This is a genomic window from Fibrobacterota bacterium, assembly GCA_019509785.1.
GTDB lineage: Bacteria > Fibrobacterota > Fibrobacteria > UBA11236 > UBA11236 > Chersky-265.
In genome coordinates, this window is sequence record JAEKLQ010000055.1 from 1 (window position 1) to 57381 (window position 57381).

Here is a 57381-nt window from a genome sequence, read left to right on the forward strand (position 1 = left end):
CAAGGTCAGGTCCTTCCAAAAGCAATTCACCTATGCCGGGGGCGATTTGCCCATGAGCGGGCAAAACGCTTCGGCGACGATCGAGATCGGCTTGGACGTTACCGATCTGCTCGATTCCCTGGCCGGGGCCCAGGAAGCCTCCTTTTTCCTGGTCGTGCAATCCAAGGGGGCGAATTCCGGAACGGTCAATTCCATGTCCCTCATGGACTACAGCGCCGGAGCGGCCAACGAGATCAAATCGACGCAAACCAACGTGAAGATCAATTCCAACGCGAAAACCTACGTGAAGGTGGCGACTACGGTTTCGACCGGCATCCTGAAACGGGCGACACCGCTTACGGCCGGGCGCGTGGAAGCCCGCCGCGGCGGGGGCGGATACCAGATCCGGGGACTTTGGAAAGGGACGGAGGCGATCGAGGTCATCGGGGTGGATGGGAAGCTCAAGGCTTCCTTCACGCCCGCCGCGGGCGGAACCTGGCAGATGCTACCTCGGTCGATCGGCCCGGGCACCTATTCGATCCGGAGCATCGGGAGGAACGGCGCTTCCGAATCGAGCCCTGTCACGTTGCGATAGGCTTGCGATAGACCCCGGGCGGGAACGGGATTACGGGCCCGGGGATGCGGACAAGAATAAGAACGAGGGCAAGGGAGCATTATGATCAAACGCGCATGGAAATTGGTTTTGGCGCCGGCCGGCTTGGCGGCGCTGTTGTTCTGGGCCTGCGACAAGAGCGCAACCGGGCCCGGAAACGGGACCGCCTTCGGCAACCTCTCCGCGCCGGACTCGGTCTATGCCGCTTATACGCGCCTATACGATCCGCCTTGCACGCTAACGGTTTCCTTTAACTACGATCCCGCCAAGCAAGGAGGCGTCGAGGTCGCCGCGACCCTGGATTCCGGGATCTCCTGGATCCCGGTCGCCACCATCGCTCCCGGCGGCCCTAACCCGGCTAAGGTCGTTTGGCCGTTGGACCGGGATGCCGATACCGGCCACTTCGATTTCTTCGGGTATAAGGAAGCCTATCTGAAGCTCACCGAGAAAGCGTCGGGCCAATCGATCCAATCGGGAAAGTTCAATGTCATCGGCAACATTCCCTTCGTCCTCAACTCGCCCAAAGGCGGGGAAACTTTCGCCGTCAAGGACAGCATCCCCTTGCAGTACGCGGTCAATACGCATCTGACCGCCCAGATCAAACCCTGCATCCGGCCTGACGATACCACCATCCAATGGAAAGCCCTGGAGAAGTTCACGAGCTCGACGACCTTGACCTTCCAGCGCGGCCCGATCCGATCCTTCGTCCAGAAGTTCACCTTGGCCTATTTCGATACCACCCTGGCATGGACGGGCAAATGGGCGGATCATCCGTTGCAAGTCATGCTCAAGGATTACGGGTCCGGGGGGAAAATCAAATTCTCGGGACTGATCGCGATCACGCAAGATTGAGCATGCGGAGTCCCAGCCCGGCATTCGCGGCGACCTGCGGCCGCGCTGTCATCCTAGCGGGCGTCCTGCTCGCGGGATGCGATTTTCCCTATCGTCCGCTGCCCCAGCCGCAGCCATACTTCGAACAGAAATCCAACGGTTCCGTCTTCTCGGTCAATACCAACCAACAGGTTTGCAATCCTACCATAAGCGAGAGCGACGCCTATCCGGCTTCCATGCTGTGGCTGGGATTCGATCAACTTTCCGTTCGGGTTCCGGACAGCCTAAAGGGCTACCCCCTCGACCGCATCGAAGAACATGATCGGATCACGGTTACGGATACCTCCAATACCGTGCGTTGGTACCTGATGGCGCGCGACGCAGCGCCGACGGGAGAGATGCAATGCCCCCGGTGGTCGGCGCATCCCGATTACCTCTCTTTCACGGTGGGGATTCCCGCGCAGGCCTACAGCGGTTACGTGGCAAGGATAACTGATAAGAAGATGCTGAAGATCTGCGATGCCCATCTGGAGGAATTCAGCACGCCGCATACCTGGTTACCCGATAGCGTCGTTTCCACCGCCGATGCCGGTAGCCCGATTTACGCTGCGAACGGTTTCGCGAGCCGGGACGATATCCAACGGTTCTTCGGAACGACCCGGTTCAAATTCGCCTTCGCTATGCCCGAAACCCAGGGAGGCGCCTTGTTCTTCGTCGACTATTCGGCGGCCGGCGATCCCTCCGCCGTACGCTTGCCGAAACCCTCCGGCCGGGAATCGTGGCATTGCGAAAGCCCCCAGATTTCCCGGGACGGGAATTGGATCGCCTACCATTGCTTCCAGAACGCGGTCCCTGGCTTCGGCTACGCGACCTATATCCAGAAGCTGCAGGCGGACGCGCTTCCGGTGCTGATTGCCGAGCGCGCCTCCGATCCGCATTGGTGGATCGAGCCGGGGAGCGGCGCATACCACCTGGTGTACACGGTAACCAAAGGGGATTACTTCACCACCGCCGAATTCACGGATACGACCCTGCAGAACGACGGGAGCGTGGGAGCGACACTCAGGCAACGGCTCGCGGGAAGCCCGGCTAACGGCCTCTCCGTGGACGCGCAGGCCAAGCCCGATACCCTCGTGCGTTTACCCTTCAAAGGCGGGCTTTCCCGCGACGGCAACTTCCTCTGCACGGCGTACAAGTACGCTTACCTCATGCGGCTTAAATGAAGAGACGGCGAATCCTCCGGGGCGGCCTGATTTTAGCAACCATTTTTCTTGGTCTTATTCCCGCCTTCCGCAAGGCCATTCCCGCATTGCGATCGGAAGCCCGCGGGCTCGACGCCGGCGCGCTGGCGTTGAAGCCTTGGCAGAGCATCGGCGGGTGCGGCGCGGGAGGCTCCGGCGGGGGGTCGAGCGGAATCCGGTGGGTCGGCAGGGGCGTGAGCGGGGCCCTGCTCGACGTCGAATTCATGCCCAAGATCAATTTCGGGCAAACCTTCATGTTTGCGATCGCGGAGCCCCGCCTGGCCTATCATCCCCGTTGGTCGACGGAACTGGGACTTTCCATGCCCATCGGCATGAAAGAGATGGAAGTCCAATACCAGACGAACCTGGAGCCGGAATTGATCCGCAACGGGAGCCGGGGCGATCTCACGGCGGATGCGCGGCAATTGTTCGGGGACCACAGCCAGTACGCGGCCCAGCTCTCGTTCACCTTCCCTACCGGGCAATACGATGCGCAACGCGGTACCGATCGCTCGAAGAACGTGCTGCCGCAGGGCCTCCAGATGGGCCGAGGCGTCTACTCCGGTACCTTGGGCTTATCGTACACGCGGGATTACGACCAGGGAATGATGCTCTACGACGGCTATTTCAGCTATCCGTTCATGTTCCGCTTCGATGGAAAAAACGAGTACCTCGGAACCGATTACCGCGCTTACGCGAATACCACCGGGGAAACCCGCTCCCGGTTCCGTTACGGCTCCTGGCTGAAACCTTATGGCGAGAGCGACCGCGGCGATTATTACCCGCCTTCGGCGAGCTTCGACGCGATCTACGCCCGCCGGGGAGAGCGGACCGTCCAGTCGCTCCAGCTCTTCTTCTCGGCGCCCATGGGCGTACGCTGGATCCATTCCCCGGATCCGGCGCTCTATGAGCCCAAGCCCGATCCGGACAACCGCGCCTGGGATATCGCGCTAGGATATGGAGTGGAATCGTCGGGCGATTTGATGCCCTTATACTTCGGCGTGGGAATGCCGGTGCATGCGAAACGGAGCCTTACCGGTGAATGGACCGCTCCGGATTGGGGAAACCTGGGGCAGGAATGGATCGTCGCATTGGGGTTCAAGGCGATCCTGTTCTGAACGGGGGGCCGGCGATGCAGCGGTTGACATAGTCCGCATTCGCAACCATCCCCATCCGCGATAGGAATTGGGCGAAGTAACCCGCCGCCTCGTCCCCGAGGCCGCGGTTTTTTCCCCACTTCGAACGGATGTCCTGTAGCAGGGAATCGACGACGTGCTCATCGGACAGATCGAGACCGGCGCTCCTTCCGGAGGGGACGCTTCCGGCATCGCCGGATTTATAGAACAACGCTTCCGTCCCGTCGGTATAAGCCAGTCGCCATTCCGGATCGTTCAGTAACGAGGCCGCCAATGGCAGGTAGGTGGTCACGAAGGCGGTGGGTAAAATCGCATACGTGATCCCGTAGCGTTCGCAAGCGGACCGGAACCGTTCGGGGTCTTCCAAAAGCGCGCCATACTCCGCGAGGAAGGCATCGGGCCTGATCGCGTAGCGGGTATCGATGAATACCTGCCGCGGCGGATACCTCTTCCAAAGGAGATAGCCGCCGTAGCGGTCGGCGTTGAAGCCGTTCCCCGCGATCTGGTGCGCCGCCAGATAGGCGACGCTTCCATCGGGGAAAGAAAACGGCGAAACCGGTCCGCTCCCCCGGACCTGCCACAAGACGGAGGCATGGACGGCAACGGCGAGGCCGGCCAGCGAAACCGCCGCGATGGCGGCCGGAAGGCGTAGGCGCCGGAAGAGGCCGGGCCATCGATCCGCGAGGGAGGCCATGGCCGCGGGAAGCTGGGCGCAGATGAGCGGTAGCCCGGTAAAAAAGGCGAGGATGATATTCCTTTCGGCCCGGAAGGCCAGATAGCCCATGCCAGCGGCGACGAAGGCCAAAGGGAGCCGGACGGCTCGGGGCCGGAGGGCCATCAGGGCGAAAGCGAACGCGGCCAAGGTCAGCACCGCCCAGGCGTAATGCGAATCCGGCGTTCCGAAAAGCGCGGGGAGCGGCCGGTTTTCCCCGATGACCCGGGAAAACAGGTTGTCGTACGAGGGCCTGGTCCGACGGAAAAGCAAGAAGGCGAGCCCGAAGGCTTTGGGGCCGTAAGGATTCGCCAGGGAGGCTAGGCATGTCAACAGCAGCGCGCCGGTCAGGGGAATGACTCGTCGTTTTGCCGCTTGCCGTTCCGAACAGCCAGGGAGTCGCGACTGGGCGATTTCAGCTACGAGCCAAGCGAGCACGGTGGCCGGACCCAGCAGGAACAACGGCTGGGAATTGGTCCACAGGATTTGCAGAGGCAAAAGGCAGGCGAGATAGCGAAGCCGATTCCGCCTCCCGTACGCTTCCAGGCAAGCGATGAAGGCGGTCAATAGGAACAGCGATACCATGATGGGCCGGTGCGGGGCGAGATACCTGATTTCGAACAACGCCGCGATCCAAAGGGATGCCCCGAAAAGAACCGCTTGCGCGGGAACGTAGAGGAAAAACAAGAGCCCGGCGGCCAGCCCCAGGAAAAGGCTGTTGGCGATGAGGATCCCATGCAGGCCGAGCAGGCCCCAAATGCCGAACATCCCGATCTGGAACAGCCAATGGAGATCGATCCATGGGAGTTCCCGGGAGGTAAAGGCGAAAGGATCCGTTTGCGGAACGGAATGCGTATTGACGATATGCCGGCCGGCCGCCAAGTGCCAAAAGATGTCGCCGTCGCTGATGGGATACCAGAAAAAGAATGCGGCAGAGAAGCCGACAAGGAGGGCCGCGATGAGTTTTGGCTTTTCCATGACCTCAATAAGCTTCAGGGCCGCCGGGCGATTGGGGAACCTCAATATAAGGCGAAAGAATCGTCTCAAGTCGCCGATTTGAAGGGGGGAGTAGGCGGTATTATTGGGACGGGAGGAGGTCCCTTCCCGCAGGCATTAGTAGATTCGGAAATCCCCCTGGAGGAAACCAGCATGCCTTTCGCCTTCGCCCCCCGGATGATCGCCGTACCCTCGGCCCTTGCGCTCTGCCTGGCCGCCGCCGTCTTGGCCGGCCCGCCCAAGGGCGCCCCCGTGAAACCCGATGCCGCCGAGCTGGCGAACAGCCAGGCCTTGACCAAGGGGCTTAAAGGCAAGATCGTCTGGTCCACCTCCCGCGACGGCAACCACGACATCTACATCATGAACATCGACGGCTCGGACATGAAGCCCCTGACCAAGGGGCCCAAGACCGATTGGTATTCGCATTTCTCCACTGACGGGAAGCAAGTGCTGTTTTGCCGTTCGAAAATCGATTGGATCATCGAGACGGACGCGAACTATCCGGAACGTTGGGATACCTGGGTCATCAATACCGACGGGACCGGCGAGAAGGTGCTCATCCCCAATTCGTCCTGGGCGGATTGGACGCGCGACGGCAAGTCCATCGTGTACGCGAAGGGGGCCAAGGTCTTCAAGTGCAATACCGACGGTACCGGCGAAAGCCTGATCCTGGACGTGGAAGGGATCAAGAAGGGAGTGCTGGTCGAGCATCCCCACCTTTCCGACGACGGGAAGCTGCTGGCCCTCACCCTGCGCGGGACCGGCCGCGAGACCGGCATCTATAACCTGGAGACGAAGAGCTACTTCACCTCGGGAGGCGGCTGCGAGCTCAGCTTCTTCCCCGGGCTGCGTAAGGGCATCCGCGTGAACGAGACCGGCATCGGCGGCACGTCCATCTTCGCCTTCGACATCAAACCGGACGGCACCCACGGGAAGATCGAAGCGGGCAAGATCGAAGGCAAGAGCATCGTGTTCATGGACATGCCGGGCCGCCGCTCCCATGAATACTTCCCCCGCCTGTCGCCCAAGGGCGATTACATGATCTGGGGCATCACCCAGTACGGGCACGATCATGATCTGGCCGACTACGAGATCTACCTGTGGAAGGTGGGCGACCCGCCCGAAAAGGCCGCCCGCCTTACCTGGCATTCCGGCAATGATCGCTGGCCGGACATCTGGTTCGAATAGGCGCTAGCCCGAAGTTCCCATGGTCTTCACCGAAGACGTATTCCTCTACTACTTCCTGCCGCTGGTCCTGGGCATCTATTACCTGATCCCCGTGCCGCAGAACCCGAAGCCGGGCCGTTCGCGCTATTGGATGCGCAACCTCTGGCTCACCCTGATGGGCTACCTGTTCTACTCCTGGTTCGAACCCTGGTTCGTGCTGCCCATGATGTTCACCAACGTGGCCGATTACTGGTTCGGGGTGTACCTGGGCCGCGAGGGAGTGGCCCCCGCCCGGCGCAAGCTGGTCCTTACCGTATCGATGATCATGAACCTGGGGCTGCTGGGCGTATTCAAGTACGGGGTCTTCACCCAGGTGAACCTGAACCATCTCCTGGCCGCCGTGGGGCAGAATACCTTCAGCGTTCTGCAGATCGCCTTCCCCATCGGCATCTCGTTCTACACCTTCCATAGCATGAGCTATATCATCGACATCTACCGCGGCGAGCGACCGGTGCGCTCCTTCGCCGACTTCTCCTGTTTCGTGTCGCTGTTCCCCCAGCTCGTGGCCGGGCCCATCCTCCGCTACAACGTGCTTTCGCGCCAGTTGCATTCGCGCGAGCATAGCCTCAACCTCTTCGCGAGGGGCGTGATCCTTTTCTTCCTGGGCTTCGCCATGAAGATCCTCTTGGCCAATCCCGTGGGCCGCATCGCCGACGCGGCCTTCGCAGCGCAATCGCCCCATGCCATCGATGCCTGGTGGGGCACCTTGGCCTACGCCTTCCAGATCTATTTCGACTTCAACGGCTACTCCGTAATGGCCTTGGGGCTGGGCATGATGTTCGGCTTCGAACTCATCCGCAATTTCAACGCACCCTACCATGCCGATAGCATCACCGATTTCTGGCGCCGCTGGCACATCTCCCTGTCCACCTGGCTCCGGGAATACCTGTACATTTCCCTGGGCGGAAACCGCAAGGGCGAGGCCCGCACCTATATCAACCTGGCCCTGGTGATGCTGCTCGGCGGCTTCTGGCACGGCGCCCAATGGCAGTTCATCTTCTGGGGCGCCATCCACGGTACCATGCTGGGACTGGAACGCTGGAGCGGCAAAAAACCCTTCTACGCCAACTCCCCACGGCCCCTGCGCGTGGCCTTCACCTTCTTCGTCGTGCTCATCACCTGGGTATTCTTCCGCGCCGACGGCCTTCCCCATGCCTTCCATTATCTGGGCTGCATGTTCGGCCTGGCGCATCCGTCCCCCTTCGCGGACTTGCTCAAGCCCGCCATCTACCACGCCCATGATCTCATCAACATGGCGCTCTGCGCCGTCTTCGTCATCCAACCTTTCCAGAGTTACGAATTCGCGCTCAAGCTCTCCTGGCCCAAATACGCGGTGGCCTTCGGCCTGTTCCTGATCGGGGTGATCATGATGTACACCCAGGCCTTCAATCCTTTCCTCTACTTCCAATTCTGAGGCCCAGTTCCATGCGCACGGACCCAATTTCAGGCGGGGATGACGGCGGAAAAGGCGGTCCGCAAGGTAAGCCACCCGTTCCGCCGGCCGGTGGAACGGCGACGAAGGCCGCTCCCGTGAAGGGCCATGACGCGCCGCATGCGCGCGGGAACGCGGATCGCAAGCTGGAATGGGCCATCGTCGTCTCTTTGCTCGCGGTGGCGGCGGGATTCCCGTTGTTCCAAGCGATCCATGAGGCCGCGGAGCAAAAGGAATCGCCGCACGTCCTGGAATTGTTCCGGCGGGCGCCGACCAAGGAAAACCTGCACCGCTGGGACGACAACGCCAAGGATCGGAGCGTGTTCGCGAAGTGGCTGCGTCCCTGGGCCCTGCAGAAGCGCTACGACGTATTCAAGGAGGTGGCCCCCAAATCGGTGCCCGGCGCGGAAGGCTGGCTCTTCTACAACCAGGACGTGGACTACCTGCTGGATCCGCCCTATACCGATGAGCGATTCTATAAGGGCACCTTCGATACCTTGGTGGCGGGCAAACGCGTCAACCTGCGCAATCCCCTGGTGGCCATGGAGGATTTCCGCGCCCAACTCGCGGCGCGCGGGATCAAGCTGCTGCTCGTCCCCATCCCGGGGAAACCCTCCATCTATCCGGACAAGCTGTATGCGGGCTTCCGCGGCGAAGCCGTCTCCCCCACCCTGGGCCTGCTCGATGATCTGAAACGGCGCGGGTTCGAGACCGTCGATCTCTTTACGCCTCTCCGGCGCGCGAAGGCGGAGGGCCGTTTCCAATTGTACCTGAAGCGCGATACCCACTGGACGCCGCAGGGCCTGGAGATCGCCGCCGACGTCCTGGCGGCGCGCATCAAGGAACTGGCGCCCGGCTTGGACCCGGAGGCGGGCCTGGGAAGCGGCGACAGCGCGAATGCGCGCGGGCCGCGCTTCGCCTTGAAGGACACGACGATCCAGCGTTGGGGCGATATCGCCGAGATGACCAAGGTGCCGGAACGTAAATCCATCTGGGAAGAGGAGGCGGTGGAAGCGCATCCGGTCATGGATTTGGCGACGCAGAAGCCTTACCGCGACAATCCCGATTCGCCCATCCTGTGGTTGGGCGACAGCTTTTCCCGCATTTACCAGACGGATGCGCCGGGCTCGGCAGGCGTCATCGCCCAGGTGGCCTACCGCCTCAATTGCCCCTTGGCCTCCATCGTCAACGACGGCGGCGCTTCCACCGTGGTCCGCCAGCAATTGGCCCGGCGGCCTGAACTCTTGAAGGGCAAGAAGCTGGTGGTCTGGACCTTCGTGGAACGCGATCTGCGTTTCGGGTCGAAGGGCTGGGCATTGGTGGGACTGCCTTAATCGGGGTCCGGTTTTCCTAATTCGACCATAAAAAATTCCTGCCATTTCCCCGCTTTTCCGCAAATCCTTCCGGGGTGGAAGGATACTTGTGCTAATTTCCGATTGCGACCCGTAAAATACCATTCCCAGCCGCCGTGCTGAGCAAGGAGGAAAACCTTGGGAATCAGGTTCCGCCTTTTCTCGCAATCCATGCCGTTACTAGTGCTGTTCCTTCTCCCGGAGCCGGCTCCCGCTCTCGGCATCCTGAACTCCCTGCCTACCGGTTCGCACCCCGTGGCTATCGCCGTGAACCCCGTGACGAACCGGGCCTACGTAGCCAATTCGGGAAGCAATACCGTGTCCGTCATCGACAACGCGAGCAGCACGGTCATCGCCACCCTCAACGTCGGCACCGGTCCCTGCGCGATTGTCGTCGATCCGCTCGGGAACCTCGTGTACGTGGCCAACAAGGGGAGCAATTCGGTTTCCCTCATCGATGGCGCGACGCAGGCGGTGACCTCCATCGCGGTCGGCCAAGGCCCTTCCGCCATCGTCCTGAACGGGACCACGCGGGAAGCATTCGTGGCGAACACCGCCAGTAACAGCGTATCGCAAATTTCCGGCGGCATCGTCACCCGGACGATCAGCGTGGGAACCAAGCCGGTGGCGCTGGCGGTGAACGCCTCCATGAACCGGATTTACGCGGCGAATAACGGCAGCGGGAACGTATCCGTCATCAACGGCTCTTCGGGAACGACCACTTCGGTGGCCGCCGGGGCGGCTCCCGTCGCCATCGGCGTCAACACCGCCACGAATCGGATCTACGTCGCCAATTCGTCGGGCCGTAGCCTGACGGTGATCAACGGGACCGATGGAAGCGTAGCGCAGACGGTGCCCCTGGACTCCGCCCCGACGGCTCTCGCCGTAGACCAGGTCACCAACAAGATTTATGTGGTCGGCAACCCGTTCATCCTGAACGTGATCGATGGCGCGGACTATTCCAAGCTGACCAATTTCGCGCCTTCCCGTCCGAGCGGGATCGCAATCAATCCGGAGACGAACGTGATCTTCATTGTCAACGAGCAGGGCAACAAGCTCCTCGCGTATGATGGCGCCCGGATCAACACCGCCGTGAATGCGGTGACTGAAATCAGGAATCCCCGGGGGGCGGTATACAAGGCCATCGCGATCAATACGGTAACCAACCAGGTGTTCGCCGCCAATGACAGCGCAGGAGAGGTGGATATCGTGGATGGAAGCGGGTATTGGGAATATTCCGGAGTCCCCTTACCGCCAAGGTCCTTTCACCCGCGGCTGAATCCGATCACCGGCAAGCTGTATATCCCGTCGAACCAAGCCCCCGGCGGAATCACCGTCGTGGATGCGGGCACCGGCCGGATCGAGGAAACCCTGGCCACCCCCGATATCCCCTACGACGTGGGAATCAATCCCGTAACCAACAAGCTCTACGTAGGGTACGAAAGGACGAACAAAGTCCATATCATCGATTTGGCGACGAAAGCCATGAAGGAAATCGCCTTGCCGATGGCTGTGCCGGAAACGCCATGGTCCCCGGCGTTCACGGTGAATCCGGTAGCCAATAAGATCTACCTGAAGTTGGAAAATCTTTGGTTGATCGACGGAGTCACGGATTCGGTTACGCGGGTGGGCTACGATTCGCCGATCCTGAACCCGACGACGGACAAGATCTACTTGTCCAGCTCCGGCCCATATCCGGAAGTGGGAATCATGGACGGGATTTCCCATAAGCTGTTGAAGCAAAATGCCGCCCAGGGATTCGGCGTCACCCTCAATCCGGTTACGAACGAGGTTTACATCAACAACTCGACAACCGATCTCAACGGAAAGGGCTGGGTGGACCTTATGGATGGGTTTACCGATAAGGTGGATCCCATCCCCGGGCTGTCGAACCTCAGCCGGGGCTATCTGGTCTCGCTTACCCCGAACATCGCCACGAACAAGCTGTCCAAAGCTCGCTCGCCTGGTCCGGCTACCCGATCGTCAATCCCATCGACAACAGCCTGCACGGGACCGATGGGAGCAACCTCTATTCGACACGGGACTGGACGAAGTTGGAAACGGGCTTCCGGATCCATATCGATCCCATGGCGAATCATGCGACCTTCCTCGCCCGTCCCGTTCTCACGGGATCCGCCGCGGATCGACCCGCGGGAAGCCACGCCGGGATCGCAGGGGTCTTCCACCAGATGCATACCTCCCAAGGGAAGTGGACCGCGGCGAACCTTTCGGGAGGAACCGGAATGGACTCGGTCTCCTGGACGTTGAACTGGGGTCCGGATTCCCTCCGGTTCGGCTTGAACTACATCTGCCTTGCCGCCCTGGATTCCAACGGAGCGTCGGCCACCGCGATCTATCCCATCTACCGGATCAAGGAACTGCCCCCGCCGCCCGGCATTCCCTCGCTCACCGCGCCGACCGACAATGCCAAGGATATCCAAAGGTATTCCCTGCTTTCGTGGACAAAGGTGGACGGGGCAGCCTCTTATGAGCTGCGCATCGCTGCCGCTCCCGATTTCACGAAGGACCTCACCATCCGTTCCGGCCTCACCGCTCCCTTCGATACCCTGAATTTTTCCAATTACTCCACTTTCTATTACTGGAAGGTGCGCGCCCTGAATCAAGGGGGATTCGGGGAATGGTCGCAGGTGCGGCATTACACCACGGTCATCGCTCCCCCGGGTTACCCGGTGAAGATACAGCCCGCCGATCGCACGATTGACGTTCCCGCACCGACCCACGTGGTATGGTATGCGCTACCCACCGCGACCGGTTATGAAGTGGAGTTGGATACCAGCTCCGACTTTAAGTCCGCGCTGCGGGTGGATACCCTTGTCAGCGACAGTCTCTGCAACCTGCCCGGCCTGAAGGGCGGACAGAAATACTACTGGCATGTTCGAGGGCAGAATCCCACGGGCTGGGGCGTGTGGAGCGCGAGTTGGGAGTTCACCGTCGTTCCCGCGGAGCCGGAGATCCCCCAGTTGACCGAGCCTGCGGCCGGGGCCGCGGATCAGCCTGTCTGGGCCAAGTTGAAGTGGAGGAAAAGCGCCCGCGCCGTCAGCTATCGGGTCCAGGTCGCGACCGATGCCGCTTTCGCGAACCTGGCCATGGACGATTCCGCCGTCGCCGATTCCGCCAAGGAATCCGACTTGCAACGGTCCACAGTCTACCTCTGGCGCGTGCGCGCCAAGAATGGAGGCGGCATCAGCGGATGGTCCCAGGTCCGATCGTTCACGACGACCTCGGAGGAAGCGCCCTTGGCGCCGGAACTCCTAACGCCCTTGGACGGCGCCGTGGCATGGCCCTATCCCGCCGCGTTCTCCTGGAGCCCGGTGGCTACGGCGGTCACCTACCACGTCCAGGCCTCGACGGACAGCGGCTTCGCGAAGGTCGCCGATCAGGATTCCCTCACGTCCCTTACTAGCGCGCATCTGTTCGGGCTCGCGTATACCACCCAGCACTACTGGCGGGCGCGGGCGAAGGGGAAAGGCGGGGCCGGCGCCTGGAGCGGGATCCGGAAGTTTACGACAGGCATCGCGCCGCCGCCGTATCCGCAACTGCTATCCCCCGCGAATGGCGCCGCCGACCAGGCCAGCCCCCTGGCGCTCAAGTGGGCCAAGGGCAGAAACAGCGCCACCTACGACGTGGAAGTCGCCGTCGATTCCCTCTTCGATGTCCTGCTGCGTAGCGATTCGCTCCTTTTCGATACCACCCTCACGATGGATACCTTCAAGGCCCAAACGCCTTATTTCTGGAGAGCGCGCGGCGCGAATGCGGGAGGAACGGGAACCTGGTCGCCATATTGGAAATTCACGATCGGCGCCAGCGTATCGATACCCGAAACCTACTCGGTCAACCGCTCCGGTCCCTTCCGGTCCGGCGGCGAATTACGCTATGCCTTGCCCAAAGCGGGTTTCGTCTCCATCAACTACTACGACCTGCACGGCAAGCAAGTCGCCTCCTTCGTGAACAGGATCCAGGGCCCCGGATATTACGCGCTGTCCGTCGGCGAGGCGTTGCGCCGCCAGGGAGCGTTGATCCAGATTTTCAGGGCGGGGGATTTCCTGAGCCGCGACAAGGTAGTCCTGTTCCGATGAGAGGGTAGGCAAGCGAGGCTTCTTAGCGCGTTCGGCCTGCTGGCGGGAACGGCCACGCTGGGGATGCCATTCGGGATGCGGAGGGATCCTCAAACGGATGGCAGGGACGGCGTTCCCGATGATTCCGCAGGGAAATCCGCCGGGGTATGTTCGTTCAGGCGGTTCAGGTCCAAGGTGGTCGCCCCGCTATCCGAGCGCCCGAATATGAAGGCGAACTTCGCCCCGAAAACGATTTCATCGAAGCGGTAGGAATAACGAACGTACACGGTCTGGCCGAAAGCATCGTCGAAGGCTTTGATGTGGACGAAAAACTCGCCGTCCCCGGTCCGGAAATCCTCCGAGGTCATGCCCCAAAGCGGACTCGCCTCGTCGATGGGATGCACTATGGTCCAGCTTAACGGGAAGAACTGGATCCGCTTGCGTTCCAGGGGCAGCTCCAGGAATTTACGGTTCCCGCTGCGGGGATCGACCCAGGAGAGGGAAACCTCCGCTTCCGTCTCGATGAGTTGATTGTTGCGCGCGTTGGCGAAGCGGAACATGAAGGCGGTGCCGCCGCGATAGGGGGAGATCAAGGCGGACTGGCTGAATAGCAGCCGGCTGCGCGCCCGGGCGAAGCGCGAATACAGGAGGCCCGTGGCCAAGGCGAAGCCCATCAATCCCGCCAAAGACTCCAAGGCGGCGACCATGCTGGTCATCACCCCTGCGGGGCTGATGCGCCCGTAGCCCACCGTCGTCAAGGTTTGCGCGCTGAAGAAGAAAGCGTCGCTGAAACCGTCGGCGGCGCTCTCGCCCGTGTGGCCCACCAGATGCTCTACGCCAATAGCCATATACACCAGGGAGAAGGCGGTATTAACGGCCAAGTACCCGCACAATACGACCAGGATGAAGGCGGGCCAGCTAATGCTGGTGAGCAGATGGTAGAAGTTGAGCGCGACGTGGAGGGGCACGCCGCTGCGCTCGACGTTGAAGGATCCGTCATGGTTGAGAAGGCGGGCGTTCCGCGTGGGTATCTTGGCGCCGAACCCCAGATCGTTGAATTCCTGGCCGGTCGTAAGCCTATCCTGGGTTTCCTCTTTGGCTGCTGCCATTACATCCCCTTCCCTAACCGGCTAAACTTAGCAATGGCTGTGCGAACCCCCGAATAAGTTCTTCATTTGGATTCGAACGCGCAATGCCGGAGGAAGCTTTGATCCAGGAAATGAAAACCGACCCGGAAATCCTTTCCACTTTCGGGACCCTGCATGAGCTGTGGCCGCACTTGCGCGAGGTGGAGTTCCTCGCGACGGTGCGCCGCATGCAAGAGACCGATGGGCGCGAGCGTTTCGGTATCGTTTGCCACCACTTTATGAGGTCCATATGACGGAAATCCGTCCGGCAGGGCCTGGTGATCTGGAGGCCCTGGTTCCCCTCTTCGATGCCTATCGCGTTTTCTACGAAGGCCCGTCCGATCGGGACGCCGGCCGCCGCTTCCTGGGCGCCCGACTCTCCTCCGGCGATTCGCGCATCTTCCTTGGCCTCAAAGACGGGCGCGCCATCGGTTTCATCCAATTGTATCCGTCCTTCTCTTCGGTTTCGATGCGGCGCCTGTGGATCTTGAACGATCTCTACGTGCACCCGGAAGCGCGCCGGTCCGGAACGGCGAAAGCGCTGATGGCAGCCGCGGAAGGCTTCGCCCGGGCCGACGGGGCAAAGGGCTTGGCTCTCGCGACCCAGATCGGAAACCGTACGGCCCAGGAACTCTACGCCAAGATGGGATATCGCAAAGAAGAGGCGTTCTACCATTATTCCCTAACCTTCTGAACGATCATGCGAACGGGGCCCGGCTGCCAATTCGGCAAGCCTCCGCGCCTTTCCGGCCCGGTCGTTCCCGTACCGCCCCGGATTCCGGCCTGAGTCACCCGAATTCCCCGCATTCCCCGCGGCACGCTTGTTGCATTAAGGAATAGGGAGTCCGAACGGAGGTGGCCGTGCGTTTGATCCTGATCCTGACCTTGCTGTTGGCGCCGCTGGGCCTCTCTTGCGCCGAGCCTAGCTTAGGCCATTCGACCGATTCCCCCGCGACCTTCCCGACGGTCCGCGTCGAAAAGAATCAGCGCATGCTGGTGGTTGTCGCGAAAGGGGATCCTGACCGTAACGGCGACTCCGCGGTGCGGTCCTTGCTCCGGCATTTCTTCCGCGGCGCCGGCGAAGCGGAGAAGAACGCTTCCGTGCGTCCGCGCGTCCGCTGGGCGCTGCGGTCGCCCTCCATCCCCCGTTCGTCCTGGATAGCGACTTATGCGCTGCCCGTCTCGGAAAACTTTCCCGAGCCTCCCCGCGGCCCTGCTTCCGTGGTTACCTGGCAATACGGCCTGATCGTAGAAGCCGCTTACTCCGGGCCGTATGCCAACGCCCAGCCCTCCATCGATTCCCTGAAAGCCTATGCCGCGCGTTCAGGCTTCGCGCTCGTCGGCGGGTTGGAAGAGGAATTCGAACGCGGCCGCGGGACGCTTTACCAAGGCCATCCTGAAGCCTACCATACGATTCTCAGGTACCGCATCCACGAGGGGCGCGGAAGCAACGTTGACGAAGCCCCCTTGTCCTCGAATTAGGACAAGACGGCCAGCTGGACCCGCTACCATTATCGTGATCTCATCCGTCCATGCCATAAGATGGTTCCGCCGTAAATAGCCCTCGGCTTCCCGAATCGACGGATCGATGTAATCGAATGTCCTCTCCGCCCATATGCCGATGTCGTGATAACAGGCGGCGATCAAAATCTTGCGCTTGGCGATCTCATCGCATGGATGCAGGAGGAAGCAAAATCCGGCAACCCGGATCGCGCGGGGCCGCGAATCCGACGTGGCCACCGTCCTTATTCCGAAACGGGCGCTTCCGCGGCGGCTTCGGCGCCGGCGATGGCTTCCAGCTTCCGATAGATGGTACGGATGCTGATTCCGAGCTCATCCGCCGTCTTGGCCTTGTCCCCGTGATTCTTCTTCAGCGAATTGCGGATGACCATCATTTCGATCTCATCCATGGTCATCCCGCTGCCGATGCTCACCTGCATGCCGGCGCCTCCGCCGTTGGAAAGCTCGTCGGGAAGATCCTCGGGGGTGATCTGATGCCCCAGGCATAGGATCACGGCGCGCTCGATGGCATTCTCCACCTCGCGCACGTTGCCCGGCCAGGAGTAATTCTCCATGATGCGCAGCGCGTCCGCGTTGATGGAGAGGTTCTGCTTCTTGTTCTTCTTGCAGTACTTGGTGATGAAGTACGAGATCAAGGAATGCAAATCCTCGGGCCGCGCCCGCAAGGGGGGGATCTGCAAGGGGATGACGTTGAGGCGGTAGAACAGGTCTTCGCGGAACAGGCCCAGCTCCACCTGCTTGCGCAGATTCTTGTTGGTGGCGGCGATGATGCGCACGTCCACCTTCTGGGTGGTGCCGCCCACGGGCGTGGCATCGCCTTCTTGCAGGATACGCAGCAACTTGGGTTGCACCGCCAAAGGCATCTCGCCGATTTCGTCCAGGAAAATGGAGCCGCCGTTGGCCTCCTGGAAACGGCCCTTCTTATCCTGGTAGGCCCCGGTGAAGGCGCCCTTCTTGTATCCGAAGAGCTCGGCTTCGAGGAGGTTTTCGGGAATGGCCGCGCAGTTGACCGTGATGAACGGGCGATGGGCCCGCGACGAGTTGGAGAAGATGTAATGGGCTAGCACTTCCTTGCCTGTGCCGGACTCGCCCAGGATCAGGATGGTCGCATCGCTGGCGGCGGCCTGGCCGGCGCGCTCGATCAGGGACTTGAAGGCGCGGTTCTTGCCCCACTCGAAATTGGGCGATTGGTTGAGGCGCAGTTTTTCCTTGAGCAGGAAATTCTCTTCCAGGAGGGCCGTCTTCTCGAAAGCGCGGTTCACTACCGCGATGATCTCCTGCTTGTTGAAAGGCTTGGGGATGAAATCGTAGGCGCCCTTCTTCATGGCAGTCACGGCATCGTCGATGGTGCCGTGGCCGGTGATCATGATGATCTGGATGTTGCCGTTGAACTCCTTCACCTTCTCCATGAACTCGAGGCCGTCCATCTTGGGCATCTTCAGATCGGTGATCACCACCTGGGGCACATGCTCCTTGATCAGCTCTACGGCCTTTTCGGGCTCCTGGCTGCTGATCAGCTCCATGTCCAAGCCGTTCAACGCGCGACCTAGGGAGTCGATGATGTTCTTTTCGTCGTCCAAGATGAGCAATTTTTTCTTCATGCCGAATTCCTTAGTAGCAATGCCCGGACCAATCTTCTCGCTGGGGATAGCGGCCCCAGGGCCTTCGAAATTCATCATAAGGTTAGAAAGTCTTCACTTTACGGGATTCTGACCCGGATTGGTTTTTGCCATAATGGCAGATTCCGTGACTTCATGTCCGGGGGAATCATTGGGTAGATTAGCAATCATGACGCAAGCCAATTCAGCAAAAGCCGCTGCGACCCTGGATACCGCCGCGCTCTTGGACCGGGCATTCACCCAAGCCGATTACGCCATTAATATCACCGACACGCAGGGAAAACTCGTCAAGGTGAACAAAGCCTACCTGGATCTGTACAAGTTCGCTAACGAGGCGGAGGTCCTCGGAAAGACGCAACGCGTCATCCGCTCTCCGCATACTCCCGATGCGGTGTATAAGGAAATGTGGACCACCATTCTCGCGGGCGAGGCATGGCGCGGCAATCTCTCCAATATCGCCACCGACGGATCCGAGGTTTTCGTCCATCTCACCATTACCCCCGTGCGCGAGGGCAGGGAAATCATCGGCTACATGGGTTTCTCCATCGATCGCGCGCAACAGGTGCTGCTCGAGAAGGAATTGTTCCATGCCAACAAACTGGTGGTGCTGGCCACCATGGGCGCCGGCCTCGCGCATGAGCTGAACAATCCGCTCGCCAGCATCTTGCTGGATGCGGAATACCTGAACGATATCTTTCTCGCTCCGCATCAACCCATCGACTGGGCTTCGGCCCGGCAGGCTTCCAATTCGGTGATCCAAGGCGTGGAACGGATGAAGAAGGTGTTGGAGCATCTGCTGCTGTACTCGCGCAAGGAAGCGGCGCAGCGGTTTTCCACCTTGACCATGAGCCAGCTCATCGAGGACAGCTTCCTATTCCTCGAACGGCAACTCCGCAGCCGCAGCATCGCCATCGAGCTGGATATCGACGCCGACGTTTACGTATCCGGCAACCGTACCCAACTCGAATCCGTGGTACACAACCTGTTGACCAATTCCCGGGACGCCTTCGAAAGCCGCAAGGGCGAGAAGCTCGTCCGTATCCGCGTCTTCAAGGAAAGGCCGGGCCTGGTGACGATGGAATACACGGACAACGCCGGCGGCATCCCCAAGCCCATCCTCGATCGCATCTTCGAACCTTTCTTCACCACCAAAAAGGAAAAGGAAGGCACCGGCCTGGGCCTGGCCATCAGCCGGAAGATCGTCGCCGAGCATGGCGGCGCCATCCATTGCGAGTCGAAAGGCGACACCACCACTTTCTCGATTACCTTGCCTGCATTGGAAGGCCCCGCGCCCGATCCAGGGCTCCTGGAAGACTAGACGCCGGGCCGCGGTTCCCGCCGCCGCCTTGTCAGTCTGGCAGCAGATAAAAGCGGCGCGGGCGCGGCGTGGAATCTAGTCTAGGTAAGGAGGGCCTCATCATGCGGGTAGGGGAGCAGTGGATCTTTCCGGGCATGCCGGTTTCGGCCCTGCTGAACGCGCGGCCCGCCGCTCTCCGGCTTTTGGAAGCCTGGGGCATCGACCCGTGGCTCGATCCGCATGCCCATCTCGATGCCTTGGCGGCATCCAAGCGAGTACCCTGGACCCTATTCGAAACCGCCTTGGATGAATTGACCGATCTGGATGAAGATCGGGATTGGGAAGGCGCTTCCCTTCCGGACCTCCTCGACCACCTGATCGCGGATCATCGCGATATGCTCAACCGCATAGTCCCTGCGCTTCGGATCGCGCTGGCGCGGATCCCTGCCACGGAAAAGGATCCGCCGGTAGGTTCGGATGCGGCCTGGAACCTGTTCGCCGATGGACTGGAAGCCCACATGCGGGAGGAGGAAAACTTCCTGTTCCCCCGGCTTTTGCATTACGCTTATTGCCTGCGGCATCACGGATGCCATCCGGACTTCGACGGCGGATCGGTGAACGTGTATATCGCCATCCGCCTCTTGGGGAACGAACACAGGCAGAAGGAGATCTTCATGCGTTTCCTCGATGATCAGGAAGCGCACGTCACCGGATTGGCGATCGGTTCTCCGGATCAGGAACGCCTCGCGCGGTTATTGGCGGAATTCCGGATTCGCCTGGAGCGGCACAACCACTTGGAAGAAGAAGTCCTGTATCCCAAGGCCCGCGACCTGGAAAAATCCCTCTACGATGCCGCCATCGCCGGTTCCGCAGCGGCTTCTACCGCTTCTTGAGCCGCCTTCCTAGGGAAGCATGGCCAAATTAGCAGGCCATCCGTCAATTTGGCGCGCGACCCGGCCCTCAGGCGACCAGCCTAGCCGGCACTGAGGCGTTGCCGCCCATCCCCGGACCAGATGATCCCTGGCCTGGGATTTGCGTTTTCGTGTTCCAGCAGCAAGCCATCCGAAAGCCATTCCCCGGCTTGCGGAAATTAATTTCCAAGGAGAGCGGACATGATGAAGATCCTGATTGGCCATGATGGTTCGCCTGCGGCGGAAGCCGCCTGCGAGGATTTGCGCAAGGCGGGCCTGCCGGCGCGCGCCGAAGCGTTGGTGCTCTCCGCCTGCCCGCCCTTCCTGCCTTTGGAAGCCTTGGCTCCCAATGGGATCGCGCCTCCCGGATACGAACGCGCATACGCCGAGGCCTATGCCAATCACGAGACCCTGGTCAAGGCATCCCTGACGCAAGCGCAAGCGGCCGCGCGGAAACTGCGCGGCGCTTTTCCCGGTTGGAAGGTTTCCGCGGAAACGACGACCGACACGGCAGCGCATGCGCTCCTGGATAAAGCGGAAGCCTGGAAGCCCGATTTGATCGTCCTAGGTTCGCGCGGATGGAGCGAGATCGGCAAACTGATCCTGGGTAGCGTGGCGGATCGGGTCCTCAACCACGCCGCATGCCCGGTGCGCATCAGTCGCGCGCGTAAGGGCGCGCGCACGTCGGCCCCCAAGGTGCTCATCGCCTATGACGGTTCCAAGCACGCCGATGCCGCCGTGGCCGCCGTGATCGAAAGGGCCTGGCCCGAGGGGACACGGGTCACCGTCCTCGCGGTTTCGGAATTCCAATTGCGCATGGGCGACCTGACCCTGGCGCTGACCAAGGCGTTGGGCCGGCCCGGCCAAGCCAGTCCCTGGCCTTGGATGGAAACGCGTTTGGCTAAGGTCGCCAAGACCCTCATGGCCGCCGGGCTGCGGGCCGAAACCGCATTGTTGATCGGCGAGCCGCGCCGGGCCATCGTGGACCAAGCCAAGCGCCTCAAGACCGATTGCGTTTTCCTGGGGTCCCACGGTTACACGGGCCTGCGCCGCGTGATGCTCGGCAGCGTTTCGGCGGCCGTGGCCGCCCATGCCCCCTGCTCGGTGGAAGTGATCCACCTTAAGAGGAAAGGAAAGAAATCATGAAGGATACGCAGATGCTACTCGGGAGCGAGGCCGAGGCTTTGCTTTCCCATCGCTGTACCGGCGTGCCCAAGGAAAGCTTGGAGTTGCCCGGACCGGATTTCGTTTCCCGGGTGCTGGCCCAATCGGATCGGCCCGTCCAGGTCTTGCGCAATCTGCAGTCCCTCTTTTCCCATGGCCGCCTGTCCGGCACCGGATACCTATCCATCTTGCCCGTGGACCAAGGCATCGAACATTCCGCGGCGGCTTCCTTCGCTCCCAATCCCGCCTACTTCGATCCCGAGAACCTGGCCCTTCTCGCGCTCGAAGGCGGGTGCAGCGCCTTCGCCTCCACAGTAGGCGCGCTGGGCATGTTGGCGCGCAAGTACGCGCATCGCATCCCTTTCATCGCCAAGCTCAACCATAACGAGCTCCTGACCTATCCGAACCACTACGATCAGATCTTCTTCGCCCAGGTACGGCAGGCCTGGGACCTGGGCGCGGCGGCGGTGGGCGCCACCGTATACTTCGGTTCGCCCGAAAGCACCCGGCAGATCCAGGAAGTCGCGCAGGCCTTCGCCGAAGCCCATCGCCTGGGGATGGCCACCGTGCTCTGGGCCTACCTGCGTAACCCCGCTTTCCAGACCAAGGAGGCGGATTACCACGTGGCCGCCGATTTGACGGGCCAGGCCAACCATCTGGCCGCTTCCCTGCACGCCGATATCGTGAAGCAGAAAGCGCCGGAGACCAACGGCGGCTTCACCGCGCTCAAGTTCGGCAAGACGCATCCCGACGTGTACGGCAAGCTGGCGGGGGAACATCCCATCGATCGGGTGCGTTATCAGGTACTGAATTGCTTCGCCGGCCGAGCCGGCCTCATCAATTCGGGCGGCGCTTCGGGCAAGGACGATCTGAAGGCGGCGGTACGGACCGCCGTCATCAACAAGCGCGGCGGAGGCATGGGCCTGATCTCGGGACGCAAAGCCTTCCAGCGGCCGATGGCCGAAGGAGTGGAGCTATTGCATGCGATCCAGGACGTGTACCTGGACGCTTCCATCACGATAGCGTAAAAGCGAAGGGGCTCCGTGGCCGGAGCTCCCTCCTTCCAACATATCTTCCCTCAGCCCCGGAACAGCGCCGCGATGTCCATCCCTTTGGGCATCTCGTTCGGCGGGAAGGCGTAGACCTTGGCATGGCTCTGGATGGCGTATGCGCAAGCCAGGTTGTCCAAATCCTCGGCGCCCGCTTCGTACGCGTCATACATCCGGACCGCCCCGGTGGCGGGAACCAAGGCTCCCCATTGACCGCGGCCGCTGGCCAGGAAGAGATGGGTGAGGCGGCGCTGGAAGGCGCAAGGTACCACGTCGGAGTAGCCCGCGGAGGATCGGGCGCGCGCCAGATTCTCCACGAACAAGCCCATGGCATGGTTCCGATCCGCGCGTTCCCTTTCGGCCATCAAGGCATTGGCGCGCGCATGCAAATCTTCCTGGGAGCCCAGGGAATCGGCGTTCCCGGGCAATTCCTCATCGATCAGGTTGGCGCAGGTATTCACCCGCCGGAAAATGGGCAATAGGTAGGCGACCCCGGCCAGCAGCAGAGGCCGGCCGTCGGCGGGCAGGCGCGCGCGGATGCCGTGATCGATCTGGCGGAAGAAGACCTCGATTTCCTTCTTGGCTTCCTTGCCATCGCCCGGGCCCGAGGCGAAATGGGCCGAATCGCCTCTGCCATGGCCATGATGCCCGGAAGAGTTGGTATGTACCGATTCCTGGCGTTCCGCCTGCTCGAAGTGCCGGGTCTGGCGGATGTCCGTATCGATTCCATCCAAGGGGATGGAGCGCATGGCCACCCCGTCGCAGTCCCATAGCTGGACGGCATGTTGGCTCAAGGCCAGCAGATGGAAGCGATCGCGACCATACACTTGCGACAGGACCCCGTCGAGCCGGAAACGGGTATCGATAGCGGCCCGCGGGGACGGGGCTTTGGGCAAGAGAAGGGCGAGGGTGCGTTCCCCGGAAGAGAAGAGCGCCAAGCCTTCGCCTGCCAATCGCGCGGCATCGGGCTCGGACAGGAGCGCATCGATGGGCGACAGCAGGTTTTCTTGGACCAATACCGACGCTCCGCGCTCTTCCAATGCGCGCTTGGCTTCGCGACGCAGATCACGCAATTGGATTTTCTCTTCCACGGATTCGCGCCAATTCTTGTCGAAGGGCAGATACAAAGACAGTCTCCAACCGGCCCCCGACGAGGCCAGGAAGGCCGTATCATTGCCATCTAAACGGGTGAGGAGGGGTAGGCGGGACAAGGTGAGGGACATGGTGACGCTCCTTCGGGAATGGTATCACCCTCATTAAAAGCAAGAGGCGGGCCACGGCCGGCAGGGATGCTGCGGGCCCGATCGGACTGGAACCCCGCGCGAATCAGGCTGGATTCCCCGGCCGGAAATCTCCCGGCGCCGGGCGCTTGCCTACTTGGCAGAAGCCTGATCAATTTGGCGCGACAGGGGCCGCGGAAGCCGCGGGGCCGCGGAAGCCGCGGGGCCGCGGAAGCCGCGGGGCCGCGAGGCACGCGGGTACGCGACCGACGCGGGATCTCCCGGACCGAACGGGCTCCCTCTACGAACTATTTCGGGAACCTGAGTAGAAAGGCCGCTTGGCGGCTTCGGAAGCCAGGCAGTACGCCAGCAGGATGGCGGCCAACAAGGCGATGACGCTCCAGGGAAGCGGCGCGAAGCCCATCCAGACCGCGCCGGGAAGCCAAGGCAGGACGACGGCGAATAGGGCGACAGCCAGGCTCAAGGCGGCCAAGGCGCCGCCCGGTCGGCTGCGGATGGACCAGCGCCGGGTGCGGATGATGAGCAAGACGAAGACCTCGGAAAGCAAGGACTCCATGAACCAGGCCGTGCGGAACACCGCGGGGGAGACATGCATGGCGATGAGCGATCCGAAGGTGAGGAAATCGAAGCAGGAACTGATGAGGCCGAAAACGATCATGAAGCGCTGGATGGCGCGGTTGTCCCAATGCCGTGGGCGGAGGACCATTTCGGGATCGAGTCGATCCGAGGCGATGGCCATGGCAGGAAGATCGCTGAGCAGGTTGAGGAAGAGGATCTGCTTTGGCAGCATGGGCAGGAAAACGGTGAACAGCGACGCCCCCGCCATGGAGACCATATTGCCGAGATTGGCGCTGGAGGTGATGAAGACGTACTTCAGGGTATTCGCGAAAGCGCGCCGCCCCTCGCGCACGCCCTCGGCGAGCACCTTCAGATCCTTCCGCAATAAGACCAGGTCGGCGGCCTGCCGGGTCACGTCGGAGGCGCCCTCCACCGATATCCCCACATCGGCAGCGTGCAAGGCGGCCGCATCGTTGATGCCGTCCCCCAGATAGCCCACGGATCGGCCATGGGCCTTGAGCGCCAGGATGACGCGTTCCTTCTGCCCTGGATCCATTTCGGCGAAGACTTCGGTACGCGCGGCCCGCCGCGCCAATCCGGCCGGGCTCAGCCGCGCCATTTCCTCGCCGGTAAGGATCCGGTCGGGTAGCATCCCGGCCTCGCGCGCGATATAGGCCGCCACCACGCGATTGTCTCCCGTGATCATCTTCACGTCTATTCCCAAACTTCGTATCTCGCCCAGGCTTTCCGCGGCATCCGGCTTGAGGGGGTCCCGGAACGCCAAGATGCCCAGGAATGCCATTCCGGTCTCTTGCAACGAGGCGTCTTTCTGTTCCACCTTGCGCCAAGCCACCCCCAAGCACCGGCACCCCTGCCGCCCCAACTCCTCCGCCCTTCGCAGGATGCCGACCCGTGATTGGTCCAGGGAAGATACCCGGCCATCGGCCGATTCCGCCCATGCGCAGGCGGCGAGGACGCGGTCCAGCGCCCCCTTGGTGATGAGGACGCCGCCCTCGGGGCCGTCCACGGCCACGCTCAGCAGCTTGCGGGAGAAGTCGTACGGGATCTCGTCGCGCTTGGCATAGCCGTCGGCGCCGGGCATCGGAACGGATCGGAGCATGGCATCTATGGGATTCGCGTACCCCGATTGCAGCGAGGCGTTCAGATAAGCGTATAGGCTCAGCTTGGGGGCCGCCGATCCGAAAGCATCCTCTACCGCTTCCAATCCCGCAACGCCGCGGGTCAAGGTTCCGGTCTTATCGGTGCACAGGATCTCCATCCCCCCGATATCCTCGATAACCGAAAGCCGTCGCACCAACACTTCCCGTTTCGACATGCGCCCGGCGCCGCGCGCCAGGGTGATGCTTTGGATGGCGGGAAGCAATTGGGGGGTGAGGCCCACGGCCAAGGCCAGGGTGAAGAGCAGGGAGTCGAGCCAGGGCCGATGGAACAGGAGGTTGCCGGCGAAGATCAGGATGGACAGCGCCATTCCGAATTCGAGCAACAAATACCCGAACCGGCGCGTGCCGCGTTCGAAAGCCGTTTCCGGCGCGGGCCGCGCCAAGCCGCGCGACATCTCGCCGAAAACGGTACTCTCCCCCACCGCGACCATGACCAACGTCGCGCTCCCGCTCACGACATGCGTCCCGAAGAACACCGAACCGGAGCGCTCATGTAAGGGAACGCCGGCAGCGGACGGGCCGGGATGCTTTTCCGCGGGAAAGGATTCTCCCGTCAAGGCGGACTCATCGACATAGAGCCCATTGGCTGATAGAATGCGCCCATCCCCGGGTACGGCCGATCCCGCTTCCAGGGAAACGATATCGCCCGCGACGACCGCACCCAAAGGAACTTCCGCCATCCGCCCGCCCCGGCGCACCTTGACCTTCAACTGCAGCATCCCCATCAGGCGGGTCAAGGTGTCGGAGGCGCGCTTCTCTTGCCAAAAGCCCAGCGCCCCCGCCACGATTACGATCCCGAGCAGGATGCCGCCCTCGGCGAGATCGCCCAGGATCATGGATAAGCAAGCGCCGAAAAGCATGAGAAGGGTTATCGGACTGCGGAATTGGGACCACAGCAATGCCGCAAGGATCCGTAATCGGTGGCCCGCGGCCATGGCCGGACGCACGTGGACCGCGCGCCGGGCCGCTTCGGCATCGGACAAGCCTTCCGGTCCTGATCCCAATAATGGGAAGAGCCTGGATTCCTCCAGGCTCCAGAATGGTTCCGGCAATCCGTTACGGGCCGCGATGGGATCCGAGTCTCGTTTCGTCCCTAGATCCATGATCCCCCCGATGGCATATCATCGCCGCATCGGATTGAATCTATGTTATTGATGGCTAGCGCCTAGTATCGGGGGGATTGATCATGAGACTCGCCTTCATCCTCGCGTTCTGCCTGGCTTCCGCGCCGGCCATGCCAAGCGAATCCTTTCCCAAAGTGGATCCCGTATTCTGGAAATTGAAACTGAAGACGATTACGGACGATTCCGTTCCCATGGCCTCCTTGCAGGGAAGGTATCTGCTCCTCAACTTCTGGGGGGAATGGTGCGCCAAGTGCCAGGAAGAACTGCCTTTCCTGGTGAGGCAGGAAATGAAATATTCCGGCAGCGGGCTTCGCATCATCGGATTCCTTAAAACGGCGAACATGGCGAAGGCGAAAAAGCTTCTTAAGGAAAACGGCGCCGATTGGACCCAGTTGCAATTGGACGACCAAGTCGAAAGGATTTTCGGCATCCGGAAATTCCCTACCAACTTGTTGATTTCCCCGCAAGGGGAGATCGTCATGGAAGGATTTTCGAACCACTATCAGGATTTCAAGAAACGCCTGGAAGCATCGGGCTCCGGTTCCGAGGTCAAGAAAAGCGAAATCCCCGCTCCACCCAAATGATGCGGATGTCCGCTACTCGCGCTATCGAGCCCACTATTCACGTTTTCGTATAGCACGCCATCCCAATTAGGCTTTTCGGTTCCGCTCCGCCGGGGAAACCGCCCGAATTACCTGATTTCACGGCGAAGGCCGCGGGCACGCTCCTTGCACTTGTGGTAGGCATCATCCGGGCAACCGGATAAGCGCACAGCATAACAAGGAGATTTCATGAAGAAGACGTTCATCCTGCCGACCGCGATTATCGCCCTTTCCGCCGGCCTCCTCTTCGCCGCCGATTCCGCCGGCGTAGCCCAGGAGAAGAAGGAGCTCAAGCACGACAGCGCCGCCATCCATAAGGACAAGAAGCATATCAAGAAGGATAAGTCCGAGATTGCCGCCGACAAGAAGGAGGATCATGCGGACAAGAAGGAACTGAAGCATGATGAAGCCACGGGTACGCCGGCCCAGGTCGATGCGGACAAAGAGAAGCTCGCCGCCGATACCGGCGCGACCCACCAGGATGAGCGGAAGCTCCACAAGGATCGCAAGTCCTTGAAGAAGGATCGCCACGAAAAGCAGGAAGACAAAAAGGAGTTGAAGGAAGAGAAGAAGGAAAACCCTTAAGCCCTCCGGTATTTTTTCCCCGTAGTACCGCGGCAATTAGACGCGGTACTACGGCCCTCCCGCCCAGCTTAAGGTTCCTTGAGGCGCGATTATCCGGAATCCCTAATATTCTTGCGAAAGGCCGTGCACGGCATAATCGGGTCCGGTACATTGCCATGACATGCTTACCAACTATCGTGGAATCCGGGCTTTTGCCGCCGCGCCCCTGATTACGGCCTTACTCGCAACGAATTCGGCTACGGCGCAATCCTGTCCAACCGGCCCGGCGTTGACTCCCGGGACCCAGCATTGTTCATCGAATCTGACCGGCAAGGTCGGGAGCATCGGTTGGTCGATTTGGTCCAGCGGAAGCGGCGGATGCATCACCCCTTCGGGGAATACGGCCGCCTTCAAGGCGACCTGGGCGAATGCGGGGGATTTCCTGGCCCGCATGGGATTCCAATGGGACGAGACCAAAACCTACGACCAGTTCGGAACCGTCTCCGCCGACTACGCCTACACGAAAACGGGAACCGCCGGCGGCTATTCCTTCATCGGGATTTACGGGTGGTCGAACAATCCGCTCATCGAGTATTACATCGTCGATGACTGGTTCGGCTCGGGATCCGCTCCGACGGGCGGCGGAGCGCTGAAAGGCACCTTTTCCGTGGATAGCGGAACTTACAAGGTCTACACCCATCAGCAAGTCAATCAACCGTCCATCCATGGGACGACCACGTTCAACCAATTTTTCAGCATCCGGCAAACGCCCCGCCAGTGCGGGCACATTTCGATTTCCGAGCACTATAAAGAATGGAAAAGCCTGGGCATGGATCTGGGGAAGATGTACGAAGCCAAACTGCTCATCGAAGCGGGCGGAGGTTCCGGAAGCATCGATTACTCGGTAGGGAATATGACCTCGGGAACGACCTCGATCTCTCCCGCGCGCGGAAGCGCGCCTGAATTCGCACGGGGCGGCGAGGTCTCCTTGGGCAATGGCAAGAGCGGCGAGCTTTCCCTCCTGTCCTTGAATGGGACGGTGATCGGTTCCATGCGGCAGAGCGTTTCGAAGCCCGCCATCCTTTCGACGCGGGGCTTGCCGAAGGGCTTGTATCTGCTGCGTTTCCAAGGGACCGGCGTCGCTTCCGAAACCCACAAGATCCTACTGCAGTAAGGATCGGACGGAATCGCGGTTGCGCCTTCAGGCGCTGCCAAAGTTGCCGCGAACCCTGTCAAGCCGTCACGAATCCGGCCCGCCGGCGGAAAGGATGACCTTGGCACGCCCGTTGCCTACCTTATCGGCCATGAAAGCCTACCAGGACCCCGCCTTTCTCGGCGGCGAAGATGCCCGCGCCGTGCGCATCCTCTCCGAATACCTCGCCCCGCTCGCCGCCTTCCACGAGCATAGGGTGCGCGACACCATCGTATTCTTCGGATCGGCGCGGCAAGGCGAGGAGGGACCTTTCGCGCGGTATTACCAGGATGCACGCGAACTGGCGCGGCTCGTTACTACTTGGTCCAAGGAGGTTTCCGACGTGTCGGAACGCTTCTTGGTCTGCTCGGGCGGCGGCGGCGGGATCATGGAAGCCGCCAATCGCGGCGCGGCCGAAGCCGGCGGTCGCACCATCGGACTCAACATCGGCCTGCCCCATGAGCAGCGTCCCAATGCCTATATCACTCCCGGCCTGGGGTTCGAATTCCACTACTTCTTCATGCGCAAATTGTGGTTCACCCATCTGGCCCGGGCCATGGTGGTGTTCCCGGGCGGATTCGGCACCCTGGACGAATTGTTCGAGACCTTGACCCTCTCGCAGACCGGCAAGCTCGATCGCTCCGTTCTCGTGATCCTGTACGGCTCGGAATATTGGCGGGAGATCATCAACTTCGACGCCTTGGTCAAGCACGGGATGATCTCCCCGCGGGACGCCGCCCTGATGCGATTCGCCGATGATCCCAAGGAAGCCTTGCGCCTATTGCAAGAGGCCTTGCCGATCTCCCAGGGCGAAGGGGGCCCGGATATCGCCGAATCCGTGGCTACCTGATGGGAAAAAGGACCTTCCCCTTGAATCCTACCCTCCTCGGAAACGGCCATTTTGACAGCAAGCCTGTCAATTAGTCGCGGATCCGCCTTCCTTGGCGGATAGGGAAACCGCTAATGCGAATGGTCCGCGCCTGCCGGCATCATGGCGCGGCGCTTGCTTTCTATCCTGCCGAGAAGGGAATCCACCATGAACCGAGAATCCGCCCGCCGTAGCGCCGCCCTCTTTACCGAAGCCGATCCGTTAATCGCCTATTTCCACGACATCAAGGACACCGGCAAGCTTTCTTCGAAGCAGGAAAAGGAGTTGGCCAAGCGGATCCAGGAAGGCGACCGGCGAGCCGTCAATGAGTTGGTGCAAGCCAATCTCAAGTTCGTGGTGGCGGTTTGCCGCCAATACGAAAATCGCGGCCTGCCTTTGATCGATTTGATCAGCGAAGGCAACTTGGGGCTCATCCGGGCGGCCCAGCGTTTCGACGAGAAGCGGGACTGCCGCTTCATCTCTTATGCCGTATGGTGGATCCGCCAAGCGGTGGTGACCGCCCTGTCCGATCAATCGCGGTCGGTCCGGCTTTCCACGTCCACAACCGGACGCATGCGGCAATTGACTTCCGCCTCCCGCAAGCTGGCCCAAAGGCTGGGACGCGAACCCTCGGTGGAAGAGATGGAACTGGAGACGGGAATGCAAGCCGGGAGCATCCGGTCCTACCTGCGTTTGCTCGATCATTCCATCTCCCTGGAAAGCCTGCCGGAAGGCCTGGAAGGCGGCGCTTCCGATTCGATGGAGGCCTTCACGGAACGCTTCCACGCCAAGCGGGCCATGGATCAACTGCTCAAGGGGCTTAGCGCGCGCGAGCGCGAAGTGCTCGATCTCTACTTCGGATTGCGCCACGGCGAGGCCTGGAACCTGCCGCAGATGGCGCGCCGCCTGGGGCTCTCCAAGGAGCGGGTGCGCCAGATCAAGGAAAAGGCCATCGGCAAGCTCAAGGTGCTCCTCATGCTCAATGCCAAATACCCGTGCGCCACGATCGGCATCTAGAGACCGGAAGAGGAAACCCATGAATCCCATCGCAACCTTGACCTTGCGCGAACTCATCCGCAGCCGCCCCCTGGGCATCGAGATATTGGAAGACATGGCGGGCGGAACCTTTTGGGACAGGATGGATCTGACCCTGTCGGAGTTCTGCCGCGAGTCGGGGCTGGACGCCAATACGGTACAGCATCGCCTGGCGGGCATGCCCGAAAACCAGGCTCGCCAGGATTGGCCCAACCTCCCCCTCTTCTGCCTGATCGATCACCTGACCACCGGGCATCGCGGCTTCCGGGCGCGCGATTTGCCCGAGGTCCATCGCCTGTTGGAATCCTTGCGTATGGATTTCCCCGCGGGGCAAGCGGCCTTGCAGTCGCTCCTCGGGGAGTTCACCGCCTTCCGCCAGGAGTTCTCCTGGCATATGGAAGAAGAAGAGGAATTCCTCTTCCCCAAGATCCTACGCACCGAAGCCAGCCTGCGCCATCCCGAACTTTATCCTGAGGTATTCAAAGGATCGATCGGCATGTTCAGTTCCCGGCAGCTCCAGGAGCCTGAACATCGTTTCCACCAAATCGTGACCGATCTCTCCGAGCGCCTGCGCGGTTTGGTTTCCGACGCCTTGCATCTGGCGACGGCCAAGAGCGCCCTTTCCGCCATGCAAGGTTACGAGGCCCGCCTCAAGGCGCACGTCTACATGGAATGCGAAATCCTGTTCCCGAGGGCGCTGGTGATGGAAGCGTCCTTGTTGCAACGCAACCCATGAAGGGGATAACTTGCGACTGACCTTCCTGGGAGGCGCGGGCACGGTCACGGGCTCCAAATACCTTTTGCAGGACGGGGCAGCCCGTCTCCTGATCGATTGCGGCCTGTTCCAGGGACTTAAGCAACTGCGCTTGAGAAACCGGGCGCCGCTCCCTTTCGATCCCGCATCCATAGGAGCGGTCGTCCTGACCCACGCGCACCTCGATCATTCCGGTTACCTACCGCGGCTGGTCGCGCAAGGGTTCCCTGGCCGGGTGCATTGCACCGCGGCCACCCGCGACCTGGCCCGCATCCTGCTTCTGGACAGCGCCGCCTTGCAGGAAGAAGAAGCCAAGCATGCCGCGCGGCACGGTTGGTCCAAGCATAATCCGCCGCTACCGTTGTATACGATAGGGCAGGCGCGCGCCTGCGACTCCCGCTTCCAACCGGCGGATTGGGAGAATCCCGTACGCCTCCCCGAAGGATGGGTGATCCGCTTCCGCAAGGCGGGACATATCCTGGGCGCGGCTTCGGTGTTGGTGGAGCGAGGCGGCAGGACCGTGCTTTTCTCCGGGGATCTGGGCCGGCCGAATGACCCCATCCTTCCCCCGCCCGCTCCCTGCCCGGCCGCCGATTGGATGGTGGTGGAGTCGACCTATGGGGATCGCCGCCATGCGCAAATCGATCCGGCCGACGCCCTGGCGGACCTGGCGCGGAAGGTCTTCGCCCGCGGGGGAGTACTGCTCGTTCCCTCCTTCGCCGTGGGGCGCACGCAAACCATCCTCCATCTCCTGTGGCGCTTGCGCAAGGCCGGCAAATTGCCCGCCGCTCCCGTTTTCGTCGACAGCCCCATGGCCACCGACGTGACCCACCTTTACATGCGGCATCCCGCCGACCATAAATTGGGGTCGGAACTGGCCCGGGAAGTATTCGGGTCCGCCAACTACGTGCAAACCCCGGAAGAATCGAAGCGGCTTTCCGCCCGTAAAGGCCCCATGATCCTGATCAGCGCCAGCGGCATGGCTACGGGGGGCCGCATCCTGCACCATTTACGGGCCTTCGCCCCGCATCCCGAAAACGCCGTGCTTCTGGCCGGTTTCCAGGCCGAAGGCACGCGCGGCGCCCAGTTGGCCCACGGGGCGAAGAGCATCAAGATCTTCGGGGAACAGGTTCCCGTGAACGCGGAGATCGCCATTCTGCCCAACGCTTCGGCTCATGCCGATGCGGATGAGATCCTGGCCTGGCTGAAAACCGCCCCCCGCCCGCCGGAACGGATATTCGTCACCCACGGGGAGCCGGGGGCGTCCGAAGCCTTGCGCGGGCGCATCGCCGCCGAGCTGGGCTGGAACGCGCGCGTTCCGGCTCTGGAGGAAACCGCGGAACCGGTTCCGGAAACCTGATCGATCGGTTGCAGGGATCCCGCGAACGGGCTACCATAAACGCGTGTGCTACTCCTTCACTCCCGTCCAGGATCCTTCCGGAGCCATTACCTGGCTTCCCCGCAAGGTCCTCGATCAACTTCTGAAAGAGGGCCGTATCCAGGCGCCGGAAGAAGTATTCCCCGGCGACCGGGCGAATATCTTCCGTTGGACCGATCTAGGCGTCGCGCCGGCCGGGATGCGTTTCGATCTGGTGCCGCGCTTCTACCTCAGGAAGGAAGACCTGCCCTTGGAAGCCATGTTGAAACGGAAACGCTCGCGCAAGCAAGGGGGCGACGGCTTCAGCAGTTACAATGCCCGTTCGGAATCCCTGTTGGAGCGGCCGGCCTTTCGGGGGCCGTGGCTCGAATCGAAGCGCATGATCGTGCCCGTCAGCGCCTTCCGCGAAAGACCGAACATGGATGGGGCCCCGGAGGAATTCCGGGGCCGCGATTTCCGCATTCTCTCCTCGGGCCCGATGATCCTGGCTGGGATCTGGGACGCCTGGCGGAACCGCGAAGGCGAAAACCTGGAGTCCTTCTCCATCATCACCGTCGATTCCGCCGGCAACCCGCTCTTGCGGTCCATCTGGCATGAACGCTGCCCTTTGATACTGGATCCCGATCAGGTCGGGAAATGGCTCAATCCGGAAACGTCGCCGGAAGAAGCCATGAAGATGATCCGCCTCCATCCCTCCGAAGGCATGCGGTTGGAAGAAATCGCGCCGCCTGCCCCGGGAAAAAAGCCCGGAGAGGCGCAGCAGACCTCCCTTTTCTAGCCCGTAGTCCTTAGATAGCCTTGGAAAACCGCCCGACCGTTCCCTGGGCGGTGAGCGGATCGAGGGCCGCGGCGGCCTGGCGTACGAACAACCATCCCTCTTCGGAAAGCTTCAGCACCCCGTTTTCCCAGGAGACCCAGCCTTCGCCCAGCATCGGCTCGATGCGCGCCCGGCAGCCCTGGATGTATTCCCCGATGGCTTGGGGCGTGAGATCGACATCGTCGCAGGCGGTGGCGAAATCGACCCGGCCGTAGCACATGAGCGCGTCGATGCAAGCCTTTACGAGAACGTCCTGCTCCTCCATGAAATAGGTCTTCTCCAGCGGGAACTGCTTGGCTTCCACCGCGCGCAGGTATTCGTCCAGGCCCTTCAGGTTCTGGCCGTAACCGCGCGCGAATTGCGAAATCGCCGAAGCGCCGAAAGCGTAGACCTGGCCGGTGTGGCGGCGCGAACTATAGCCTTGGAAATTCCGTTGCAGTTGGCCGGCGGCCTTGGCGCGCGCCAGCTCATCGGTGGTTTTCACGAAATGGTCCATGCCGATGGACTCGAAACCCGCGTCCTTGAAAAAACGCCGGGTGGCCAAGGCGATTTCCAGGCGCATATGCGCGTCCGGCATGGGGTATTTCTCAAGCTGACTCTGATGGCCTTTGACCCAGGGAACGTGGGCGTACCCGAAGACGGATACCCGGTCCGCTCCCGCGGCCACGGCGGTCTCCAAGGTGGACTCGAAGGAGTCCGGCGTCTGATGAGGAAGCCCGTAGATGAGATCAAGGTTCACGCTGGCGATGCCGGCATCGTGGGCGACCGCCACCAACTCGGCGATAGGAATGCGGGGGACGCGCCGCTCCACCGCTTGCAATACTTCGAGCCGGAAATCCTGCACCCCGAAGGATAGCCGGTTGAATCCCATGGCGGCCATCTCCCGGATGCGCGCAGGGTTGAGCAGGCTGGGATCGCATTCCGCGGCGATCTCCGCGTCCGGGGCCAGGAACCATTGGCGCCGTACGCGATCCATCATGTCGCGCAGACGATCGAGGGGCATGGCGTTGGGCGTGCCGCCCCCGAAATGCACTTGGGTCACCTTGCGGCGGGGATCCACATGGCGCGCCATCGCGTCCATCTCCTCGCCGATCGCGTCCAGGTAGTCGTGCACCTGCCCCGCGGGCGTCCCGATCTCGGTATGGCATCCGCAGAACAGGCAGCGATGCGGGCAGAAAGGGATGTGGAAGTAGAGAGAGACGTGGGCCGGGCCGCGCCGATCGGAATCGGCCAACAGCGCGGCGTAGCGCGCGGGCGAGTCGTACGGGACGAACGAGGTGGCCGGCGGGTACGACGTATAGCGCGGGGCGGGACGATCGTACTTGGATATGTCTTCAACGGAGAGGGAGCGTGCCTGGATCATGAGGGGACGAAACGCAAAGGGCATGCCGGGAAGGGAGAACCCGTGAGCGCGCGGTAATCGAATGCGACGGCCCGAAATCAGCCGGACTGCCTGTGCCACGCGGGACTTTTTGACAAGGGGGCCTGGCATAATGGCAAATCTTCAGACCTGAAAAACGGGCCCTCCGGACGGTAATTTCTCATCCAGACATCGAGGATCGCATTATGGACATCGCGCATTTCTTTTCCGCCCTTCCCGCCGCCGGCATTTGGGGCGGCGCCCTTTTCCCCGTGGCCGTGGGCCTCGGGAGCTCCTTCACGCATTGCGCGGGCATGTGCGGGCCCATCCACCTGTTCCTGGCCTCGCGGTCCCCGCAAGGCCGCTCCCCCTGGGCCTACCATGCCGGACGCATCCTGGGTTACGGTATCTTGGGTGTTACGGTAGGCGCCGCCGGCGGAGCGCTTTCCTCCCTTTCCTCGCAAGGCTTCAAGAATGCGGCGGGCATCGCGCTGGCATTCGCCTATGCCCTGTTCGGGCTCGGGTTATTGGGATGGACGCCGAAGGGCCTCAACGCCGAGAAATTGCTGGGCCGCCTCTTCCCGGCCCGCATGTTCCGCGGCTTGTCGGCGCGCGGCGGAGGCAGGACCGCGCTTTTCTCCGCCGGCTTCGCGGCTTGCCTATTGCCTTGCCCCAGCACCCATGCGGTGCTGCTCTGGGGCCTGGGGATGGGGCGGCCCCTCGCGGCGGGAGCGGGGATGATCGCATTGGGAATATCGACCTTGCCTGTCTTCGGCGTTATGGCACGCGGTTCGCTTTCCATCCCCATGCGCGCCCGCGGATGGTATCGCGGCGGCTTAGGCGCGGTTTTTCTGGGGCTTTCGGCATGGCGGGTGTACGCGCTCGCCGCCTTAGGCACGGCGGCCTGCCATTAAGGCACGGCGACTTGGTTAATAAGGCAAAAAGGCAAGACGAAAAGACGGATCGGAGAGCAGGAGCAAGGCATGGATAACAAACGGACAATGGAATTCCTCGTCATCGCCGGGATCCTCGGCATCGGGGCGCCCTGCGCGCTTCTGCTCGGGCATAGCAGCGGCGAGGCCACGGCGGCCATCGCTTATCCCAAGACCCAGGCGGTCGCCACCATCGCGATCGATTACAAAGCCACGGTCATGGGATCGGATGCCGACGTGGAGCATGGCAAGCAGCTTTTCCAGGCCAACTGCGTGGCCTGCCACGGCCCCAACGCCGACGGCAAAGGCGCGGCCGCGGCGGCGCTTACCCCGCATCCGCGCGACTTCACCGATCCGAACGCGCGCTGGACGCGTAGCCGCGAGCCCATGGACATCTATAAGACCTTGGCGGAGGGCAGCCCGGGCACGGCCATGGTCGGCTTCGCGAACAACCTTTCGGTACAAGATCGCTGGGCCTTGGTGCATTACCTGGGCAGCCTGCCCGGCGTGTCGGGAAAATTCAAACCCATCGATGAAGCCTTGGCCGGCGCCTGGAAGCCGGAGAAGCGCTGATGTCCGTCTTCCTGGTTCTCATCCCCGTATCCCTGACGTTGGCGATCGCCTTCGTCTTCTTGTGCCTGGCGTCCATCCGCGGCGGCCAGTTCGATGATCTGGAAAGCCCGCGCTGGCGCATCCTTTTCGATGGCGCGCCCGAATCCGCGCCGTCGGCAGCCCTTCCGCAACCCGCCCAACCCGCCATCCTCGCGAGGAAAATCGATGATCAAGGTTAAGTACGACGATAAGATAGTGCGCATGTTCCTGCTGGCCTGCCTGGGCTGGGGAGTGATCGGCATGTCGGCCGGGCTCTTGCTGGCGCTCGAGCTATCCAATTGGAAATTCAACTTCGATCCCCACATCAACTTCGGGCGCTTGCGCCCTTTCCATACCAACGCGGTGATCTTCGCCTTCGGCGGGAACGCCATTTTTTGCGGCGTATATTACTCCACCCAGCGCCTGCTAAAGGCGCGCATGTTCAGCGACGTGATTTCGCGCATCCACTTCTGGGCCTGGCAACTATTAATCCTGGTGGGAGGCGTAGGCTTCCTGTTCGGCATCACCCAAGGCAAGGAATACGCCGAGCTGGAATGGTCGGCGGACGTGATCCTGGCGCTCGTATGGGTTCTCTTCGCCGTCAACTTCTTCGGGACCGTGGCCCGCCGGCGCGTGAAGCATTTGTACGTCGCCCTCTGGTTCTATATCGGCACCATCCTCACCATCGCCGTACTCCACATCGTGAACGGCCTGGCCATCCCGGTTTCCCTCACCAAGAGCTATCCCCTTTACGCGGGCGTGCAGGACGCGCTGGTGCAATGGTGGTACGGGCATAACGCGGTGGGCTTCTTCCTGACCACCCCTTTCCTTGGGATGATGTATTACTTCGTGCCCAAGGCGGCGGACCGGCCCGTATACAGCTACCGGCTTTCGGTCATGCATTTCTGGGCCTTGGTGTTCCTCTACATCTGGGCCGGCCCCCACCATCTGCATTACACGGCCCTGCCGGATTGGGCCCAGAACCTGGGGATGGTGTTCTCCGTGATGTTGCTGGCGCCCTCGTGGGGCGGCATGATCAACGGCCTGCTCACCCTGCGCGGGGCCTGGCATAAGCTGCGCACCGATCCCATCCTCAAGTTCTTCGCGGCCGCCATCACCTTCTACGGCATGTCCACCTTCGAAGGCCCGCTCATGTCGATCAAGTCGGTGAACGCCCTTTCCCATTACACCAACTGGACCATCGGCCACGTCCATTCGGGGGCCATCGGCTGGGTGGGCCTGATCACCTTCGGCATGATTTATTGGCTGGTGCCCCGCTTGTGGCGCGTTCCCCTGCATAGCTGGGGCCTGGCCAACGTCCACTTCTGGACCGCCTTTACCGGCATCATGTTCTACGTCGTCTCCATGTGGATCGCCGGCGTCACCGAAGGCCTGATGTGGAAGGAATTCACTTCCGAAGGGCTTTTGGCCTACCCGAACTTCCTGGAAATCGTGACCAAGATCAATCCGCTGTATTGGATCCGCGCCTTCGGAGGCATGCTTTACCTGGGCGGCCTCCTCATCATGGTCTATAACGTCATCCGCACCATCCAAGTGGCCCCGGCATTCCGGGACGAGGAAGTGGACGTGCCGGACGCCCCGATCGCCCATGCCCCGGCCAAGTACCTGCATGCCGTGCTGGAGGGCAACCCCCTGGCCATGTGCGTGCTGACCACCATCGTGATAGCCATCGGCGGCATCGTGGAAATGGTCCCCACCTTCCTGATCGAATCCAACGTGCCCACCATCACCGCGGTCAAGCCTTATACGCCGCTCGAATTGGAAGGCCGCGACATTTACGTGCGCGAAGGCTGCTACAATTGCCATTCCCAGATGGTGCGACCCTTCCGCGATGAGGTGGCCCGCTACGGCGACTATTCCAAGCCCGGCGAATTCGTCTATGACCATCCGTTCCAATGGGGCAGCCGGCGCACCGGGCCCGATCTCCACCGCGTGGGCGGGAAGTACAACAACATGTGGCATTTGCGCCACCTCGACGATCCGCGCCTGACATCGCCCGGATCGATCATGCCCTCGTACCGGTTCCTGCTGGACCGGAAGCTCGACCTTTCCCTCACGCCCACCAAGATCAAGGTCATGCGCCAATTGGGCGTACCCTATCCCGAATCGATGGTGAAGGATTGCCAGGCCCTCGCGCAAGCGCAGGCCAAGGCCATTTCCGATGATCTCGCCAAGGACGGGGTGACGGGCATGGAAGACAAGGATGTCATCGCCTTGATCGCCTACCTGCAGAGGCTCGGCACCGATATCAAATGGCGCGAAGCCGCCGCCCAAGGGCCCGAGGTGGGCGCGGTGACGCCTGCGCCGACAGATAACGCAGTAACCGCGGGGCCGTCGCAAGTCGCCGGCACCGTCAGCAAAGGAGCCGGACAATGATCCGCCAAGTCATGGAAGGGGCCGGGCTCACGCTCTGGCCCATCCTCTCTTTCATCATCTTCCTCACTTCCTGCGGATTGATGCTGCTTTGGTTGTACCGCCCCGGCTCGACCCCGATTTATGGTCGCATGGCCCGCATGGCCCTGGAGAACGATGACGCGAAACACGCCGGCGAAGGCGAGGAGGGGTAGCATGGAAGAGAAAGATCAACTCCTGGAAACGCACCAGGACAACGATGGCATCCGCGAATACGACAACCCGCTCCCGGGCTGGTTCCTGTACATGTTCTACGGTTGCATCCTTTTCGCGGGACTCTACTTCCCGTACCGCCTCGGTTACGGAGCTGCCTTGTCCGAAGCCGGGGGCGTGGGCCAGAACCTCAGCGCCAGCGGCGGGGACTACCTGGCCGCGGTCCGCATGGAAGAGGAAGCGCATCATTCCCGTCCCGTCACGGAGGTGAGCAAGGATGAGTTGCTGGAGTTCATGAAGGCGCCGGGGTCCATCTCGGGCGGCGAGGCGGTATTCAAGGCCAATTGCGTGGCCTGCCACGGCGATCAAGGCCAAGGCATCGTAGGCCCCAATCTCACCGACAACTTCTGGTTGCACGGCGGCAGCCCGGAATTGATCCTGGCCTCGGTCACCCACGGTTATCCGGACAAGGGCATGCCCGCCTGGAAGAACGTGCTCGGGGCCGAGAAGGTACGGCTGGCGGCCGCCTATGTCCTGACCCTGCGCGGCCGCAACGTCGCCAATCCCAAAGCGCCTCAAGGAGTCCAAGAGCAGTGATCACTCCCGCGCCATCGGGTCCGAAAGACCCGAAACCCACCAAGTCCGGCTACCGGATAGGGGAAATGCAAGGCACCATCTCGGCCGAAGGCGGTCGGGTGTGGATTTATCCCCGCGAGGTGAAAGGGCGCTTTATCCGCGCCCGGCGGGCCCTGGCGTGGGTCCTTTTGGCGGTCTACCTCGGGGTGCCTTGGATCCATTGGCGCGGCGAACCTCTCTTCGAGATCGACTGGTTCGGCCGCAGGCTCATGCTGCTGGGCCATTACTTCTGGCCCAAGGATATCCCGCTCTTCCTGCCCGGCATCCTCGCTATGCTGTTGATCGCGGTCGGGACCACCGCCCGCTTCGGCCGCTTATGGTGCGGTTGGGCCTGCCCCCAGACGGTGTTCCTGCAATTCCTGTTCGGGCCCATCGAGCGCCTTATCGAAGGCAAGGCCTCGGTCCGCAAGAAGCGGGACGCGAACGGCATCAGTTTCGATCTGGTATGGCGTAAGGCCATGAAGTTGGGAATCTTCCTGGGGATTTCCTGGTGGGTGGCCAATACCGCCTTGGCTTACTTCTGGGGCATGGACAGCCTCATGTGGGCCATCCGGCATCCTTCCGCGGCCAATTTCCCGGGGTTGACCCTGGTATTGGCCTTCACGGCCGCCTTCTTCTACGTGTTCACCTACTTCAAAGAGCAGGCTTGCATCATACTCTGCCCTTACGCCCGCTTCCAATCGGTGCTGTTCGACGAGAGCACATCCACCATCGCCTACGACGAAAAGCGCGGAGAGCCGCGCGGAAAGGGGCCGCAAGGCATACGGGACGGCCTAGGCGATTGCACCGATTGCCGTCAGTGCGTGCTGGTCTGTCCCACCGGCATCGACATCCGCCAAGGAAGCCAATTGGAATGCATCGGTTGCGCGCGCTGCATCGACGCCTGCGATCAGACCATGGCGGCCTGGAAAAAGCCCGCCGGCCTGGTCCGCTACGCTTCCTTGAACCAGTTGCAAGGCAAGCCCACCGGAGCCCACCTGCGCCTGGTCGCCTATGGCGGATTGTCCTTGTTGATGGGGACGGTATGCCTGCTCCTGCTGGCCCACCGGCCCGCCATCGCCGCCGATCTGGTCCGCCGGGGCCAATCGCCTTACGAAAAGGCCGCCGCCGATTCGGTCCGCAACATCTACACCCTGTTCTTGCGCAACAACGGTTCGCAGCGCCGCGTCGTGCGCATCGGCTGGGACGGGGCGGTCCCGGGGACCACCAATTGGGATGGTCGTGAATTCGCCATCGCCGGGGGAGCGACCGCGACCATCCCCATCGACATCACCGTGCCCATTTCCGCCTTCAATCGCGGCCGCAAGGACGCCGTGCTGGCGTTGCGCGGCGAAGGCCTGGACCAAGCCATACCCGTGGGGCTGGCCGGCCCTTGGGGCCGCTGAAAGGATCATCATGACGACCACCGCCATCCCTCCGGCTTCCTCCCGAGGCATGCCCGCATGGATGATCGTCCTCGCCCTTTTCATGGTCGTGGTCGGGATCGCCAACGGGATTTTCGTCTGGCTCTCGAACGGCCGCCACGATCTGGTCCGCGACGACTATTACGCCGCCGGCCTCAAGCAAGACAGCGTCATCGCGCTCAACTCCGGGAATACCCCGGTTAATTTCCATCGCGAAGGGGCCGATTGGAAGTTGGAAAACGCCGCCGGCCCGGCGCCCGCTACCGGTTGCCGCTTGCGCCTCTACCGGCCCGACGACGTCAGCGCCGATCGCGAAGTCCGTTTGCAGCGCGTTCCCGCGGAGGCCGGTCGGGAAGCCTGGAAGGTCGCCGCCCCGGCCCTGCGCCGCGGCCGTTGGATCGCCACCGTGGTATGGGATCGCGATGGCGTGGACGTGCGCGAAGTCTCCCTGAATCTGACGGAAGGCTGATATGGCGTCCCCGGCCACGACCCCGTTCGGGGGCCAGCGGCCGGACGAGGCCCCGTCCGGGTTACCGACGGCGGCCGCCGGCCCTAATCCCGGCTTCGCGAACAAAGGCGCTTGCGCCCATTGCGGCCAAATCCTGCTGCGGACCGATCTCGTTGGCCCGGAAGGCGAAGCCTTCTGCTGCGAGGGCTGCCGCGAAGTGAACGCCATCCTCGCCGCCGAACGCTGGGCGCCTTACCGGGAGCTGATGGGCCAGGGCGGGAAGCGCGCCCCGCGCGCCTGGATCGGGGAAGCCTACCGTACGCGCTTGGACGCCTTGGACGATCCCGTTCTGCTGGCGGGCTTGGGACGCTGGGAAGGGCGCAAGCATGCGGTGAATTTGCGCGCGCGCGACGTCACCTGCGCCGGCTGCGGCTTCCTGGTCGAGGCCCTGCTGCGCGAAAGCCCGGGCGTGGCCGCCTACGAAGTCGATTTCCTGCATGGCGAAGCCTACCTCGAATACGATGCGGACCAAACCTCTTTGCGCGCCCTGCTGGAAGGCTTGGCCCGTTTCGGCTATCGCCTGGAGCCGGTGGACGGGGAAAGCGAAGCCAAGCCGAAGCCCGATCGTTCGCTCTTGTACCGCATCGCCGTTTCGGCGTTCTGCTTCATGAACTCGATGGCCTTCGCGGCGGCGGTATATGCCGGCCTGCCGCGCGGAATGGCCCCGGGCTGGATCCGCGCCTTCGGCTGGGCCGGCTTCGCGGTGGCATTGCCGGCCGTAGCCTATGGCGCGCAACCCTTCTACCAAGGGGCTTGGCGCGCCTGGCGGGCGCGTCGTTTTAACGTGGATGTTACCGTAACACTGGGAATACTGACCGCCTTTGCGGCCTCGGCCCATGCCGCCTGGACCGGGCGCGGGGGCAACTTCTCCGATTCCCTGGCCGGCCTCGTCTTCTTCCTGTTGGCCGGGCGCTGGGCGGTCCGCCGCTTCGAGGCCGGACTGGCCCTGGAAGGCCGTTGGTTCGAGCGCCTCGCTCCCGGTTACGTCACCGTGCGCCGCGGAGGCGAACCCGTGCGCGTACCGGCCGCGGAGGCCCGCGCGGGCGAAAGCGTCGAAGTCGGGGCGGGCGAATACGCTCCCGTAGACGGAATTCTCGCCGCCGACGAGGCCTGGATGGACACGAGCCTTTTGACGGGCGAAAGCCGGGCCCGGCGCATATGCCGCGGCGAACGCGTCCTGGCCGGCTACCTGAATTTGAAAGGCCGCACCGTGTTACTGCTGACGGCTCCGGGCGGGCAGACGCGCATCGCCGGGTTGCGCCGCGATCTCGCCGCCCTTTCCGCCGGCCGCGGAGCCGTACCCGACGGCTCGGGAGCGGTCGCCAAGCGCTTCACTTGGGCCGTCGCCGCCTGCGCCCTGGCCGCCTTCTGCCTGCACTGGCGATCCGGCCCGCCCGCCGCCCTGGAGTCCGCCGCCAGCGTGTTCATCGTTTCCTGCGCATGCGCCCTGGCCCTCGCCGTGCCCATCAACCGCGGACTGGGGCTCAAGCGCGCCCGCGCCTTGGGCTTCCACTTCCGCGCCCAGGCCGCCCTGGAAGCCTTGCGCGGCGTCGGCTGCGTCCTTTTCGATAAGACCGGCACCCTGACGTTCACCCGCCGCACCGTGGCCGGCTGGGATTGGCTGGGCGCTTGGAAGGACGATGCCTCGTTGCAAGAGGCCGCCCTACTGTGCGTGCGCGCCGCGACCGCCGGCTCCTTGCATCCCGTGAGCCTGTCGGTGCAGGCGGCCCTGGAAATAATGCCCATGGACGGCTTGCGGGCGCTCTCCGCGCGCGAGCTCGCGCATTTCGGCGTGGTCGCCCGCGTGCCCGGTCCCGACGGCCGCGAGCGCGAAGTGTGCCTTTGCAAATACGGAGCCTGGAACGAGGCCGGCCCCTTCGCGGAACACGGTTATCCCGCACCCGCTTCGCCCCTGCCCGCCGCCGACGCCTGCGTTCTCATCGACGGGACCTTGGCCGCCCTGATCCGCTTCACCGAGGAAATCAAGCCGGAAGCCGCCCGCCTGATTGCGGCCCTGAAAGCAAGGGGCCTGGCGGTGGCCCTGCTCTCCGGGGACAATCCGGACAAGGTGCGCGCCTTCGCAGAGGCTTGCGGGATCGGGGAATGGCGGGCTTCGCTGGCCCCCGAGGCCAAGCGCGCGGCGGCGCAGGAGTACCGCCGGCGTTACGGGCGTTCGCTCTCGGTGGGCGACGGCTTCAACGACAGCCTTTTGTTCGGCTCCAGCGATTTGGCCATGGCCGTGGCCGGCGGGGCCGCCGATCGCCTGCCGGGGGTCGATATCCTCTCGACCGGGGATCGCCCCATGGCTTTGGCCTCCCTCTTCGCCCTCTCGGATGGCGTGGCCCGCGGCGTGCGCCGCGGTTATTGGGCGTCCGGCCTCTACAACGCGGGCGCCATCGCGGCGGCCCTGGCCGGTTGGGTAACGCCGCTCTTCGCCGCCGTGCTGATGCCGATCAGCGGACTTTCCCTGTGCCTAATCGCCTGGCTCACGATTCCGCGCCGCCCCTGAAAACCCGGCCCCAAAAGAAAAGACCCGCGTCCGCTCGCGGCGAACACGGGTCTTTTCCATAACGCGCGGAAGGATTCATTCCCTTCCGCGGAAAAAGCCGAATCCGGCCTAGCGGCCGATCCAGGGAACGGTCGCGACCACCTCGCCCTGCGTAGTCCGCACGCGGAGGCGATAGATCCCGGCCGCCGGCAATTGCGGCATGGCATGGGTCGCCGGGCCGGTCGCCGAGAAGCTCGCCACCACGCGGCCCTGGATGTCCAGGAACTCGGCGCGATGGGCGCCCGGCGCGGAGATGGAAAGGGAGCGGCGATCGAAGGAAAGCCAATCGGCACGGGAAGGCGTCGCGGCGGGCGCGAGCGCCGTCGGGAACAGGGCCGGATCCTTACAGGTTCCGGTATATTCGATCCGATTTACGGTGCCCTTGCCGTAATCCACGAAATAAATCATCCCGTCCGGTCCCTGCCTCACGTCCACGATGGTGGTCGGCCGGATGGAAGCCCAGATGACCGTATTGGCGGTGGTCTTCTCAGCGTTGGCATCCAGGGTCATGAGATGCCAGCCATAGGCGTCGCATCCCGTGATGAGCCATTTGCCGTCCAACTGCGGGGGCATCTGGCCGGCAGTGGTGATCCTGCCGTCATACCGGAATACAGGGCCGACCATGGCGCAGGCCTCGTTGCGGGCGAAGATGGGATCGGAAACCGGCGGCAAATTCACGACGCCTAGCTTCTTGATGTTCAGCGGGGCTGTCTTGGGATTGTCCGCCGAAATGGCCCCGGCGTTCCCGTACGCGGCGATGTTATACATATCCTCTTCGCCGGCGTAATACGGCCAACCCGCGAAGACGGGGGTCTTGAAGAGGTTGTACTCTTCCGAGACCCTGCCTTGGTCGGGGCCTACGTCACCCCACGCGACCCAACGGCGAATGGGATCCACGAACATGGTGTAGGCGTTACGCGTGCCCTTGATGTAAATCTCCGGCTTCACGATGCTGGTGTCCGCAAATTTGGCGGCGAGGGTGGCGTCGCCGCTCGCGGCATACTTGTCGTGGAAGTAGGCGCCAAAATTCCCGGCGGGAATGGAATAGCCTTTCGCCGATTCATCGGGATGGATGCGGATAACCCCGCCGCGCAGATCGGCGGTATTGCCGGGACCCTGATCGGTTTGCTGGTTATCGCCCACCGTCACCCAGAGATCATCGTACGAATCGAATTCCATGGCGCCGGCGGTATGCCAGGTCACGCTCTCCCGCTTTTGCTTGATGAGGACTTTCTCGGTGGTCATGTCCAGATGCGACATGTCCGAGGTCATCTTGATGCGGGAAATCCGCAGCGTAAGAGAATTGTCGCTTTCGGCGAAGGAGTAGTAGAAATAGATCCAAGGATTCGTGAGGAAGTCGTTGCGAGTCGCGATGCCCAAAAGGCCGTACTCGTTCTGCCGGAAATCCGCATTGATGAATCCGAGAGAATCGGTGGATCCGGTTTTGGCGTTGTAGCGCTTAACCGGCCCGCGTTTCTGGACGAAATACACGTCTACGGAACCATCCGCTTGCTTCGCGAAGGCCATCTTCAGAACGGTATTGCCGCCCGGATCCTGCGACGACGGGGGCGTAGGCGTCGTAGCCAAAACCTTCGACGTAAATTGCGCATCCGTCGCGGCACAACCATTATAAGTTCCGAGATCGACGGCCTGAACCCCCGCGGCCGCCAATCCAATCAAAAGGACAACTCCCCCCCGTTGCAATACCATGATCAATCTCTCCTTCCAATGGATGGGCCTGTAAAACCGAGTTTGGCCTAATATATCGTCGAACGACCCTGGCCGAGGGTAACTTCGCACTTAGGATTTGTACGGAATCGGCACAAAAAGGCAGTGTCGTACATTTAGGTTGATCCGGGTCTTGCTTTTTTTCGCATCAGGGAAAGAAAATTTTCACCGCGAATCGATTTCCGTTCCAGGCGAAGGAAAATCCCCTAGCGGGGGTAAGAGATTGCATAAATCCCGGGTTCGGGGCGATAATGGGGCGTCCGGTCCTTTCCCATGGAGGCGCTTTTTGGTCCAGATCCGTGAATACGCCCCAGGCGAACTCATAATCAGCGAAAACGATGCGGGAGAGGCGGCCTATTATATCGACTCCGGGAAGGTGGCGGTGTTCAAGATCGCTCCCGGCGGCCAAATCCATATTGCCCACCTGGGGCCGGGCGATATCTTCGGCGAAATGAGCATGGTGGACGATTCCCCGCGCAGCGCCAGCGTACGCGCGATTGAAGCCACCACGACTCGCGAGTTCCATCGTGACGATCTGTACGCAGCCATCCGCGAGAACCCGGCCATCTTCGCCACCTTCATGAAAAGCATCTTCAATCGCTTGCGCGAGGCCAACCGCATCATCGCGACCATGCCGATCCGGGCCGGCCAGGTCTCCACGACGGCTAATCTCAAGGACGACGAATACAAGGATGCCAAATTCAGCATCGAAGGTCTCACCCCGGAGGCCATGGCGGCCATACCGAACAATCCTTTCCCTATCAAAGGCTTTCCCTTCAAGATCGGCCGCAAAAGCAATGATCCTTTCGTATACAATCACCTGGAGCTGATCGATGGGGAGCCGGCCCAGATCGCGCGCCACCATGTCGCCCTCGTCTTCGACGGCATGCATTTAGGCGTGGTCGATCGCGGCAGCGAGCTGGGCGCTTCGGTGGATGGCGTACGCATCGGCGGCCGCAACGGGGCGGGCCCGGTCTATTTCAACGGGAAGGAAGGAATCCTGGTGTTGGGTTCCGAAGGCTCGCCATACAGCTATAAGATCAAGGTGGTCTGGTAGCCTTTTCCCGCGCGGGGGGCCTCCCCGGAAGCCCCGTCTCAATATACTTGCGTCCCGCGTTCCGCGATTTTTCATTCTTCGCTGTCCATTGGGCCGATACGCCCGGAGGGGCGAACGCCTCTTCCCTAGGCGCATCGAAACCTTCAGCAAGGATGAATAACATGCAGAATCGAATGATGAAATCGATCCTCGCCTCCGTAGTCGGATCCGTTTGCCTGACCGCGGCGGCCTACGCCGCCTCTTCGGGCTCGACTTCCGGATCGGCCACGAACGCGGCCACGAGTACTTCGGGAAGCTCGGCATCCGGCCAAACGGGAGCGGCCACCGGGTCCGCGGGTACGGGCGCCACGACGAACGGCGCGGCGACCAGCGCTACGACAACGCCGGGAGCGGCCGCATCGGGTACGGCCATGTCCGCGAAATATACCGACGCCGAGATCGTGGCCCTGGACATGACCATCGATGACAACGAAATCAAGGCGGCCCAAACCGCCGAGAAGAAAAAGATGGGCAAGGACGCCATGAAATTCGCGAAGATGCTCCTGAAACAGCATCGCGAAGACAGCAACAAGGTCTCCAAGCTGGCCAAGAAAGAGAACATCACCCCGTCCGAAACCGCCGCCAAGGTGCAAGAGCTGCGCGACAAGGGCGCCTCCGAACTCCAAGCCCTGGCCTCCAAGGACAGCATGGAGTTCGAGCAGGGCTACGTCAGCGCCATGGTACATGGGCACACCGATGCCTTAAGCCTGTTCGACGAGCATCTGGTCGCGGACGCCTCCAATCCCAAGCTGAAGAAGGAGATGGAGGAGGCCCGCAAGCACGTAGCCCATCATCTCGAGGAAGCCAGGCGCCTGCAAGGGGACCGGGCTTCCCGCTGAACGTCCAATAGCCCCATGCCCGACGCCGCGGAAAGCTCCCATCTTCCGGGTCTGGAGAGGGCCCTTCCCTACCACCATAAGGAGTGGGTCTTCCAACGCTTGGGCTGGGCGCTTCTGGCCCTGTTCCTGACCGCCGCCGGCACGGGCCTCTTGGGCCCGGGCGGCGTCTTCGCAGGCTCGTCCGGGCCGGACGCCTTCCGGGTTTCCTTCGATCGCTTCGGGCGACGCGAGGCCGCTCTCGGCTTCACCGCCGCTTGCCGCCCGCCCGCGGGCGGGCGCACCTTGCGCCTTGCCTTTTCGGAAGCATGCCTCCGCGACGCGGAGATCCAATGGATGCGGCCCCAACCCGACACTTCGGTGGCCGTGGAACATGGCGGGCTTACTTACGTCTTCCGACGCGATCCGGATGCGGAAGAGATCGAAATCGCCTGGTCCCTCAAGCCCCAATTCGCCGGGACGCGCGCATGCCATATCGCAACCGAAGGCGCCTACGCCGATTTCAGGCAATGGATCTGGCCCTGACGTTTCGCCGGCCGGATCCGGGCCCCATTACGTCAGGGACTTTTATGCATTCATCCGATCTCAGCGCCAGGGGGTAGCGCTTGGAACAAATCCTACGCACCTTCGCCATCTACGGCTTCCTGATGGTCGTCTTCCGCTTTTCGGGGAAGCGCACCCTCAAGGACATCACCGTGTTCGACTTCATCCTGCTGTTGGTGCTGAGCGAAGGAGTACAACAAGCCCTGACCAGCAACGATTATTCCACTATGAACGCGTGGGTCATCATCGCGACCTTCGTCTCCTTGGACATCGGCATGTCGCTTTTGAAGCGGAGCTTCCCGTGGCTGGACCGCGTGATGGACGGCGAGCCGCTGATCATCGTACGCGACGGCGTAGCCTTGGAGAAACGCATGGCCAAGGAACGCATCGGCATGGACGATGTCCTGGAGGCCGCGCGGCAGAACGGCCTGGAGAGCCTTTCGCAAATCAAATACGCGGTTCTGGAGCGCAACGGCGCCATCTCCATCATCCGGGCATGAAGGGCTTGATGTCGGCATCCATTCCGGATCGGTAAAGGACCGTTCCGGATGGACGGGCCCGCGAACCCCTTTCGTAGGGGCCTTCCGCCATTTTAATTCGGTATAGGGGGAGGAACTTTCATAGACCCGCTCTCCCGGAGGTCGTACGCATGCTAGGCATTTCCATCTTGTTCCTGATTCTGGCCGTCGGTTCGGCCCTGCTCGGATTCGCCGGACTCATCACGGGCGCCTTGGTCGGCATCGCCAAGGTGCTCTTCTTCCTATTTCTCGTACTCTGGCTCGTCACCTGGATCGGAGGCCGCCGACGCAGGGTGATTTAGCCGGGGCGGGAAGAGTCGCCGTTCGCGGTCCTCCCCGGGCCGCGCTTTCGCTTTGACGCAGGAGGGCCCCATGCCCATCGGAAAGTCCGATCAAGAAACGCAGGACATCGTACAAATCCTGATCGCCTGCGCACGGGAGTGCCGGCTCTGCGCCCAGGCATGCCAAGACGAAGAAGAGGCAGCGCCGCTCGACGCCTGCATCAGGCTCAGCCAGGATTGCGCGGACATCTGCGCCCTGGGGGCCGACTTGCTGCGGCGCCGCTCGATATTCCACTCACGCCTGCAGGGTTTATGCGCCGAGGCATGCGAAGCCTGCGCCGAAGAATGCGCCCGGCATCCGGCCTTGGAGCAGTGCCGGGAATGCGAAGAGGCGTGCCGCCATTGCGCGGAAGCCTGCCGCGACCCTTCAGAAGCCTTGGCATAGCTTTACGCATCGGCCCGCAAAGGGCCGGTGTTTCCTTATATTTTGGTCGCGAAAAAACTTTCCTCGGAAAAAAGCCGGAAAATTTTCCGGGAAAACTCCGGAAAAGGAGACCCGATGCGTCTTTGGCCCGTTTTGTTGCTCGCCGCGGCTTCCTTTGCCTCGGCGCAGGGACTCTCGCCGGAAGGCTGGTGGAAAACCGTGGACGATAAGACCGGCCGGGTCAAATCCATCGTCCACATCACCCGGGGAGGCGATACCCTGAGCGGCAAGATCGAGAAGTTGTTCCGGCGGCCGGAGGAAATCCAGGATCCGGTATGTATCAAGTGCTCTGGGGAACGCAAGGATAAGCGCATCGTGGGAATGACAATCATGTGGGGGCTGCATCCCTCGGGGGCCGGCTGGGACGGCGGATCGGTTTTGGATCCGGCCAACGGAAAGGTGTATAGTTGCAAGCTTTCCTTATCCGAAGACAGCCAATCCTTGACGGTCCGCGGATACCTCGGCTTCTCGCTTTTAGGCCGGAGCCAGACCTGGAAAAGAGTCCTTCCCGAAGAGGTAGGAAAAGCGGTCGTCCCCGGCTCTTGAAACGGCACCGCATTTGCTAAATAGTTCCGTGCCTTCCGCGTGGAGGGTGTAACCTTTATCTGGAGTTGCTATGAACACCCGCAAAATCGCTTACCTCGTTCTGTCCGCCAGCATTGCCGCTTCCTCCGTTTTCGCCGCCGGCGCTGACAAGGCCTGCATGAAAAAGGCCAAGGAAGACTACAACATGTCCGTCAAGGCCTGTAAGGACAAGACCGGCGCGGACAAGAAGGCTTGCAAGAAGGACGCGAAGGCCGCCTACACCACGGCTAAGGACGCCTGCAAGGCTCCCGCCGCCGCCCCGGCCCCCGCTGCCGACGCTCCTGCCGCCCCCGCTGGCGACGCCAAGTAAGGTCTTCGCCGGGCCGGCTTGCCGGCCCGGCGATAACCGATTTGGGCAACCCGTATGCCTCAAATGGTGCATCGGGATCCGCCGCCCAAACGCTCCCGCTCCCGTACAGTCTCGAATCCCGGGAAGGAAATACACCGGGCGGGACTCGAACCCACGGCCAATTGTTTAGAAAACAACTGCTCTATCCAACTGAGCTACCGGTGCAAGGGAAGGGTTGGAAATCTAAGTAATCCCCTTGCCTCTGTCCTCTAAACGACAGCCCGGCCGATCAGGTCCGGAAACGGCTGGTCACCCCCATTTCCGGCGGCTAACTTCTTCCCATGGGCCAAGACCAAGCTTACTATCGGGCCATGCTGGCGCGCGATGCGCGCTTCGATGGCAAGTTCTTCGTGGGCGTGAAGACCACGGGCATCTACTGCCGTCCCGTTTGCCCCGCCCGGCCCAAGCGCCGCAACGTCGAGTTCTTCCCCGATGCGCGCTCCGCCGAAAACGCGGGCTACCGGCCATGCCTTCGCTGTCGTCCCGAAGCCGCGCCCGATTCGGCCGCCTGGAACGGATCATCGGCCTTGGTCCAACGGGCCCTTAGGGCCCTGGCCGAAAGCGGACACGAGGGCGTGGGCGAAGAGGCCTTCGCGGCCCGCTTCGGGCTGGGAGCGCGCCAACTGCGCCGCGTATTCCTCGCCGAAGTGGGCAAGACCCCGGCCCGCATCGCCGCCGATCGCCGTCTGGACTTCGCCCGCAAGCTCATCGCCGAAACCGGTTTGCCCATGGCCCGCATCGCGGGGTCGGCGGGCTTCGCTTCCGTGCGGCGCTTCAACGCCGCCATCCGCGAACGTTTCCGGCGTTCGCCCACGGAAATGCGCCGGCACCGGCGCGGCGCATCCGAAAGCGAAGGCGTGGAACTAAGCCTGCCTTTTCGTCCTCCCTTCGATTGGGACGCGTCCCTGGACTATTACCGCTCCCATGCCATCGACGGACTTGAGGCCTTTTCCGAAGGGGCTTACGAACGCCTCTTCCGATTCGGGTCCGGTCCGGCCGGGCATCTGCGCGTGAGCCTGGGGACCGGCGCGAAACTGCGTTTGCAAGTGCGCGGCGGCGACGTGGCCGATCTCGGACGCGCCGCGCGGGCGGTGCGGCGCATGTTCGATCTGGATGCCGATCCGGCCGAGGTGGCCGCGGCCTTCGCGGGCGCGCCCGGGCTTGATCGCCTGCTACGCCTGCGGCCGGGGCTGCGGGCGCCGCGGGGATGGGACGCTTTCGAGACCGCGGTTTGCGCGGTGTTGGGTCAATTGGTGAGCATCCCCCAGGCCAACCGCCTCATCGCCCAATTGATCGAGGCTTACGGGGAACCGGTCGCGCATCCCCTGGGTGGAACGGCGCGGTTGTTCCCGCGTCCCGAGTCCTTGGCCGATTCCGATCTCGCGCGCGTGGGCACGACCGGCGCGCGCAAGGCCGCGCTGCGGGAACTCGCGGCGCGGGTGGCGGCGGGGAATTTGTCCTTCTCCAGCGCCCAGGATCCGATCGCATTCCGGGCGTCCCTGCGATCCATCAAGGGCATCGGGCCGTGGACCGCCGAATACGTGAGCCTGCGGGCCCTGGGCGACGTCGATGCCTTCCCGGCGGCGGACCTGGTACTGCAACGCGCGATCGCATCCGATCCCGGCTTGGATCCGGAGCGGGTGCGGCCCTGGCGCGGCTACGCGGCCGCGCATCTATGGCGCGCCTGGACCTTGGCGCGCAGAGGGGAGAATCCATGACCTTGCTCAAGAAACGTTTTCCGACTCCTACGGGAGAAATGACCTTGGTCGCGCATGCGCGGGCCTTGGTGGGTTTGGTTTGGGACGAAAGCGAGTTGCCGCGTTTGGGCCTGGCTGCGGCAGAGCCCGGGGCGAACGCGCCTTTGGACGAGGGCGCGCGCCAGCTCCAAGAATATTTCGCGGGGAAACGCACGCGATTCGATTTGCCCCTCGATCCCGCGGGATCGGAATTCCAACGATCGGTTTGGGACCGATTGCGGGAAATTCCTTTCGGAACCACTTGGAGTTACCGGGAGCTGGCTTCGCGCGTGGGCAACCCCGGCGCGGCCCGCGCGGTCGGCTCCGCCAACGGCCGCAATCCCCTATGCATCCTGATCCCATGCCATCGCGTGGTCAGGGCTTCCGGCGATCTCGGCGGGTATGCGGGAGGGACGGAGCGAAAGGCTTTCCTGATCGAGCTGGAGGGCTCCGCGGCCAGGACCTGAGCGGCGGCTCAGGTCGCGCGAAGCGTATTCAACCTACGCCGGGCGTATCCGAACCGGCGGCCGGAACCCAACTCCAGTCCCATCCCGCGCGACCGGCTTGGGCTTCGTTCACCGCGCGCGCCAAGGCGCTTTCGCATTTGCGCAGGAACTGCACGTGGGTCTCCCCCAGGGAGCAATCCTTGCGCACGACGAAAACCTCCTTCTCGGCTTCGATGACCCCGTGCAAGTAAGGCGCCGGCATCCAACGCGCGTAAAAGACGATCATGGAATCGAGGGTCGCGAAGGTCGGCAACGCGGAATGGCCGTCCAACGGGAACGGCGTCGGGATATCCACCATGCTTGGAAGTATCGGGCCGGCGCCCGCTTCGGTCCAGGGGCTACGCGACTGATACGGAGGCCCCATCCCCCAAGGGACGCCAACTCCCCGAAAAGCCCATAGGGTTAAATTGCTATATTGTCATGCCGCCCCAGACGAGGAAATCCGATGAAATTCGACCCCACCCAAATCCTGTTTTTCGCGGCCATGATCGGCATCCTCTACTTCATGATCTTCCTGCCGAAGAAAAAGGAGCAACAGGCCTTCACCAAGATGATACAATCGCTTAAGAAGGGCGATCGGGTGATGACCCAGTCCGGGATGTACGGCGAAGTAGCCGCCATCAAAGGCGACATCGTGACCCTGGAATTCCACGACGGCGTGCGTATCGACTTCAACAAGACGGCCATCTCCAAGGCAGTGGAGGAAAAAGCCGAGGCCAAGGCCTGACGCCGCGGGCCCGCGAGGATAACCCCATGGTGCTTCCCATCTATTTGTACGGCCAAAAGGTCCTGCGCAAGCGGGCCACCGAGGTGGCCAAGGTAACCCCAGAGCTGGCCAAGCTCGCCGACGACATGCTCGAGACCATGTACCATTCCAACGGCATCGGGCTGGCCGCCCCCCAGGTCGGGCGCAGCATCCGACTGATCGTGGTGGACGTGGCGGGCGAGGAAGAGGAAAAGCATCCTTACTTCCTCTTCAATCCCGCCGTGAAGGATAGCAAGGGCGAGATCGCCGCCGAGGAAGGTTGCTTGTCGGTGCCGGGAGTATGGGCCGACGTCGAGCGCCCCGAAACCATCACGGTGGAATACCTGGACAAGAACGGCAAGCGCCAGGTGCTGAAGAACATCGATGGGCTTTTGGCCCGTTGCATCCAGCACGAGATCGATCACCTGAACGGTGTCCTTTTCGTCGATAAGATCTCGGCCACCGATCGGACCTTGAATGACGGCAAGCTGAAGAAGATCTCCAAGGAATCGAAGACCGTTCCGGCGTGAACGCCCGCCTTTCCTTTTCCATCCAGACCGGGATGGCGGCCGCGGCGCTCCTCTTCGGTTGCGCTTCCGCCCCGGTGGCCCCGGTCAGGCCCGCCTCCGCCAAAGCCAAGGCCGCGCCCACGGAGCCCGGCCGCTACGAAGGCGCCTGGTCCTCCGTTCCCGCATCCGAACTCCCCTTCCCCGAAGCGCAGGATACCCTGAGCTGGGACTTGCCCGCGGAGGCCGAATCCGGACTCGCCGGCGACTCCGCCCGTCCGCGAACTTGGGCTCCCGCATTGCCTCCCGTCTCCCGGCCCGAAGGCATCCGCCAACGGCCCCGGCCCAGGGATCTTCCCGATCGCGTCCACGTCCTATTGGCCCGTTCGCCGAAGCCGTACTCCCTATACACCTTGGGCGACGTGCAGATCATGGCGGAGATCCCCGCGGAGAAAGACAAAGGCCTCGCGCTCACGCGTCTGGCCCGGCTCAAAGGCCGCTTCGTGATCCACCGCTCCGGGGGGGCCTTCGCGGTGGAGCAGGCGGGTAAGACCGTGGCGACCTCGCCGGCCCGCCGGCTGCGGGTCATCTCCCTCAATCCCTACAACCTGATCGATATGGGGCCGGGCGTGTACCGCGGGGGCATGCACCTCATCGCCGAGGCCGACGGGGACGTGCTGGCGGTGAACGTCGTGGGCGTGGAGGATTACCTGCGCGGCGTGCTGCCCTACGAGATGGGCAAGGTCGATCGCGATGCGCTGGAGGCGCTCAAGGCCCAGGCGATCGTGGCGCGCACCTATGCCTACAAGCGCATGCTCGGCGCCCGCAACGCCGAATTCCATCTGCATAGCGACGTCCAGGATCAGGTTTACAAGGGCGTGCGCGGCGAATACCTGATGTCGGATCGCGCGGTGTGGGAAACGCGCGGGATGGCGGTTATGCATTCCGATACCCTGGCCCTCTGCTATTACTTCTCGACCTGCGGCGGGCGCACCGCCAGCAAGCACGAAGTCTGGGGCGGAGACAGCATCCCGTACCTGGTCTCGCGGCCGGATACCGATGGCTTGGGCGAGCCCTGGTGCCAAGCCTCCAAGTACATGGCCTGGACCCAGGAATGGACGCGCCCCCAGTTGGCGGCCATCTTGAAGCGCAATCTGCATTCGGCCGGCGTGGCCGATTTCCCCGCCTTCACGGGAGTCCAAGGCATGGCGATTTCCCAGCGGGCCACCTGCGGCCGGGCGCGGATCCTGAACATCGCGACCGAAAGGGGCGCCATTCTCGTGAAGGGCGATAAGACGCGTTGGGCCCTGCGGCCGCCGGGCGGGGAGGACAAGATCCTCCCGAGCGCATGGTTCACGCTCAAGACCGAGGGGAATAAGATTACCGCGCAAGGAAAGGGCTTCGGGCACGGGGTGGGATTATGCCAATCGGGAGCGATGGGCCGGGCCCGATCCAATCAGAACTTCGTGGAGATCATCCGCGCCTACTACCAAGGCGTAGACGTGGTCGAGTTCAGATAACCCATATAAGCGACGAGCGTGGAGTTGCGAAGCAACTCCTAGTGAGAAGCCATTTCAGCCTCCGCCAAGGAATTTCACGATTTCCACCTCGTCCCCTTCGGCGAGAAGGGTCGTGGCCCAAACCGCTTTGGCCGGGACCTTGCGATTCAATTCGATGACCACCTGTTCGGGCTTGAGGCGGTACGACGCCACCAACCCCTCTACGGTGATCCCATCGTCCAGGCGGGTTTCTTGGCCGTTCACTTTAACGCGCATAAGGCCGAAAAAGATAGCAAGCCGGCGGTAAGGCTATCCAGCTTCAAAATAGGGCAACCATTCTCGCATCGTCTCTCGCGCGAACGTATTTTCCCGGTATGCGAACCGTGGAAACGCACACCGACGCCTGGGGAATCGAAGCCGGATTCAATGATGCGTTCGAACGCTGGCGCGACACCCCGGAAGCGACCCGGCTGGCATTGCGGTCGGCCATGGGCCAGGAACCCTTGGAAATCGCGGAGCCTTGGACCCCGCATGCCCTGGAACCCTGTCCCGAGCCCGCCCGCGCGTGGGGCTGGGCGGTGCAAGTCTATGCACTGCGATCGCGCGGAAGCTGGGGCATCGGCGATCTCGCCGATTTGCGCCGCCTGGGCCAATGGTCGGCGGCACGCGGCGCCGGCTTCCTCCAGATAAGCCCGCTGGGAGCCACCCAGGTCGTTCCCCCGTTGGAAGCCAGCCCGTACTGCCCGTCATCCCGGCGTTACTTCTCCCCCTTGTACCTGCGCATCGAGGAAGTCCCCGGCGCCCAACGCGCCGCCGTCCGTTGGGCCGCCTTGGCCGAGCGCGGGCACGCGCTCAACTCGGCGCCTTTGATCGATCGCGATGCGGTCTTCGCCCTGAAGATGGAGGCCCTGGAAGCCTTGTGGGCCGAATTCAAGGCGAGCGCGCCGGAACGGGAGGCCTTCGCCCTTTTCGTGGTGGAGTCGGGGCAAAGCTTGCGCGAGTACGCCATCCATTGCGCGCTTGCCGAAAGCCTGGGACCCAATTGGAAGGAGTGGCCTCCGGCCTACCGGCATCCCGCGGCCCCCGCGGTCGCGCATTTCGCCGCCGAGCACGTCGAGCGCATCGCCTTCCACGAATGGATCCAGTGGCTGTTGGATCTGCAATTGGACGAAGCCAACCAGGCCCTGCCTTTGATGCAAGACCTGCCCATCGGGTTCGATCCCGGCGGCGCCGATGCCTGGGCCTGGCAGGACCTTCTGGCCTTCGGCGCTTCGGTGGGAGCGCCGCCCGATCTCTTCAACACCCGCGGCCAGGATTGGGGGTTGCCGCCGTTCATCCCCCATCGCCTGAAGGCCGCCGGGTACGGCCCCCTCCGGGAAACGATCCACGCCCTTTTGAAACATGCCGGAGGACTGCGTATCGATCACGTGATGGGGCTTTTCCATCTGTACTGGATCCCCAAGGGAATGGGTCCGGACCGGGGCGCTTTCGTGCGCTATGACCATGAGGAATTGCTTGCCGTGATCGCGGAGGAGTGCCGACGCGCGGGGGCCTTCGCGGTGGGCGAGGACCTGGGGACGGTCGACCCGTGGGTGCGCGAACGCCTTAAGGCCTGGGGGTTGCTCGGCAGCAAGGTGTTATGGTTCGAATCCGATCCGCCCGGCGACTGGCCGCGCTCTGCGCTGGCCTCGGTCAGCACCCACGACTTGCCCACCTTAGCCGGCCACCTGACCGGGCGCGATCGGGCCGAGCAGGCATCCCTTGGGCTCAGATCCGATCCTTTGGCCAGCCAGGCCGCTTCCGATCGT

56 protein-coding genes and 1 tRNA gene are annotated in these 57381 nt (G+C 62.5%); 47 read left to right on the top strand and 10 right to left on the bottom strand.

The features are described from left to right. The 4 genes from JF616_16635 to JF616_16650 form a co-directional block, all read left to right on the top strand. Positions 1–574, top strand: a 574-nt coding sequence (locus tag JF616_16635) for a hypothetical protein (GenBank protein ID MBW8889384.1), incomplete at its 5' end; no start/stop codon positions are given. 81 nt (positions 575–655) lie between these two features. Continuing rightward, positions 656–1444 (top strand): hypothetical protein, encoded by a 789-nt coding sequence (locus JF616_16640; protein ID MBW8889385.1) that lies wholly within the window; start codon positions 656–658, stop codon positions 1442–1444. 2 nt (positions 1445–1446) lie between these two features. Next, positions 1447–2646 (top strand): hypothetical protein, encoded by a 1200-nt coding sequence (locus tag JF616_16645; GenBank protein MBW8889386.1) that lies wholly within the window; start codon positions 1447–1449, stop codon positions 2644–2646. An 86-nt stretch (positions 2647–2732) separates the two neighbouring features. Then, positions 2733–3782, top strand: coding sequence for a hypothetical protein (locus tag JF616_16650; protein MBW8889387.1), 1050 nt, complete (start codon positions 2733–2735; stop codon positions 3780–3782). On the opposite strand, the gene JF616_16655 is transcribed toward JF616_16650, so the two are convergent. Further along, a complete protein-coding gene (locus tag JF616_16655) occupies positions 3763–5490 on the bottom strand; it encodes a hypothetical protein (protein ID MBW8889388.1) in 1728 nt (575 codons plus the stop codon). The genes JF616_16650 and JF616_16655 overlap by 20 nt on opposite strands. Before the next feature lie 171 nt (positions 5491–5661). Here JF616_16655 and JF616_16660 point away from each other — a divergent pair, with 171 nt between their 5' ends. From JF616_16660 to JF616_16680, 5 genes are all read left to right on the top strand, one after another. Beyond that, a complete protein-coding gene (locus tag JF616_16660; GenBank protein ID MBW8889389.1) occupies positions 5662–6696 on the top strand; it encodes a hypothetical protein in 1035 nt (344 codons plus the stop codon). A gap of 19 nt (positions 6697–6715) precedes the next feature. Then, positions 6716–8149 carry an MBOAT family protein gene (locus JF616_16665; GenBank protein ID MBW8889390.1) on the top strand — a complete coding sequence of 478 codons (1434 nt, stop codon included), beginning with the start codon at positions 6716–6718 and terminating at the stop codon, positions 8147–8149. Positions 8150–8265: 116 nt separating this feature from the next. Then, positions 8266–9501 carry a hypothetical protein gene (locus JF616_16670; GenBank protein MBW8889391.1) on the top strand — a complete coding sequence of 412 codons (1236 nt, stop codon included), beginning with the start codon at positions 8266–8268 and terminating at the stop codon, positions 9499–9501. Between the two features lie 156 nt (positions 9502–9657). Then, a complete protein-coding gene (locus JF616_16675; GenBank protein ID MBW8889392.1) occupies positions 9658–11787 on the top strand; it encodes a YncE family protein in 2130 nt (709 codons plus the stop codon). Then, entirely contained in the window at positions 11763–13616 is a 1854-nt protein-coding gene (locus tag JF616_16680; GenBank protein MBW8889393.1) for a hypothetical protein, read from the top strand. The genes JF616_16675 and JF616_16680 overlap by 25 nt, the downstream gene beginning before the upstream one ends. Before the next feature lie 89 nt (positions 13617–13705). Here the strand turns inward: JF616_16680 and JF616_16685 are convergent, their stop codons facing one another. Further along, on the bottom strand, positions 13706–14704 hold the full coding sequence (locus JF616_16685; protein ID MBW8889394.1) for a K+ channel, inward rectifier: 999 nt from the start codon (positions 14702–14704) through the stop codon (positions 13706–13708). A gap of 110 nt (positions 14705–14814) precedes the next feature. On the opposite strand from JF616_16685, the gene JF616_16690 reads away from it, so the two are divergent. The 3 genes from JF616_16690 (at position 14815) to JF616_16700 (ending at position 16204) form a co-directional block, all read left to right on the top strand. Then, positions 14815–14976, top strand: a complete 162-nt coding sequence (locus JF616_16690) for a hypothetical protein (GenBank protein ID MBW8889395.1) — start codon at positions 14815–14817, stop codon at positions 14974–14976. After that, positions 14973–15416 carry a GNAT family N-acetyltransferase gene (locus JF616_16695; GenBank protein ID MBW8889396.1) on the top strand — a complete coding sequence of 148 codons (444 nt, stop codon included), beginning with the start codon at positions 14973–14975 and terminating at the stop codon, positions 15414–15416. Before JF616_16690 ends, JF616_16695 begins: the two co-directional genes overlap by 4 nt. A gap of 167 nt (positions 15417–15583) precedes the next feature. Then, positions 15584–16204 (top strand): hypothetical protein, encoded by a 621-nt coding sequence (locus JF616_16700; GenBank protein MBW8889397.1) that lies wholly within the window; start codon positions 15584–15586, stop codon positions 16202–16204. Positions 16205–16467: 263 nt separating this feature from the next. Here the strand turns inward: JF616_16700 and JF616_16705 are convergent, their stop codons facing one another. Next, the gene (locus JF616_16705; GenBank protein ID MBW8889398.1) at positions 16468–17844 is read right to left on the bottom strand and encodes a sigma-54-dependent Fis family transcriptional regulator; all 1377 of its coding nucleotides are present in this window, start codon (positions 17842–17844) and stop codon (positions 16468–16470) included. A gap of 187 nt (positions 17845–18031) precedes the next feature. Here JF616_16705 and JF616_16710 point away from each other — a divergent pair, with 187 nt between their 5' ends. The 4 genes from JF616_16710 to JF616_16725 all read left to right on the top strand — a co-directional run bounded on the left by JF616_16710 (position 18032) and on the right by JF616_16725 (position 22262). Beyond that, a complete protein-coding gene (locus JF616_16710; GenBank protein ID MBW8889399.1) occupies positions 18032–19180 on the top strand; it encodes a PAS domain S-box protein in 1149 nt (382 codons plus the stop codon). Positions 19181–19281: 101 nt separating this feature from the next. After that, the gene (locus JF616_16715) at positions 19282–20052 is read left to right on the top strand and encodes a hemerythrin domain-containing protein (protein ID MBW8889400.1); all 771 of its coding nucleotides are present in this window, start codon (positions 19282–19284) and stop codon (positions 20050–20052) included. Between the two features lie 219 nt (positions 20053–20271). Continuing rightward, complete coding sequence (locus JF616_16720) at positions 20272–21216, top strand: universal stress protein (GenBank protein MBW8889401.1); 945 nt, start codon at positions 20272–20274, stop codon at positions 21214–21216. Beyond that, positions 21213–22262, top strand: coding sequence for a class I fructose-bisphosphate aldolase (locus JF616_16725; protein MBW8889402.1), 1050 nt, complete (start codon positions 21213–21215; stop codon positions 22260–22262). The genes JF616_16720 and JF616_16725 overlap by 4 nt, the downstream gene beginning before the upstream one ends. Before the next feature lie 50 nt (positions 22263–22312). Here JF616_16725 and JF616_16730 read toward each other — a convergent pair whose 3' ends face one another. After that, the gene (locus tag JF616_16730; GenBank protein MBW8889403.1) at positions 22313–23506 is read right to left on the bottom strand and encodes a hypothetical protein; all 1194 of its coding nucleotides are present in this window, start codon (positions 23504–23506) and stop codon (positions 22313–22315) included. Between the two features lie 298 nt (positions 23507–23804). After that, positions 23805–26366: a magnesium-translocating P-type ATPase gene (gene mgtA / locus JF616_16735; protein MBW8889404.1), complete on the bottom strand. Its 2562-nt coding sequence runs from the start codon at positions 26364–26366 to the stop codon at positions 23805–23807. Between the two features lie 83 nt (positions 26367–26449). Between mgtA and JF616_16740 the strand changes: the two genes are divergently transcribed. The 8 genes from JF616_16740 (at position 26450) to JF616_16775 (ending at position 33558) form a co-directional block, all read left to right on the top strand. Further along, a complete protein-coding gene (locus tag JF616_16740) occupies positions 26450–26971 on the top strand; it encodes a TlpA family protein disulfide reductase (protein ID MBW8889405.1) in 522 nt (173 codons plus the stop codon). A 207-nt stretch (positions 26972–27178) separates the two neighbouring features. Further along, positions 27179–27574 carry a hypothetical protein gene (locus tag JF616_16745; protein ID MBW8889406.1) on the top strand — a complete coding sequence of 132 codons (396 nt, stop codon included), beginning with the start codon at positions 27179–27181 and terminating at the stop codon, positions 27572–27574. A gap of 268 nt (positions 27575–27842) precedes the next feature. Continuing rightward, positions 27843–28727: a glycoside hydrolase family 11 protein gene (locus JF616_16750; protein MBW8889407.1), complete on the top strand. Its 885-nt coding sequence runs from the start codon at positions 27843–27845 to the stop codon at positions 28725–28727. Between the two features lie 94 nt (positions 28728–28821). Continuing rightward, positions 28822–29595: a TIGR00730 family Rossman fold protein gene (locus JF616_16755; protein ID MBW8889408.1), complete on the top strand. Its 774-nt coding sequence runs from the start codon at positions 28822–28824 to the stop codon at positions 29593–29595. 186 nt (positions 29596–29781) lie between these two features. After that, entirely contained in the window at positions 29782–30630 is an 849-nt protein-coding gene (locus tag JF616_16760; GenBank protein MBW8889409.1) for a sigma-70 family RNA polymerase sigma factor, read from the top strand. A gap of 19 nt (positions 30631–30649) precedes the next feature. Then, on the top strand, positions 30650–31384 hold the full coding sequence (locus tag JF616_16765) for a hypothetical protein (GenBank protein MBW8889410.1): 735 nt from the start codon (positions 30650–30652) through the stop codon (positions 31382–31384). A 10-nt stretch (positions 31385–31394) separates the two neighbouring features. Continuing rightward, the gene (locus tag JF616_16770) at positions 31395–32762 is read left to right on the top strand and encodes an MBL fold metallo-hydrolase (GenBank protein ID MBW8889411.1); all 1368 of its coding nucleotides are present in this window, start codon (positions 31395–31397) and stop codon (positions 32760–32762) included. A gap of 43 nt (positions 32763–32805) precedes the next feature. Beyond that, entirely contained in the window at positions 32806–33558 is a 753-nt protein-coding gene (locus JF616_16775; protein ID MBW8889412.1) for an SOS response-associated peptidase family protein, read from the top strand. 10 nt (positions 33559–33568) lie between these two features. Here JF616_16775 and hemN read toward each other — a convergent pair whose 3' ends face one another. Beyond that, positions 33569–34960, bottom strand: coding sequence for an oxygen-independent coproporphyrinogen III oxidase (gene hemN, locus JF616_16780; protein ID MBW8889413.1), 1392 nt, complete (start codon positions 34958–34960; stop codon positions 33569–33571). A 203-nt stretch (positions 34961–35163) separates the two neighbouring features. Here hemN and JF616_16785 point away from each other — a divergent pair, with 203 nt between their 5' ends. The 9 genes from JF616_16785 (at position 35164) to JF616_16825 (ending at position 44122) form a co-directional block, all read left to right on the top strand. Next, a complete protein-coding gene (locus tag JF616_16785) occupies positions 35164–35871 on the top strand; it encodes a sulfite exporter TauE/SafE family protein (protein ID MBW8889414.1) in 708 nt (235 codons plus the stop codon). 69 nt (positions 35872–35940) lie between these two features. Next, the gene (locus tag JF616_16790) at positions 35941–36462 is read left to right on the top strand and encodes a cytochrome c (GenBank protein MBW8889415.1); all 522 of its coding nucleotides are present in this window, start codon (positions 35941–35943) and stop codon (positions 36460–36462) included. Further along, positions 36462–36680, top strand: coding sequence for a cbb3-type cytochrome oxidase assembly protein CcoS (ccoS, locus tag JF616_16795; GenBank protein ID MBW8889416.1), 219 nt, complete (start codon positions 36462–36464; stop codon positions 36678–36680). Before JF616_16790 ends, ccoS begins: the two co-directional genes overlap by 1 nt. After that, entirely contained in the window at positions 36667–38877 is a 2211-nt protein-coding gene (ccoN, locus tag JF616_16800; GenBank protein ID MBW8889417.1) for a cytochrome-c oxidase, cbb3-type subunit I, read from the top strand. The genes ccoS and ccoN overlap by 14 nt, the downstream gene beginning before the upstream one ends. Continuing rightward, positions 38874–39068: a hypothetical protein gene (locus JF616_16805; GenBank protein ID MBW8889418.1), complete on the top strand. Its 195-nt coding sequence runs from the start codon at positions 38874–38876 to the stop codon at positions 39066–39068. The genes ccoN and JF616_16805 overlap by 4 nt, the downstream gene beginning before the upstream one ends. A 1-nt stretch (position 39069) precedes the next feature. After that, complete coding sequence (locus JF616_16810) at positions 39070–39663, top strand: c-type cytochrome (GenBank protein MBW8889419.1); 594 nt, start codon at positions 39070–39072, stop codon at positions 39661–39663. A gap of 65 nt (positions 39664–39728) precedes the next feature. Further along, positions 39729–41087, top strand: coding sequence for a cytochrome c oxidase accessory protein CcoG (gene ccoG, locus JF616_16815; GenBank protein MBW8889420.1), 1359 nt, complete (start codon positions 39729–39731; stop codon positions 41085–41087). 10 nt (positions 41088–41097) lie between these two features. Then, entirely contained in the window at positions 41098–41574 is a 477-nt protein-coding gene (locus JF616_16820) for a FixH family protein (GenBank protein ID MBW8889421.1), read from the top strand. A 1-nt stretch (position 41575) separates the two neighbouring features. Then, a complete protein-coding gene (locus JF616_16825; protein ID MBW8889422.1) occupies positions 41576–44122 on the top strand; it encodes a cation-translocating P-type ATPase in 2547 nt (848 codons plus the stop codon). Positions 44123–44230: 108 nt separating this feature from the next. On the opposite strand, the gene JF616_16830 is transcribed toward JF616_16825, so the two are convergent. Next, the gene (locus JF616_16830) at positions 44231–45748 is read right to left on the bottom strand and encodes a PQQ-dependent sugar dehydrogenase (GenBank protein ID MBW8889423.1); all 1518 of its coding nucleotides are present in this window, start codon (positions 45746–45748) and stop codon (positions 44231–44233) included. A gap of 427 nt (positions 45749–46175) precedes the next feature. On the opposite strand from JF616_16830, the gene JF616_16835 reads away from it, so the two are divergent. The 8 genes from JF616_16835 to JF616_16870 all read left to right on the top strand — a co-directional run bounded on the left by JF616_16835 (position 46176) and on the right by JF616_16870 (position 50542). Next, the gene (locus tag JF616_16835; protein ID MBW8889424.1) at positions 46176–46946 is read left to right on the top strand and encodes a cyclic nucleotide-binding domain-containing protein; all 771 of its coding nucleotides are present in this window, start codon (positions 46176–46178) and stop codon (positions 46944–46946) included. A 161-nt stretch (positions 46947–47107) separates the two neighbouring features. Further along, positions 47108–47824, top strand: a complete 717-nt coding sequence (locus JF616_16840; protein ID MBW8889425.1) for a DUF4142 domain-containing protein — start codon at positions 47108–47110, stop codon at positions 47822–47824. 15 nt (positions 47825–47839) lie between these two features. Beyond that, positions 47840–48346 (top strand): hypothetical protein, encoded by a 507-nt coding sequence (locus JF616_16845; protein ID MBW8889426.1) that lies wholly within the window; start codon positions 47840–47842, stop codon positions 48344–48346. 80 nt (positions 48347–48426) lie between these two features. Then, complete coding sequence (locus JF616_16850; GenBank protein MBW8889427.1) at positions 48427–48864, top strand: DUF421 domain-containing protein; 438 nt, start codon at positions 48427–48429, stop codon at positions 48862–48864. A 149-nt stretch (positions 48865–49013) separates the two neighbouring features. Beyond that, positions 49014–49184 (top strand): DUF1328 domain-containing protein, encoded by a 171-nt coding sequence (locus JF616_16855; GenBank protein ID MBW8889428.1) that lies wholly within the window; start codon positions 49014–49016, stop codon positions 49182–49184. 70 nt (positions 49185–49254) lie between these two features. After that, complete coding sequence (locus JF616_16860) at positions 49255–49608, top strand: four-helix bundle copper-binding protein (protein ID MBW8889429.1); 354 nt, start codon at positions 49255–49257, stop codon at positions 49606–49608. Positions 49609–49722: 114 nt separating this feature from the next. Then, positions 49723–50193 (top strand): DUF2147 domain-containing protein, encoded by a 471-nt coding sequence (locus JF616_16865; protein MBW8889430.1) that lies wholly within the window; start codon positions 49723–49725, stop codon positions 50191–50193. Between the two features lie 70 nt (positions 50194–50263). Next, positions 50264–50542: a hypothetical protein gene (locus JF616_16870; protein ID MBW8889431.1), complete on the top strand. Its 279-nt coding sequence runs from the start codon at positions 50264–50266 to the stop codon at positions 50540–50542. A 130-nt stretch (positions 50543–50672) separates the two neighbouring features. On the opposite strand, the gene JF616_16875 is transcribed toward JF616_16870, so the two are convergent. Further along, positions 50673–50746: transfer RNA gene (locus tag JF616_16875), tRNA-Arg, on the bottom strand. Between the two features lie 116 nt (positions 50747–50862). Here JF616_16875 and JF616_16880 point away from each other — a divergent pair. After that, positions 50863–52299: a DNA-3-methyladenine glycosylase 2 family protein gene (locus JF616_16880; GenBank protein ID MBW8889432.1), complete on the top strand. Its 1437-nt coding sequence runs from the start codon at positions 50863–50865 to the stop codon at positions 52297–52299. Then, positions 52296–52784 carry a methylated-DNA--[protein]-cysteine S-methyltransferase gene (locus JF616_16885; GenBank protein ID MBW8889433.1) on the top strand — a complete coding sequence of 163 codons (489 nt, stop codon included), beginning with the start codon at positions 52296–52298 and terminating at the stop codon, positions 52782–52784. Before JF616_16880 ends, JF616_16885 begins: the two co-directional genes overlap by 4 nt. A 28-nt stretch (positions 52785–52812) precedes the next feature. On the opposite strand, the gene JF616_16890 is transcribed toward JF616_16885, so the two are convergent. After that, positions 52813–53121 carry a hypothetical protein gene (locus JF616_16890; protein ID MBW8889434.1) on the bottom strand — a complete coding sequence of 103 codons (309 nt, stop codon included), beginning with the start codon at positions 53119–53121 and terminating at the stop codon, positions 52813–52815. Positions 53122–53268: 147 nt separating this feature from the next. On the opposite strand from JF616_16890, the gene yajC reads away from it, so the two are divergent. From yajC to JF616_16905, 3 genes are read left to right on the top strand one after another with little or no spacing between them, the layout of a single operon-like run. Continuing rightward, entirely contained in the window at positions 53269–53550 is a 282-nt protein-coding gene (yajC, locus tag JF616_16895) for a preprotein translocase subunit YajC (protein MBW8889435.1), read from the top strand. Between the two features lie 26 nt (positions 53551–53576). Then, positions 53577–54098, top strand: a complete 522-nt coding sequence (gene def / locus JF616_16900) for a peptide deformylase (protein ID MBW8889436.1) — start codon at positions 53577–53579, stop codon at positions 54096–54098. Continuing rightward, positions 54095–55594 carry a SpoIID/LytB domain-containing protein gene (locus JF616_16905; protein ID MBW8889437.1) on the top strand — a complete coding sequence of 500 codons (1500 nt, stop codon included), beginning with the start codon at positions 54095–54097 and terminating at the stop codon, positions 55592–55594. Before def ends, JF616_16905 begins: the two co-directional genes overlap by 4 nt. A 54-nt stretch (positions 55595–55648) precedes the next feature. Here the strand turns inward: JF616_16905 and thiS are convergent, their stop codons facing one another. Continuing rightward, complete coding sequence (gene thiS / locus JF616_16910; GenBank protein ID MBW8889438.1) at positions 55649–55837, bottom strand: sulfur carrier protein ThiS; 189 nt, start codon at positions 55835–55837, stop codon at positions 55649–55651. Positions 55838–55956: 119 nt separating this feature from the next. Between thiS and malQ the strand changes: the two genes are divergently transcribed. Further along, positions 55957–57381: 4-alpha-glucanotransferase (gene malQ, locus JF616_16915; protein MBW8889439.1), on the top strand; the 1425-nt coding region annotated here is incomplete at its 3' end.

Excerpts from the sequence above, each read along its gene's own strand:
- JF616_16640 (MBW8889385.1), top strand. The coding sequence starts at position 656 with ATGATCAAACGCGCATGGAAATTGGTTTTGGCGCCGGCCGGCTTGGCG.
- JF616_16645 (MBW8889386.1), top strand. The coding sequence starts at position 1,447 with ATGCGGAGTCCCAGCCCGGCATTCGCGGCGACCTGCGGCCGCGCTGTC.
- JF616_16655 (MBW8889388.1), bottom strand. The coding sequence starts at position 5,490 with ATGGAAAAGCCAAAACTCATCGCGGCCCTCCTTGTCGGCTTCTCTGCC.
- JF616_16660 (MBW8889389.1), top strand. The coding sequence starts at position 5,662 with ATGCCTTTCGCCTTCGCCCCCCGGATGATCGCCGTACCCTCGGCCCTT.
- JF616_16665 (MBW8889390.1), top strand. The coding sequence starts at position 6,716 with ATGGTCTTCACCGAAGACGTATTCCTCTACTACTTCCTGCCGCTGGTC.
- JF616_16680 (MBW8889393.1), top strand. The coding sequence starts at position 11,763 with ATGGACTCGGTCTCCTGGACGTTGAACTGGGGTCCGGATTCCCTCCGG.
- JF616_16685 (MBW8889394.1), bottom strand. The coding sequence starts at position 14,704 with ATGGCAGCAGCCAAAGAGGAAACCCAGGATAGGCTTACGACCGGCCAG.
- JF616_16690 (MBW8889395.1), top strand. The coding sequence starts at position 14,815 with ATGAAAACCGACCCGGAAATCCTTTCCACTTTCGGGACCCTGCATGAG.
- JF616_16695 (MBW8889396.1), top strand. The coding sequence starts at position 14,973 with ATGACGGAAATCCGTCCGGCAGGGCCTGGTGATCTGGAGGCCCTGGTT.
- JF616_16705 (MBW8889398.1), bottom strand. The coding sequence starts at position 17,844 with ATGAAGAAAAAATTGCTCATCTTGGACGACGAAAAGAACATCATCGAC.
- JF616_16710 (MBW8889399.1), top strand. The coding sequence starts at position 18,032 with ATGACGCAAGCCAATTCAGCAAAAGCCGCTGCGACCCTGGATACCGCC.
- JF616_16715 (MBW8889400.1), top strand. The coding sequence starts at position 19,282 with ATGCGGGTAGGGGAGCAGTGGATCTTTCCGGGCATGCCGGTTTCGGCC.
- JF616_16720 (MBW8889401.1), top strand. The coding sequence starts at position 20,272 with ATGATGAAGATCCTGATTGGCCATGATGGTTCGCCTGCGGCGGAAGCC.
- JF616_16725 (MBW8889402.1), top strand. The coding sequence starts at position 21,213 with ATGAAGGATACGCAGATGCTACTCGGGAGCGAGGCCGAGGCTTTGCTT.
- JF616_16730 (MBW8889403.1), bottom strand. The coding sequence starts at position 23,506 with ATGTCCCTCACCTTGTCCCGCCTACCCCTCCTCACCCGTTTAGATGGC.
- mgtA (MBW8889404.1), bottom strand. The coding sequence starts at position 26,366 with ATGGATCTAGGGACGAAACGAGACTCGGATCCCATCGCGGCCCGTAAC.
- JF616_16740 (MBW8889405.1), top strand. The coding sequence starts at position 26,450 with ATGAGACTCGCCTTCATCCTCGCGTTCTGCCTGGCTTCCGCGCCGGCC.
- JF616_16745 (MBW8889406.1), top strand. The coding sequence starts at position 27,179 with ATGAAGAAGACGTTCATCCTGCCGACCGCGATTATCGCCCTTTCCGCC.
- JF616_16755 (MBW8889408.1), top strand. The coding sequence starts at position 28,822 with ATGACCTTGGCACGCCCGTTGCCTACCTTATCGGCCATGAAAGCCTAC.
- JF616_16760 (MBW8889409.1), top strand. The coding sequence starts at position 29,782 with ATGAACCGAGAATCCGCCCGCCGTAGCGCCGCCCTCTTTACCGAAGCC.
- JF616_16765 (MBW8889410.1), top strand. The coding sequence starts at position 30,650 with ATGAATCCCATCGCAACCTTGACCTTGCGCGAACTCATCCGCAGCCGC.
- hemN (MBW8889413.1), bottom strand. The coding sequence starts at position 34,960 with ATGATCCAGGCACGCTCCCTCTCCGTTGAAGACATATCCAAGTACGAT.
- JF616_16785 (MBW8889414.1), top strand. The coding sequence starts at position 35,164 with ATGGACATCGCGCATTTCTTTTCCGCCCTTCCCGCCGCCGGCATTTGG.
- JF616_16790 (MBW8889415.1), top strand. The coding sequence starts at position 35,941 with ATGGATAACAAACGGACAATGGAATTCCTCGTCATCGCCGGGATCCTC.
- ccoS (MBW8889416.1), top strand. The coding sequence starts at position 36,462 with ATGTCCGTCTTCCTGGTTCTCATCCCCGTATCCCTGACGTTGGCGATC.
- ccoN (MBW8889417.1), top strand. The coding sequence starts at position 36,667 with ATGATCAAGGTTAAGTACGACGATAAGATAGTGCGCATGTTCCTGCTG.
- JF616_16805 (MBW8889418.1), top strand. The coding sequence starts at position 38,874 with ATGATCCGCCAAGTCATGGAAGGGGCCGGGCTCACGCTCTGGCCCATC.
- JF616_16810 (MBW8889419.1), top strand. The coding sequence starts at position 39,070 with ATGGAAGAGAAAGATCAACTCCTGGAAACGCACCAGGACAACGATGGC.
- ccoG (MBW8889420.1), top strand. The coding sequence starts at position 39,729 with ATGCAAGGCACCATCTCGGCCGAAGGCGGTCGGGTGTGGATTTATCCC.
- JF616_16820 (MBW8889421.1), top strand. The coding sequence starts at position 41,098 with ATGACGACCACCGCCATCCCTCCGGCTTCCTCCCGAGGCATGCCCGCA.
- JF616_16825 (MBW8889422.1), top strand. The coding sequence starts at position 41,576 with ATGGCGTCCCCGGCCACGACCCCGTTCGGGGGCCAGCGGCCGGACGAG.
- JF616_16840 (MBW8889425.1), top strand. The coding sequence starts at position 47,108 with ATGCAGAATCGAATGATGAAATCGATCCTCGCCTCCGTAGTCGGATCC.
- JF616_16845 (MBW8889426.1), top strand. The coding sequence starts at position 47,840 with ATGCCCGACGCCGCGGAAAGCTCCCATCTTCCGGGTCTGGAGAGGGCC.
- JF616_16855 (MBW8889428.1), top strand. The coding sequence starts at position 49,014 with ATGCTAGGCATTTCCATCTTGTTCCTGATTCTGGCCGTCGGTTCGGCC.
- JF616_16860 (MBW8889429.1), top strand. The coding sequence starts at position 49,255 with ATGCCCATCGGAAAGTCCGATCAAGAAACGCAGGACATCGTACAAATC.
- JF616_16865 (MBW8889430.1), top strand. The coding sequence starts at position 49,723 with ATGCGTCTTTGGCCCGTTTTGTTGCTCGCCGCGGCTTCCTTTGCCTCG.
- JF616_16870 (MBW8889431.1), top strand. The coding sequence starts at position 50,264 with ATGAACACCCGCAAAATCGCTTACCTCGTTCTGTCCGCCAGCATTGCC.
- JF616_16880 (MBW8889432.1), top strand. The coding sequence starts at position 50,863 with ATGGGCCAAGACCAAGCTTACTATCGGGCCATGCTGGCGCGCGATGCG.
- JF616_16885 (MBW8889433.1), top strand. The coding sequence starts at position 52,296 with ATGACCTTGCTCAAGAAACGTTTTCCGACTCCTACGGGAGAAATGACC.
- JF616_16890 (MBW8889434.1), bottom strand. The coding sequence starts at position 53,121 with ATGGTGGATATCCCGACGCCGTTCCCGTTGGACGGCCATTCCGCGTTG.
- yajC (MBW8889435.1), top strand. The coding sequence starts at position 53,269 with ATGAAATTCGACCCCACCCAAATCCTGTTTTTCGCGGCCATGATCGGC.
- def (MBW8889436.1), top strand. The coding sequence starts at position 53,577 with ATGGTGCTTCCCATCTATTTGTACGGCCAAAAGGTCCTGCGCAAGCGG.